The 52,874-nt window shown below is 55.9% G+C and carries 44 protein-coding genes; 16 read left to right on the plus strand and 28 right to left on the minus strand.

Annotated features, from left to right (window positions below; translation table 11 throughout):
• Positions 1-107: 107 nt before the first annotated feature.
• Entirely contained in the window at positions 108-1,361 is a 1,254-nt protein-coding gene (gene amiC, locus IM295_RS22100; RefSeq protein ID WP_014885071.1) for an N-acetylmuramoyl-L-alanine amidase AmiC, read from the minus strand.
• Positions 1,362-1,587: 226 nt separating this feature from the next.
• Here amiC and argA point away from each other — a divergent pair, with 226 nt between their 5' ends.
• Positions 1,588-2,919: an amino-acid N-acetyltransferase gene (gene argA / locus IM295_RS22105; protein ID WP_014885072.1), complete on the plus strand. Its 1,332-nt coding sequence runs from the start codon at positions 1,588-1,590 to the stop codon at positions 2,917-2,919.
• 21 nt (positions 2,920-2,940) lie between these two features.
• Here argA and recD read toward each other — a convergent pair whose 3' ends face one another.
• The 12 genes from recD to rppH form a co-directional block, all read right to left on the minus strand.
• Entirely contained in the window at positions 2,941-4,761 is a 1,821-nt protein-coding gene (gene recD / locus IM295_RS22110) for an exodeoxyribonuclease V subunit alpha (protein WP_045260899.1), read from the minus strand.
• Positions 4,758-8,300 (minus strand): exodeoxyribonuclease V subunit beta, encoded by a 3,543-nt coding sequence (gene recB, locus IM295_RS22115; protein ID WP_193067330.1) that lies wholly within the window; start codon positions 8,298-8,300, stop codon positions 4,758-4,760. The genes recD and recB overlap by 4 nt, the downstream gene beginning before the upstream one ends.
• Positions 8,297-11,179 carry a pitrilysin gene (gene ptrA / locus IM295_RS22120; RefSeq protein WP_193067331.1) on the minus strand — a complete coding sequence of 961 codons (2,883 nt, stop codon included), beginning with the start codon at positions 11,177-11,179 and terminating at the stop codon, positions 8,297-8,299. The genes recB and ptrA overlap by 4 nt, the downstream gene beginning before the upstream one ends.
• 263 nt (positions 11,180-11,442) lie before the next feature.
• The gene (gene recC, locus IM295_RS22125; RefSeq protein WP_049136433.1) at positions 11,443-14,817 is read right to left on the minus strand and encodes an exodeoxyribonuclease V subunit gamma; all 3,375 of its coding nucleotides are present in this window, start codon (positions 14,815-14,817) and stop codon (positions 11,443-11,445) included.
• A 12-nt stretch (positions 14,818-14,829) separates the two neighbouring features.
• Complete coding sequence (locus IM295_RS22130) at positions 14,830-15,153, minus strand: prepilin-type N-terminal cleavage/methylation domain-containing protein (protein ID WP_041908385.1); 324 nt, start codon at positions 15,151-15,153, stop codon at positions 14,830-14,832.
• Complete coding sequence (locus IM295_RS22135) at positions 15,138-15,539, minus strand: DUF2509 family protein (RefSeq protein ID WP_047367465.1); 402 nt, start codon at positions 15,537-15,539, stop codon at positions 15,138-15,140. The genes IM295_RS22130 and IM295_RS22135 overlap by 16 nt, the downstream gene beginning before the upstream one ends.
• Entirely contained in the window at positions 15,536-16,096 is a 561-nt protein-coding gene (locus tag IM295_RS22140; RefSeq protein ID WP_193067332.1) for a prepilin peptidase-dependent protein, read from the minus strand. Before IM295_RS22140 ends, IM295_RS22135 begins: the two co-directional genes overlap by 4 nt.
• Positions 16,087-16,551 (minus strand): prepilin peptidase-dependent protein, encoded by a 465-nt coding sequence (locus IM295_RS22145; protein ID WP_069732751.1) that lies wholly within the window; start codon positions 16,549-16,551, stop codon positions 16,087-16,089. The genes IM295_RS22140 and IM295_RS22145 overlap by 10 nt, the downstream gene beginning before the upstream one ends.
• A gap of 184 nt (positions 16,552-16,735) precedes the next feature.
• Positions 16,736-17,530, minus strand: coding sequence for a thymidylate synthase (gene thyA / locus IM295_RS22150; RefSeq protein WP_047367463.1), 795 nt, complete (start codon positions 17,528-17,530; stop codon positions 16,736-16,738).
• Positions 17,531-17,536: 6 nt separating this feature from the next.
• Positions 17,537-18,412, minus strand: coding sequence for a prolipoprotein diacylglyceryl transferase (gene lgt / locus IM295_RS22155; protein WP_028014284.1), 876 nt, complete (start codon positions 18,410-18,412; stop codon positions 17,537-17,539).
• 192 nt (positions 18,413-18,604) lie between these two features.
• Positions 18,605-20,851: a phosphoenolpyruvate--protein phosphotransferase gene (gene ptsP, locus IM295_RS22160; RefSeq protein WP_193067333.1), complete on the minus strand. Its 2,247-nt coding sequence runs from the start codon at positions 20,849-20,851 to the stop codon at positions 18,605-18,607.
• A 12-nt stretch (positions 20,852-20,863) separates the two neighbouring features.
• On the minus strand, positions 20,864-21,394 hold the full coding sequence (rppH, locus tag IM295_RS22165; RefSeq protein ID WP_013098553.1) for an RNA pyrophosphohydrolase: 531 nt from the start codon (positions 21,392-21,394) through the stop codon (positions 20,864-20,866).
• A gap of 683 nt (positions 21,395-22,077) precedes the next feature.
• Between rppH and mutH the strand changes: the two genes are divergently transcribed.
• The 3 genes from mutH (at position 22,078) to IM295_RS22180 (ending at position 24,289) form a co-directional block, all read left to right on the plus strand.
• Positions 22,078-22,770 carry a DNA mismatch repair endonuclease MutH gene (gene mutH / locus IM295_RS22170; protein WP_193050601.1) on the plus strand — a complete coding sequence of 231 codons (693 nt, stop codon included), beginning with the start codon at positions 22,078-22,080 and terminating at the stop codon, positions 22,768-22,770.
• 128 nt (positions 22,771-22,898) lie between these two features.
• Positions 22,899-23,117 carry a YgdI/YgdR family lipoprotein gene (locus tag IM295_RS22175; protein WP_014885085.1) on the plus strand — a complete coding sequence of 73 codons (219 nt, stop codon included), beginning with the start codon at positions 22,899-22,901 and terminating at the stop codon, positions 23,115-23,117.
• Positions 23,118-23,248: 131 nt separating this feature from the next.
• Entirely contained in the window at positions 23,249-24,289 is a 1,041-nt protein-coding gene (locus tag IM295_RS22180) for an NADP(H)-dependent aldo-keto reductase (RefSeq protein WP_193067334.1), read from the plus strand.
• A 45-nt stretch (positions 24,290-24,334) separates the two neighbouring features.
• Here IM295_RS22180 and lplT read toward each other — a convergent pair whose 3' ends face one another.
• Both lplT and aas read right to left on the minus strand, forming a co-directional pair.
• Entirely contained in the window at positions 24,335-25,528 is a 1,194-nt protein-coding gene (gene lplT / locus IM295_RS22185; protein WP_193067335.1) for a lysophospholipid transporter LplT, read from the minus strand.
• Complete coding sequence (gene aas, locus IM295_RS22190; protein ID WP_100170814.1) at positions 25,521-27,680, minus strand: bifunctional acyl-ACP--phospholipid O-acyltransferase/long-chain-fatty-acid--ACP ligase; 2,160 nt, start codon at positions 27,678-27,680, stop codon at positions 25,521-25,523. Before aas ends, lplT begins: the two co-directional genes overlap by 8 nt.
• Positions 27,681-28,304: 624 nt before the next feature.
• Between aas and galR the strand changes: the two genes are divergently transcribed.
• Positions 28,305-29,321: an HTH-type transcriptional regulator GalR gene (gene galR / locus IM295_RS22195; RefSeq protein WP_193067336.1), complete on the plus strand. Its 1,017-nt coding sequence runs from the start codon at positions 28,305-28,307 to the stop codon at positions 29,319-29,321.
• Here the strand turns inward: galR and IM295_RS22200 are convergent.
• A complete protein-coding gene (locus IM295_RS22200) occupies positions 29,282-29,767 on the minus strand; it encodes a GNAT family N-acetyltransferase (RefSeq protein WP_041908378.1) in 486 nt (161 codons plus the stop codon). The genes galR and IM295_RS22200 overlap by 40 nt on opposite strands.
• Positions 29,768-29,987: 220 nt before the next feature.
• On the opposite strand from IM295_RS22200, the gene IM295_RS22205 reads away from it, so the two are divergent.
• Positions 29,988-31,025: a LacI family DNA-binding transcriptional regulator gene (locus IM295_RS22205; RefSeq protein ID WP_028014292.1), complete on the plus strand. Its 1,038-nt coding sequence runs from the start codon at positions 29,988-29,990 to the stop codon at positions 31,023-31,025.
• Here IM295_RS22205 and lysA read toward each other — a convergent pair.
• Positions 30,995-32,257, minus strand: coding sequence for a diaminopimelate decarboxylase (gene lysA, locus IM295_RS22210; RefSeq protein WP_193067337.1), 1,263 nt, complete (start codon positions 32,255-32,257; stop codon positions 30,995-30,997). The genes IM295_RS22205 and lysA overlap by 31 nt on opposite strands.
• Positions 32,258-32,379: 122 nt before the next feature.
• Here lysA and IM295_RS22215 point away from each other — a divergent pair, with 122 nt between their 5' ends.
• Positions 32,380-33,306 carry a LysR family transcriptional regulator gene (locus IM295_RS22215; protein ID WP_048999241.1) on the plus strand — a complete coding sequence of 309 codons (927 nt, stop codon included), beginning with the start codon at positions 32,380-32,382 and terminating at the stop codon, positions 33,304-33,306.
• On the opposite strand, the gene IM295_RS22220 is transcribed toward IM295_RS22215, so the two are convergent.
• On the minus strand, positions 33,301-33,993 hold the full coding sequence (locus IM295_RS22220) for an aspartate/glutamate racemase (protein ID WP_192979267.1): 693 nt from the start codon (positions 33,991-33,993) through the stop codon (positions 33,301-33,303). The genes IM295_RS22215 and IM295_RS22220 overlap by 6 nt on opposite strands.
• A 133-nt stretch (positions 33,994-34,126) precedes the next feature.
• Between IM295_RS22220 and IM295_RS22225 the strand changes: the two genes are divergently transcribed.
• Positions 34,127-34,450: a cupin domain-containing protein gene (locus tag IM295_RS22225; RefSeq protein ID WP_192987130.1), complete on the plus strand. Its 324-nt coding sequence runs from the start codon at positions 34,127-34,129 to the stop codon at positions 34,448-34,450.
• A gap of 37 nt (positions 34,451-34,487) precedes the next feature.
• Here the strand turns inward: IM295_RS22225 and wzz(fepE) are convergent, their stop codons facing one another.
• The 6 genes from wzz(fepE) to IM295_RS22255 form a co-directional block, all read right to left on the minus strand.
• The gene (gene wzz(fepE) / locus IM295_RS22230) at positions 34,488-35,612 is read right to left on the minus strand and encodes an LPS O-antigen length regulator Wzz(fepE) (RefSeq protein ID WP_193052178.1); all 1,125 of its coding nucleotides are present in this window, start codon (positions 35,610-35,612) and stop codon (positions 34,488-34,490) included.
• 187 nt (positions 35,613-35,799) lie between these two features.
• Complete coding sequence (locus IM295_RS22235; protein WP_028014298.1) at positions 35,800-37,215, minus strand: sugar porter family MFS transporter; 1,416 nt, start codon at positions 37,213-37,215, stop codon at positions 35,800-35,802.
• A 313-nt stretch (positions 37,216-37,528) separates the two neighbouring features.
• Positions 37,529-38,290, minus strand: coding sequence for a 2-dehydro-3-deoxy-D-gluconate 5-dehydrogenase KduD (kduD, locus tag IM295_RS22240; protein ID WP_048999238.1), 762 nt, complete (start codon positions 38,288-38,290; stop codon positions 37,529-37,531).
• Positions 38,291-38,353: 63 nt separating this feature from the next.
• Positions 38,354-39,190, minus strand: a complete 837-nt coding sequence (kduI, locus tag IM295_RS22245; protein ID WP_059358101.1) for a 5-dehydro-4-deoxy-D-glucuronate isomerase — start codon at positions 39,188-39,190, stop codon at positions 38,354-38,356.
• A gap of 235 nt (positions 39,191-39,425) precedes the next feature.
• A complete protein-coding gene (locus IM295_RS22250; RefSeq protein ID WP_028014300.1) occupies positions 39,426-40,604 on the minus strand; it encodes an acetyl-CoA C-acetyltransferase in 1,179 nt (392 codons plus the stop codon).
• 93 nt (positions 40,605-40,697) lie between these two features.
• Positions 40,698-41,564 carry a LysR family transcriptional regulator gene (locus IM295_RS22255; RefSeq protein WP_193052179.1) on the minus strand — a complete coding sequence of 289 codons (867 nt, stop codon included), beginning with the start codon at positions 41,562-41,564 and terminating at the stop codon, positions 40,698-40,700.
• A 104-nt stretch (positions 41,565-41,668) separates the two neighbouring features.
• Here IM295_RS22255 and IM295_RS22260 point away from each other — a divergent pair, with 104 nt between their 5' ends.
• Together IM295_RS22260 and IM295_RS22265 are read left to right on the plus strand one after the other, a co-directional pair.
• Complete coding sequence (locus tag IM295_RS22260; RefSeq protein WP_041908370.1) at positions 41,669-42,130, plus strand: multidrug/biocide efflux PACE transporter; 462 nt, start codon at positions 41,669-41,671, stop codon at positions 42,128-42,130.
• 119 nt (positions 42,131-42,249) lie between these two features.
• On the plus strand, positions 42,250-43,479 hold the full coding sequence (locus tag IM295_RS22265) for an amino acid permease (RefSeq protein WP_193067338.1): 1,230 nt from the start codon (positions 42,250-42,252) through the stop codon (positions 43,477-43,479).
• A 36-nt stretch (positions 43,480-43,515) separates the two neighbouring features.
• On the opposite strand, the gene IM295_RS22270 is transcribed toward IM295_RS22265, so the two are convergent.
• Complete coding sequence (locus IM295_RS22270) at positions 43,516-43,788, minus strand: GNAT family N-acetyltransferase (RefSeq protein WP_045260919.1); 273 nt, start codon at positions 43,786-43,788, stop codon at positions 43,516-43,518.
• A 10-nt stretch (positions 43,789-43,798) separates the two neighbouring features.
• Positions 43,799-44,029: a 4Fe-4S mono-cluster protein YjdI gene (gene yjdI, locus IM295_RS22275; RefSeq protein WP_041908367.1), complete on the minus strand. Its 231-nt coding sequence runs from the start codon at positions 44,027-44,029 to the stop codon at positions 43,799-43,801.
• A gap of 178 nt (positions 44,030-44,207) precedes the next feature.
• Between yjdI and IM295_RS22280 the strand changes: the two genes are divergently transcribed.
• The 6 genes from IM295_RS22280 to IM295_RS22305 all read left to right on the plus strand — a co-directional run bounded on the left by IM295_RS22280 (position 44,208) and on the right by IM295_RS22305 (position 51,266).
• A complete protein-coding gene (locus tag IM295_RS22280) occupies positions 44,208-45,848 on the plus strand; it encodes a sensor histidine kinase (protein WP_193067339.1) in 1,641 nt (546 codons plus the stop codon).
• Entirely contained in the window at positions 45,832-46,527 is a 696-nt protein-coding gene (locus IM295_RS22285; RefSeq protein WP_075206212.1) for a response regulator, read from the plus strand. The genes IM295_RS22280 and IM295_RS22285 overlap by 17 nt, the downstream gene beginning before the upstream one ends.
• Positions 46,528-46,695: 168 nt before the next feature.
• Positions 46,696-47,784 carry an ABC transporter substrate-binding protein gene (locus IM295_RS22290; protein ID WP_048999234.1) on the plus strand — a complete coding sequence of 363 codons (1,089 nt, stop codon included), beginning with the start codon at positions 46,696-46,698 and terminating at the stop codon, positions 47,782-47,784.
• A gap of 79 nt (positions 47,785-47,863) precedes the next feature.
• A complete protein-coding gene (locus tag IM295_RS22295) occupies positions 47,864-49,633 on the plus strand; it encodes an iron ABC transporter permease (RefSeq protein ID WP_045260923.1) in 1,770 nt (589 codons plus the stop codon).
• Complete coding sequence (locus IM295_RS22300) at positions 49,626-50,696, plus strand: ABC transporter ATP-binding protein (protein WP_028014309.1); 1,071 nt, start codon at positions 49,626-49,628, stop codon at positions 50,694-50,696. Before IM295_RS22295 ends, IM295_RS22300 begins: the two co-directional genes overlap by 8 nt.
• Positions 50,697-50,870: 174 nt before the next feature.
• Complete coding sequence (locus tag IM295_RS22305) at positions 50,871-51,266, plus strand: hypothetical protein (protein ID WP_045260924.1); 396 nt, start codon at positions 50,871-50,873, stop codon at positions 51,264-51,266.
• Positions 51,267-51,325: 59 nt separating this feature from the next.
• Here IM295_RS22305 and IM295_RS22310 read toward each other — a convergent pair whose 3' ends face one another.
• Together IM295_RS22310 and IM295_RS22315 are read right to left on the minus strand one after the other, a co-directional pair.
• The gene (locus tag IM295_RS22310; protein WP_193052186.1) at positions 51,326-51,940 is read right to left on the minus strand and encodes an outer membrane beta-barrel protein; all 615 of its coding nucleotides are present in this window, start codon (positions 51,938-51,940) and stop codon (positions 51,326-51,328) included.
• A gap of 94 nt (positions 51,941-52,034) precedes the next feature.
• Positions 52,035-52,664 carry a helix-turn-helix domain-containing protein gene (locus tag IM295_RS22315; RefSeq protein WP_136343742.1) on the minus strand — a complete coding sequence of 210 codons (630 nt, stop codon included), beginning with the start codon at positions 52,662-52,664 and terminating at the stop codon, positions 52,035-52,037.
• Positions 52,665-52,874: the final 210 nt, after the last annotated feature.

Raw genomic sequence — 52,874 nt, forward strand, 5'->3', positions numbered from 1 at the left:
AATCCGGCCCCCGCAACCAACACTTCTAAAAACAATAAACACCCTTAAGGGTGTTTTTTTGTATCTGCCGTTTGTGAATTTGCCGGGCATTTCACCCGGCTAAAAACCTACCCGCGCCGCGCCAGCGTCGCCCCGTCTGAGAAATACGCCCGTATCCCCGCCAGAATCGACTCCGCCACCTCCTGCTGGAACTTTGCCGTCTTGAGCTTACGCTCTTCTTCAACGTTACTGATAAACGCGGTTTCTACCAGAATGGACGGGATATCCGGTGCCTTCAGCACCGCAAACCCGGCCTGCTCAACGCTGTTTTTGTGCAGCTTATTGATGTTCCCCAGCTTGCCCAGCACCGCTTTACCAAACTTCAGGCTGTCGTTAATGGTCAGGGACTGCACCATGTCGAACATGGTGTGGTCGACGTAGCGGTCGCCGCTTTTGCTCACGCCACCGATCAGGTCCGAGGCGTTCTGGGTGTCCGCAAGGTATCGCGCCGCGGTACTGGTCGCGCCCTTGGTTGAGAGCGCAAACACCGACGAGCCGCTCGGCTGGCGGCTGGTAAAGGCATCCGCATGGATCGAGACGAACAGATCGGCACGCTGCTTCTGCGCTTTCGCCACCCTCACCTTCAGCGGGATAAAGACATCCTCATTGCGCGTCATGTAGGCGCGCATATTGCCCTCTTTATCAATTAACGCCTTCAGACGACGGGCAATTTGCAGCACCACATCTTTTTCACGCGTATGGTATTTCCCCACCGCACCGGAGTCTTCGCCGCCGTGGCCGGGATCGAGCATGATCACAATCGGACGATCGCGCCCTGCTTTCCCCGGCTGCGGGCCGCTTTGCGCAGGCGGCACCTGACGCTGAAGATCGCCTTTGTTGTAATCCTCCAGCAGGGCGAGAAGCGGATCCTGAATATCCGTCGCATTCGCCGGGTAAAGATCCATCACCAGACGCTCTTTAAACGTCGCGACGGGCGCCAGGGCGAACAGCTGCGGCTTAACGTTCTGCTTAAGCTCAAACACCATGCGCACGGTTTGCGGATCAAACTGCCCGACGCGCGCCGATTTAATAAACGGATCGTCACCGCGGATCTGCGCCGCCATGCCTTTCAGCACGGAGTTGAGGTTCACCCCTTCGAGATCCACCACCACGCGTTCAGGGTTGCTGAGGGCAAATTGCTTATATTTCAGCACGCGATTGGATTCAACCGTCACGCGCGTATAGGTCGACGACGGCCAGACGCGCACCGCCACCACCTGACTCGTGGCGGCAAGACCGACCTGGCTGACGCTAAGCAACCACATTGCCCCGGCCCCTTTTAACAAACGGCGGCGGCTTATTGCTGAATTGGATCCCGACATGCTTCTCCCGAGCAAGAAAACAAACTGATATACAAAAGTGCAGATTGACCGAAAACTTTAACGAATGACGCATAAACTGTCATCTATAAAAGGGTAAACAATCATACGTTAACGCACGGATTACTTATTAATTTCTGTAGGTCGCAGAAAATTTGCACTTGCACACGCGCCCACAATCGAATAAAAATACATAAATTACGAATAAACATTCATTAAGGGTTGTGCCATGGTGAAGGAACGTAGAACCGAACTGGTCCAGGGATTCCGCCATTCTGTTCCCTATATCAACGCCCACCGGGGAAAAACGTTTGTCATCATGCTGGGCGGCGAAGCCATTGAGCATGAAAATTTTTCTAGCATCGTCAATGACATTGGCCTGCTGCACAGCCTCGGGATCCGCCTGGTGGTGGTCTATGGCGCGCGCCCGCAGATCGACGCCAACCTGGCCGCTCACCACCACGAGCCGATTTACCACAAACATACCCGCGTCACGGATGCCAAAACCCTGGAGCTGGTGAAGCAGGCGGCGGGTCTGCTGCAGCTGGATATCACCGCTCGCCTGTCGATGAGCCTGAACAACACGCCGCTACAGGGCGCGCATATCAACGTCGTGAGCGGCAACTTTATCATTGCCCAGCCGCTCGGCGTGGACGATGGCGTGGATTACTGCCACAGCGGCCGCATTCGTCGTATTGATGAAGAGGCCATTCACCGTCAGCTCGACAGCGGTGCCATTGTGCTGATGGGGCCGGTGGCGGTTTCCGTAACCGGTGAAAGCTTTAACCTGACGTCCGAAGAGATTGCCACCCAGCTGGCGATCAAGCTGAAGGCGGAAAAAATGATTGGGTTTTGCTCCTCCCAGGGCGTCGTAAACGATGAAGGGGTGATTGTGCCGGAACTCTTCCCGAATGAAGCGCAGGCCCGCGTTGAAGCGCTGGAAGCCGAAGGGGATTACCACTCCGGCACCGTCCGCTTCCTGCGTGGCGCCGTGAAGGCCTGCCGCAGCGGCGTGCGCCGTAGTCACCTGATCAGCTATCAGGAAGACGGAGCTCTGCTGCAGGAGCTGTTCTCCCGCGACGGTATTGGCACCCAGATTGTGATGGAAAGTGCGGAGCAGATTCGCCGCGCGACCATCAACGATATCGGCGGCATTCTGGAGCTGATCCGTCCGCTGGAACAGCAGGGTATTCTGGTTCGTCGCTCCCGCGAGCAGCTGGAGATGGAGATCGACAAATTCACCATTATCCAGCGCGATAACCTGACCATTGCCTGCGCCGCCCTCTATCCGTTCCCGGAAGAGAAAATCGGAGAAATGGCCTGCGTGGCGGTGCACCCGGATTACCGCAGCTCTTCACGCGGCGAAATGCTGCTTGAGCGCGTGGCGGCACAGGCGCGTCAGATGGGGCTGAGCAAGCTTTTCGTCCTGACGACGCGCAGCATTCACTGGTTCCAGGAGCGCGGGTTCACGCCGGTGGATATTGATTCTCTGCCGGAAACGAAGAAAGAGATGTACAACTATCAGCGCCGTTCGAAAGTGCTGATGGCCGACCTGGGGTAATCCTTTCTTTTCCGGCATCGTTCAGAGGGAGTCAAATATCGCGCTCAGCCCGCTTCGGCGTTCCGTGCGGGTGGCAATCGCCTGTACCAGCACCCGTTCATCGGTATACAGCGACAGGCGCTGACGCGCGCGCGTAATGGCGGTATAGATCAGCTCGCGGGTAACGACGGGGGAAAGCTGTGTGGGCAGGATAAGTGCCGCATGGTTAAACTCAGAACCCTGGGATTTATGCACCGTCATCGCCCAGGCAGTTTCATGCTCGGGCAAACGGCTCGGCTGGAAGGACTTCACGCTACCGTCCGGCATCTGGAACCAGACGCGAAGCCCCTGCCCGCGATCGAGCGCAATCCCGATATCCCCGTTAAACAACCCCAGCGCGCTGTCGTTGCGGGAGATCATCACCGGCCGGCCTTCATACCAGCGCGAGTGCGGAGTACGGTTGATTTTACGCTTTTGCGCCAGCAGCTGTTCCAGCCTGTCGTTCAGGCCGCTGACGCCAAAGGGCCCTTCCCTCAACGCGCAGAGCAGCTGGTATTCGCCAAACGCGGCAATGACCTGCTCCGGCGTGCTTTGCTGCTGTACGCCCGTCAGAAAATGTTGGTACCCCAGCAGGGCGTCATCCAGCATCGCCTGATACTCTTCCCCGGTTTGCAGCGATTTTTTCTCAATATCGGTAAAGGTACCGTCAAATACCGCACAGGTAGCGTGCCGGTCGCCCCGGTTCACCGCCGCCGCAAGCTGACCAATGCCGGAGTCGCTGCCAAAACGGTAGCTTTTTTGCAGTAAACACAGGCTGTCGCGCAGCGCCCCCGCAAGTAAATGGTTCTCAGCCGCGAGCGAACATCCGGTCAGGCGCGCCAGCTCCTCAGCGCGTTCTGCGGTATACCCCAGGCTGGCATAGGTGCAGATATCGCCCAGCACGGCCCCGGCCTCCACGGAGGCAAGCTGATCGCGGTCGCCGAGGAAAATGACGCGCGCGTGCGGCGGCAACGCATCAATCAAACGCGACATCATCGTCAGGTCAATCATCGACGCTTCATCCACCACCAGCACGTCCAGATGCAGCGGGTTACCGGCATGGTAGCGCAGACGCTGGCTACCCGGCTGCGCGCCGAGCAAGCGGTGCAGCGTGCTGGCTTCGTTAGGGAAAAGCGCAAGCCGCTCCCCGGTAAGCGGCAGTTTTTGCAGCGCGCCGCCTAACGACTCCGTCAGACGTGCAGCCGCTTTACCGGTGGGTGCCGCCAGGCGGATACGACACTTTTGCTCACCCGATAACTGAATCAGCGCGGCAAGCAGCTTAGCCACGGTGGTCGTTTTACCGGTGCCAGGCCCGCCCGAAATCACCGATATTCGCCGCGTTAACGCCACTGCTGCCGCCACTTTCTGCCAGTCTGTCTCGTCGTCAGAGGTAAACAGCGTATCCAGCGTTTGCCGGAGCAGTGCTTCATCGCACGGGAGCGGAGCATTGGTCTCGCTGAAAAAGCGCGCCACCGTCAGTTCGTTACGCCACAGCCGGTTCAGATACAAACGTTCACCCGTCAAAATCATTGGCGTACCGGTATCGGCGCTGCTGACGGCGGGAGAGCGGAGTAATATTTCTTGCCAGTCCACTGCCTCACCCAGAAGCGCGAAACACGCCTGTAAAGCCGGCGGCATTTTCTCATCCACCACCAGACGTGAAAGCGGCAGACAGACATGCCCTTCTCCCGCATCTTTACTCAGGATCGCCGCGGCAAGCATGACGGCAGGCTCTTCGCCCGCCACCATCATGGCAAATTGTACGTCCAGGTGGCGAAGTGCACGTTGTTCAATTGCGTCCAGCAGTAGCGCCTGCATCGTCATGCTACTTCCTCCGTGCTTGCAGCAAACAGGTTATCCATCTTTTCAATCAACTCCACAGCCGGACGGGTGCTGAAGATACCCGAACGCGGGTCGTTAGCATCCACGCCGCGCAGAAACAGGTAAATGACGCCGCCAAAATGATCTTCATAGCGATAATCGGCCATGCGATGGCGCAGGTAACGGTGCAGCGCCAGGGTGTAAAGCTGATACTGCAGATCGTAGCGATGCATTTGCATCGCTGAGGCCATCGCCTGCTGGGTATAGGCTTCGCTGTTTGCTCCCAGCCAGTTCGATTTGTAATCCAGCAGGTAGTAGCGACCTTCGTGGCGGAAAACCAGGTCGATAAAGCCTTTCAGCATCCCCTGCACCTGGCGAAAATTCAGCGGCGGACACCCGGCGGATAACGGATCGTACTCGCGGATCAGCGCATCAAGCGCCTCGGCCCTGAGCGGGCTGGCGATGGGAAGGTAAAACTCCATCTCCACCTGCTTATCTTTGGCGGTCAGCTGGCTCAGCGAGATCCCCTGCACCGTGAGCGGCGCGTGCAGAACAGCGCGGATCCATTCAGTGAGAACCGGCTGCCACTGTGCGTCGTAGCCGCCGCTCTGTAACATCTTCAGCACCCACTCTTCTGATACCGGCTGGGTAAAATCCAGCTCTTCAAACAGGCTGTGCAAAAACGTGCCCGGCGAGGCGCCGCGCGGAAACTGATGCGGCGTGAGCGCCGGCTCGACGGGCACGCTCCCGGCCCCAGCGGCATCCACGTCCAGTTTTGGCATCAGATCCTGCGCAATACTCTGTCCGTGCTGCTGTAAACCGGAGTAACTGGTAACGCGCCAGTCGTCAGCGATTGTGCGAGCCACCTCGCGGGCATGCAGCGCTGACTCTCCCTGCTCCGGCGTCTGCCAGCGGCTGCTGTCGGGCTGGGAGGGAATATGCAGGGCAACATGCTCTGAGCAAAGTGATTCGATGCACTGGCGCAGCCCTGCGGCATCTTTAGGCTCGCCGCGCTGAATAAGCCGCCCCAGCGCGCTCAGATGAAAATCACTCTCGCCGCTCTTTTCGCCACGGCGCCGGAACAGCGGCGCGACGCCCAGGGAACAGTGCCAGACCGAACGGGTCAGCGCCACGTATAGCAGGCGCAGGTCTTCCGCGAGACGCTCGGCTTCGGCCAGCTCGACGCTGGACTCCGCATTGCTGAGGTCGAGTACCGCTTCGAACGACTCGCGATCGTGGTAAAAAGCCTGGTCCTGCACGCGATAATTAGCGATAAACGGCAGCCAGACCAGCGGATATTCCAGGCCTTTCGACTTGTGAATGGTGACGATCTGCACCAGATGTTTATCGCTCTCGAGGCGCATCTGCTGGCTGGAGGAATTGCTGTTAGGGTCGGCAATCTGCTGGGCCAGCCAGCGCACCAGAGCATGCTCGCTCTCCAGCTGCGTACCCGCTTCCTGGAGCAGCTCGCTGATGTGCAAAATATCGGTCAGACGGCGCTCGCCGCCCGCTGTCGCCAGCATGTTTTCCGCAATGTGACGATGTGCCATGAGCTCGCGCACCATCGCCATCACGCCGCGCTTCTGCCATTTTTCACGGTAGCGCACAAACTCTTCTACCACAGCATCCCACGCGAATTCGTCAGTATTAAGCGCATCAATGTCACGCGCGTTCAGCCCGAGCATCGCGCTCGCTAAGGCGCTGCGGAGCGTGCTTTCACGCTCCGGGGCCAGCACAGCCTGCAGCAGCCATAGCATCTCGAGGGCTTCCAGCGTTTCAAAAACGCTGTCGCGGTTGGAGAGGTAGACGGACGGTATATTCAGTAGCGTCAGGGCGTCGCGGATAAGCGCGGCCTCCTGACGGCTGCGCACCAGCACCGTGATATCAGATGCCTTTACCGGGGCTGGTTTATCCTCCTTCCACAGCAGCGCATCGCCGCGCGCGCCTGCGCTGAGCCAGTCCCTAATTTGCGCCGCACAGTGCTGGGCCATAGCATTTTGATAGTCCGCGACGCCCCAGCCTTCCCCGTCAAGTAGCCAGAAGTTCATGGCTGGCTGAGTTTCGCCATTAACCTCGAAGCGCAACGCGGTATTTTTAGGGGCGAACTTGACCGGCTGGAAAGGGATCTCCCGGAACATAAACGCCGTATCCATGCGGCTGAAGAGCGCATTGACGCTTTCCACCATGCCGGGAGAAGAGCGCCAGTTGGTGTCGAGCGTGTAGTGCGCGTCAACCTCGCTACGGGCTTTCATGTAGGTAAAAATATCCGCACCGCGGAAGGCGTAAATGGCCTGCTTAGGATCGCCGATTAACAACAACGCGGTGCCGGGCTGCTGGCGCCAGATACGGCGGAAAATGCGGTACTGCTGTGGGTCGGTGTCCTGAAATTCGTCAATCATTGCCACCGGGAAGCGGGTGCGAATCGCAGCGGCAAGCGCTTCGCCATTTTCACTGCACAGCGCCGCATCAAGTCGGCTCAGCATATCGTCGAACCCCAGTTCGCCCCGGCGACGCTTTTCACGCGCGACGGCGTCGCGGATCTCCGTCATGGCGCGAGTGATCATCAGATCGTTGAGCGTCAGGGGCTCCGCCAGCAGGGTTTCAATCGCCAGAAACAGGGGATGTTCAGGCACGATACCGTCGGCTTTGGTCCGCTCAACCAGGAAACGCCGGGAGAATTTCTCCAGCGCATCCGGGAGCTGGTAACTGCGCGTCTCTTCCTGCGCCCACGCGCTGATCTTTTCGATCCATTTGCCCTGGTTGCCGCGGTTGAACTTGCGGCGGTCAATCCCGGAATTTTCGAGGATGGCGTCAATCTCGCCGACTGACTCCATCCACTTTTGCTTGATGTCAGCAATTTTCGCGATGATTTTTTCATGGCGCGAGGCCAGGGTTTCATCCGCCGGGGGCGGAGATTTGATGACCGGCGCTTCCCCCTGAAGATAACGATCGATGGCGCGCAACAGTGCTTCGGGCCCCTTCCACAACGCATGTACCGCTTCCGCAATATCCCGCTGTAACGGATAGCAGTGGCGACGCCAGAAATCCGCGCAGGCCTGATAGCGAAGCACGGATTCATCTTCAATAAGCTGTTGCTCAAACAGCATGCCGGATTCAAACGCATTCAGGCTCAGCATGCGCTGGCAAAAACCGTGAATGGTGAAGACGGACGCTTCGTCCATCTGCCTTTCTGCGAGGAGCAGCCACTGGGCTGCCTGTTGCTTATCGGCAATCTCTTTCAGAAGGCTCGCGTATAGAGGGTTATCCGTGCTCTGGCGCAGACAGGCGATGCGCAGTTCGTGGATATTGGTCCGAATACGGCCGCGCAGCTCAGCGGTGGCAGCCTCGGTAAAGGTAACGACCAGCAGCTCTTCAACGCTCAAAGGACGAGGAAAAGCGGCGTTACCGCCAAGCCCTAACAGCAGGCGCAGATAGAGCGCGGCGATGGTGAAGGTTTTTCCCGTTCCCGCTGAGGCTTCAATCAATCGTTCACCCTGCAGAGGTAAACGTAAGGGATCAAGGGACTCAGCGGTATCGGTCATTCTTTCTTACTCCAGGGCATAGATTGCTGCAACACGCTGACGCTCTTCCAGACTTTCCAGCCTTTCGGGTTCACGTAGTCCGTTTTCCCGTTCTGGCTACCGGAAACCTGAGACAGGATAGTGATGCCCTGCGGCTTAATCACGGCCTGATGGAAGAAATCGGCAGCCTTCTGCGGCGTCAGCTGTTTTATCTCGGCCACTACTTTATCACGCGAATCAAATTTCAGATTACCGCGATCGAAATCTTTGCTCAGCTGCGACGCCTCTTCGCCCAGCGTCTGCGGCGGCTGCATCACCTGAGCGATGACGGCCTGCTGGATCTGAGCAAACTCTTCCGGCTTCATGGCCCGCAGTTTTGCTTCCACCTGCGGGAAGAACGCCTGATAGCGGTGCCAGAGATAGGCCGGCTGTTTGTCGCTGCTTTGCAGCAGGAAGCCCAGCCCCCATTGACGCCCCACGTTCATTGAGAAAGCAAATACCGCATAGCCAAGCTGCTCTTCTGTGCGCAGCTGGTTATAGAACCACGGCTGAATAATCTGACCCAGAACGGCGCTCTGCGCAGAGCTTGCGAATTCATCATAGCCCGTTGGCACAAACACCGCGGCCAGCGCGGAATCGGTGCTGCTGCCCGCTTTTTCAAAGATCACATTCTGTTTTTTCTCAACCAGCACGTCCTGGTTACGGCACCACTCGTCCCCTTTCGAACCGAGCTGCGTGCGAACATTTTCTGCCAGCGTTTTGGCCTGATCTTCGCTCATGTTGCCGACGATAAGAAACTCCGGGCGCGTGTTAGTTTTTAGCGAGTCACGGTAAGCCAGCACCTCTTTTAATGAGATTGATGGCAGCAAGGCGCGGCGTTCTTCACGCTGGAAATAAGGTATTTGCGACAGCATTTGTGCCGGCATAAGCGCCTGATCGTAAGCTTTGCCCTTTTCTGCAGAATCCATCATCTGCGCATACCAGGATTTAGCCTGCTCAAGCTGCTCTTCCGTTGGCGTGTAGCTGAAGTAACCCTCGAGCAGTGCCTTGAAAAGCTGAGGCAGACGCTGAGTATAGCCATTTGCATTAAGCATCAAACCGTTGTTGGCGTTGGTGGAGAAACTGATCCCGCCCACGGCCGCCTGGTTGCTGAGCTGATCGAGCGCGATACCGGCCAGATAGTCATTGAGCGCGAACATCACCTGATTTTTGGCGCTGTTCATCGCTTTCGGGTTACGCAGGACCACGCTGACATCGGCCTTTGGCTCGCTCGCAAAATAACGGCTTGGGGTATACACCACGCGAAGCGTCGGTTCATCAATAATGAGCTCCGGGTGCGGATAATCCTTAGTCGTTTTGATCAGCGAGAAATCATCCGGGATATAGGGGTTCAGCTCCGGCAGCTTCAACGCAATCTCACCGGCCTTCTTCTGCCAGTCGGCGAAGGTCTGGTCGCTGATTTTGTCTACCTGATAAGGGGCATCAACAAAGTATGCCGTCTTGTTATGCGGTTCGTTCGGGCTGATGTACCAGATGCGGGCATTTTGCGGCGTCATCATCGCCAGGCGCGCTTTTACCGCCTCGGCATCATAACGATCGGCAATATTGACCGCGTCGAGCGTGTGCGCCACCGGCACGCGGATCATGGTATCCGCCAGCCACTCCACGTAATCCATATCGCGGGTAATGGACGGGTAACGGAAATCGAGATCCAGCACGTGCGCCAGTTCATCAAAATAGCGCTTATCGACGCCTTTCTCGCGCAGTAAAGAGAGGTAGCTAAAGATAGCCGCCACCACTTCATCACGGTTGGCCTGACCTTTGTCGGTCAGGGTGGCGGAGATCGCCAGCACGCCGCTGTTGCCGTTTACCACGGGATCGGAATCGGCGCGGATCCCTTCCACCAGCCCCTGTTTTTGCAGCCAGTCAGATAAGGTTCCCGGGCTGCGGTTACCAATCAGGTAGGTCACCAGCTCGTCGGTTTTACTGCGAAACTGGGCTGTGTTGTTATCAATGCGGAACTCAACGCGCAGCACTTTGCGGGGCATGGCAGGGACGTAGTGGATGACGATCCCTTTTTGCGCGTCCGTGACAACCGGTACGTCTATCTTCGGCAGGTCAATATTTTTATTCGGCACCCGGCCAAACGTTTGTGCCGCCAGTCCGGCAAGCTCCGGCAACGGTTTGTTGCTGTAAATAACCGCCTTCATCAGGTTGGCGGAGTAGTATTTGTCACGAAACGCATGCAGGGCGTCAATGACCGGGCTTCCCGGTTTATCGCTCAGCGTCTCCAGGTTACCGCCCGAGAAACGTGAGCCCGGATGCGCCGGGTTGATGGTCTCGGCGCTGACCTGCGCCATACGCATACCGTCCCGGGTACGGGCCAAGGTCAGCTCCGCATTGACGGCATTGCGCTCGCGGTCGGCGTATTTTTTATCCAGCAGCGGCGCGGCGATAGCATCGGCAAGACGATCAACCGCCCCTGCCAGCGCGTCATTTTCGACTTCGAGATAAAAGGCCGTGCGGTACGGTGCCGTGCTGGCGTTGTGGCTGCCGCCGTGCATTTTCAGGAATTCTGAAAGGCTATCCGGCTGCGGATATTTTTTAGAGCCCATCAGCGTCATGTGTTCGAGGTAATGCGCCAGCCCCGGATGCGCCTCAGGATCTTCCAGCGATCCAACCGGCACCACTAACGCCGAGAGGGATTTCACCGCCTGCGGATCGGAAACCAGCAGCACGGTCATACCGTTATCAAGGCGGATAGCCTGATACTGACGGGTATCTTTTTCGCTCTTACGGATAGTTTCCTGAACGGGTTGCCAACCGGAGTCTGCCTGAGTGACGGGAGCCCAAAGGGCGACAAACAAAACAAACGCTTTGAACAAGGTGCTGCCTGGCATTACGACCTCTTTATCACGGCTATCCCGTCATACTTCAAGTTGCATGTGCGTCGGCTGCATGCGTTCACCCCAGTCACTTACTCATGTAAGCTCCCGGAGATTCACGCCCTTGCCGCCTTCCTGCAACTCGAATTATTTAGGGCAAACATCATTAACAAACTGCGTGCTGGACACGCCAACATCTCTTTATTTAGGTACATCAGTCCGTGATAAGAAGTGCATCATAAATGAACACCCCATGCTGCGCAATTTTTATACAGCGCTCAGGACTGATTAAACTTAAACAACGGTAACAGGTAGCGCTGTGCCTCTTCCGTAATAGCCTCGAAGTATTCTGGTTCAAGCGTTCGCCATAGACGTTGATACCAGACATCCTCACCTTCACCGCGTACCATCATGTTTCCTTCATAGGCCTGCATAAATTTACTGCGCGCTTTCTGCAGCGAAGCCTCATCCGTTAACATCGCATCATTCTGCGCGTCATAACAGGCTTTTATCCACGCACCGCCACTTTCGGGCAGTAACAGGAGGGGTTTGTTCATTCCCTGAAGATAGCCCTCAATATACAAGGACAGATAGCGTAACGCCTGTTCTGCCTCCATGGGTGGGAAGCGCCATTCGCCCTCTTTGCGCACGAAGATCCGGCTTTCACCTTTATTCCCACCCGCACTGTAGACAAGATGTTCCAGCCAGAGTTGCAATCCTTGTGAAACGCTGAGCAGAGAAGGCCGCCAGCGCAGTAGCCCATCTGGCTGAACCTGGGTTAGCCAGCCCGTGAGCTGTATGCCCTTGCAGCTGAGATCGATTTCGATGCTGTGTCCGGGCTGGCGGTGCTCCCTGACGCGCTCCGCCAGAGCGGTCATCTCCTGGCACTGCGCCTCCCAGACGATTTCCCCAAACGCACCGTAAGGTAGTTGCCCTGCGGCACGGTAGCGGCGGTAAAGTTTGTCTGCATCTTCCTCTTCAACCAGCGCATTAAGCAGCTGGAGGTTTAGCTGATAGCGCTCCAGTCCTTCCAGAGTAAAGGGTTCTGCATCAGGAATTTCGCTCTCTTCAGAGCGGAAGTTGACCTGTAATCGCTGCTGGAAGAAGGCGCGCACCGGATGCGCCCAAAACCGCTGAAGCTGTTCGAAAGTCAGAGTGTTAATGGGCAGCGGATCAAGCGGCTGAATAAAATCCGTATGGGCTCTCCCCTCTTTTTTCGCTGCTGGCAGCCATTCGCGGGCATAGCTCTGCTGTTCGCTGACAATATAGTTTACCGGGTCAAACGGCATGCGGCTGTGGATACAGGTAATGTGCGCCTTCACCCGCTGCTCGCTTTCGTCGCAGTTAAGCGCCTCATCCCCAGCCAGATAGTGGCTCTGGCCGATATAGTCCACCAGTTCCTGCACCAGAACGGAGGGGAAGCGCTCGCTGTTGTCCTGAATGGAACGCCCGATATAGCTGATATAGAGCTTACTTTGAGCGGAGATGAGCGCTTCAAGGAAGAGATAGCGGTCATCATCACGACGGCTACGGTCCCCCCGCTTTGGATCTGCGTTCATCAAATCGAACCCCAGCGGTGCCAGGGCCCGAGGATAAACACCGTCGTTCATGCCGAGCAGGCAGACCACCTTAAAGGGAATTGAGCGCATTGGCATCAGGGTACAGATATTGATGGGGCCTGCCAGGAAACGCTGGCTGATTCGCTCCTGGTCAAGGCGCTGCGTCAACTCATCTCTCAGCAGCGACAAAGGAATCGCTTCGCGATAGTGGGAATTCACGCCCTCGTCAACGATAGCCTGCCACTGCGTTTCAATGAGCGCCATCGCCGCTTCGGTGTCGTTGTCTGGCAGGAAGAAATCATTAAGTAACGCCCTGCACACCGGGAGCCACTCTTCAAGCGGACGCGGCTGCATTAGCTCACGGCGCCAGCGGTTAAGCTGCATCAGCAGAGAAGCTAAATGCCCTACCAGGTCAGCAATCAAACCGCTGGACTCATCGTAAGGCAGCACTTCGTTCCACTCGCCCTGGCTGCTCTCCATGGCGTAGCCCAGCAGCATACGCGTCAGGCCAAACCGCCAGGTATGCTGGCCGGTTGGGGGAAGCTCGAACTCCTGGACGTTATCGTCATCGATGCCCCAGCGAACGCCTGATTCGTTTACCCACTGGCGAAGATAGCGCAGCCCTTCTTCATTGATGTTGAAGCGGGCTGCCAGCACGGGAACATCCAGTAACGCCAGAACATCTTCGGAGATAAACCGGCTATCCGGCAGTGAAAGCAGGGTGATAAATGCCTGCAATGCCGGGTGCGACTGACGGGCACGACGGTCAGAGATGGCGTAAGGCAGATATCGCTCACCCGTCGCACTGCCGAAGACGGCCTGAATAAAGGGACTGTAGCTGTCGATGTCCGCCACCATCACCACGATATCGCGCGGCGTCAGTTCAGGGTCGTCCTGCAGCATCGCCAGCAGTCGATCGTGAAGCACTTCGACCTCACGCTGCGGGCTATGACAAACATGGATCGTGATACTGCGATCCTCAGCGTCCAGCTTCCGCTTGCTGTCGCTGCGCTCAAACTCTTTCGCCGTCACGCCCATGACGGCGCGGTTCTCCAGATCCAGAATATCTAACTGAATATTATGCAGCAGACTATCCGGGGCGATCTCGACAAAGGCGTCAACGTCACCTTCGCCTGATGACGTAATATCGGAGAGCATGTGAATGTAATCACGCCCCAGCTTCCCCCATGAGGCAAGCAGTGGATTGGGCAGGTTCTGGATGCCGTCTTCATCAAAAAGTTGCCCGGCAGTCGAGCCGTCTTTAAACAGCGGGACGGATCGTTCTTCAAAAAGGCGCTTTCGCTGGCGAGTCACCAGCCGCGCAAGCCAACGTTCGTCGAGGATATCCCCCCAATACTGTCGGCAAGGGTTGGTGAACAAAATATGAATATCGATATGTTTACCCAGCGCATTCAACGCTTTCAGATAAACAGGCGGTAATGCGGATATCCCACAGATAAAAACGCGTGACGGCAGTCGGGCTGGACGCGCCGACGCATTCTCGAGTATTGAGATAAACCGATCGTACAGGTTGGCACGGTGCCACTTAGGCTGCCCAAGTTTCTCCGTATGCTCGACCAGCGCTTTCCAAAGCGGTGCCTGCCATATTTGCGCCTCCGGTAACCCTTCAACCAGTTCGCCCGCTTCCCAGCGAATTAACCAGTCAGAACGGTAAACAAGGTATTGGTCGTAGAGATCGGCGGTGCGCGACGCCAGCTGGAACAGCTTGCGCTTATCGGTATCGTCATTAAGGTAGTGGCGCAGCATGGCGAATTCATCGTGCTGGAGCATCTCCGGCAGCAGCGCCATCAGCTTCCAGCTCATGCCCTGCTTGTTGAAGGCGCTCTGCTCGGGGATGTCCGGTAACACGCGAACAAACATCTCCCAGATAAAGCTCGCGGGCAGCGGGAAATCAATATTCGCGGCAATGCCAAACTTACGGGAAAGCGACATTTGCAGCCACTGTGCCATACCGGTGCTCTGCACCAGCACCATTTCAGGCTCAAAAGGATCGTCGAGCCGCTCGCGCTCAACGATAAATTCCATCAGTGCTTCCAGCACATCCAGACGATTTGAGTGGTAGACCCTTAACATAGACGCTCCCGACTACTGGCTAACCGGGCAATGCAGACGCGTTATTTCACCGCGTCGCCCCAGAGGAGAAATAAGTGTAACCGTGATGCTGACACATCCTGCGTGCGTTGTCTGCACCCGACTGGCCTGCCAGCCTGCGGGCAGAACATTTGTTGAGAGCTGAGCCTGATTCCAGGCGTGGTGCCAGAGCTGACGATACTGGTTAAACTGCGTAAACCGCGCCGCCAGCGCCCGATGATAACCGGCCAGTGCCGTGACGATGATGACCAGCAGCATCATCGCCAGCAGAACCTCAACCATGCTAAATCCTTTTTCTTTGCTTACGGCAGCTGGCATAGCGAACGTTCCTTTAGTGGGCAAAAATCACTCCAGCCGTGAGGCGAAAAGCGAATATTACCGTCAATAATCTCTCCTGAACGCCAGAGCAGCAGGTCGTTGACTCCGGCAATCAGTAAAACAGTGGTCTCACTCAGCCGCCGCAAACACACTTGCCACGCGGGTGCCTTTTTGCACTGGACTTCAGGATCGGGTGACCAGCTCTGAACGCGTCCCCACTCAAGCGCTGACTGTACAGAAGCCTGCTGCTGCAGCGAACGGCTCTCACCGCCAACGAGCGCGCTGAACGTTGTCAGCTGCTGGTTAAGGCCGGTGAGGATCAGCGTACCAAGCACCAGTAAAAGTAGAACCAGCGCCAGCGAAGACATACCGCGTTGACGGTTCACAGGTTGTACCCCGTGACCGTATACAAAGCCTGATAAGGCTCTCCTTGATCGCCGTTGCGCAGGGCGGACAGTTCGATATTCAACTCCGGCGCAAACCCGGCGTGTGTTACTTTCCTCACCACAAAATGCGCGATGGCGAGCCTGTCCGGGTCCGTGAGCTTTTCCCATCCCTGACCTTCACACGAGGTTGCCCCACGAAGCGTTTCCAGCGCGCCCGATTCCAGACGAAAACCGGTGCTGTCGTTTTCTGATGCACTGCGGTCCCAGCGACCGTTACTGTTGGCATCCCACCGAACAATGACGCAGCTGCCCTGCCTTGCGATCGCCAGCCCTTGCCCCTGGCAGTTCCCCGCACAGTAACCCGCACGCTGAAGCTGTTTGCCGAGAGCAAACAGGCGCTGCCAGACCTCTTCTTCCAGCTCTCTCTGGCCGGATTGCAGTAATACCGCCTGCTGCAATCCGGGTAGAAAGCGCGATGCGCCAATCAACAACAGGCTACTGATGGCCGTAGCAATCAGAACTTCTGTCAGCGAGAAACCGCGTTGTCTCATCGACATGATCCTCCTTGTGAGACCTTACACATTCTGATGCGCCCTCCGTCTGAGACCAGGATAAGCCATTCTCCGGCACGGCTTTGCAGGCGTATCCGCCCTGCCCATGCCGTATCCCTTAACCCATAGAACCCTAATGAAGGTGTGACCTCGCTCACCGCGACCTCTGGCCAGAGTGGAATCAGAACAAAGGGGCTGCCTTTCTCACAGCCTTGCACGGGAGAGCTCACCAGACACTCTGTCTCCCCCAACCGCTGAAGGCTAATTTGATGGTCGCGGTTGTAGCGGTTGGCATGGTTGCGCAGAAACACCAGATAGTCGCGCACCTGGCTGGCGGTTTGCCACAGCCGCTGCTGCCGCTGCCAGCTGTCCCAGCCGTACAGACCTGAGGCGCTGAGTATGACAACCAGCGAGACTGCCACCAGCGTTTCGATAAGCGTAAAGCCGTTCTCTTTTTTCATGCGGGAAGTGTGGCGATTCGCCGTGGGCGTGGCGAGCGGTGAATAATGTTTTTACGAGGCGTTATCCGAAGTATCAGGAGAGTTGCAGCGCGTTGCACGTTTTCTGGATAACGCCTCGGAAAATGGAATAAAGACGAAAAAAAACCGGCGCTAAACAGCACCGGTTATGTCACGCTTTACCGCATCAGATAGCGACGGGCGCTTTGATACCAGGGTACGGGTCGTAGCCCTCAATCTCAAAATCATCAAAGCGGTAATCGAAGATCGATTCCGGTTTGCGTTTGATAATCAGCTTCGGCAACGCGCGCGGTTCACGAGTGAGCTGAAGATGCGTCTGTTCCATATGATTGCTGTAAAGATGGGTGTCCCCACCTGTCCAGACGAAATCACCCACTTCCAGGTCGCACTGCTGCGCCATCATGTGGACTAACAGCGCATAGCTGGCAATGTTAAACGGCAGGCCGAGGAACACGTCACAGGAGCGCTGGTAGAGCTGGCAGGAGAGCTTGCCGTCTGCGACATAGAACTGGAAGAACGCGTGGCACGGAGCCAGCGCCATTTTGTCCAGCTCGCCCACGTTCCAGGCGGAAACGATGATTCGGCGCGAGTCCGGATCGTTTTTCAGCTGGTTCATCACGGTGGTGATCTGGTCAATATGGCGGCCATCAGGCGTTGGCCATGCGCGCCACTGCTTGCCGTAAACCGGGCCCAGGTTGCCGTTTTCATCTGCCCATTCGTCCCAGATGGAGACGTTATTTTCGTGCAGATACGCAACGTTAGTGTCGCCTTGCAGGAACCAGAGCAGTTCATGAATGATCGAGCGCAGGTGGCAGCGCTTCGTCGTCACCAGAGGGAAGCCTTCTTGCAGATTGAAGCGCATCTGGTGGCCAAAAATGGAGAGCGTACCGGTACCGGTACGGTCGTTTTTCGGCGTGCCCTCATCGAGCACTTTTTTCATCAATTCAAGATACTGTTTCATGGTTCCTCAGGAAAGTTGTTGCTGTGGACGACGACGATACGCCCAAATCATCATAATGGCACCCGCGACAATCATCGGAATGGAGAGGATCTGCCCCATGCTGATGTACTGTACCCATTCGCCGGTAAACTGCGCATCCGGCTGGCGGAAGAATTCAACGATGATGCGGAACGCGCCATAGCCAATCAGGAACAGTCCGGAAACAGCTCCCATCGGGCGCGGCTTGCGAATAAACAGATTGAGGATGATAAACAGCACCACGCCTTCCAGCGCCAGTTCATACAGCTGGGACATATGACGCGGCAGCACGCCGTAGGTATCGAAAATGGACTGCCACTCCGGGTGCGACGGCAGCAGGGCGATATCTTCCGCGCGGGAGCCCGGGAAGAGCATCGTGTACGGTACGCTTGGATCAACGCGGCCCCACAGCTCACCGTTAATAAAGTTGCCCAGACGACCCGCCCCCAGACCAAACGGGATCAGCGGTGCGATAAAATCTGACACCTGGAAGAAGTTGCGTTTGGTGCGTTTGGCAAAAATCACCATCACCAGGATCACCCCAATCAGGCCCCCGTGGAAGGACATGCCGCCGTCCCAGACGCGGAACAGGTAGAGGGGATCGTTCAGGAACACCGGGAAGTTATAGAACAGTACATACCCAATACGGCCACCGAGGAACACGCCGAGGAAGCCCGCGTACAGCAGGTTTTCAACTTCGTTTTTGGTCCAGCCGCTGCCAGGACGGCTGGCGCGACGGCCCGCGAGCCACATGGCAAAAATAAAGCCCACCAGGTACATCAGACCGTACCAGTGAAGCGAAACAGGTCCTACTGAGAAAATGACCGGATCAAACTCCGGAAAATGCAGATAACCACTGTTCATCTGTCACCACAAGATGTTGTTATTCCGCTGAAAGTGGACAGCGGTAGACATGCGATTCTGCCTTAAGCAGAGGCTCCAAAGTTGCGAATCATAGCATAAGGCGGGCGCGGAGGATGCGCCAGAGATGTAAAAGATGTGTATAGGTTTTTGTGCGCACTGGCGCCCTCTCCACAAGGAGAGGACGAAAGACGATTAGCGACCACCGCGGATCAGGCCGCCCATACCGCGCCGTTCCATAAATGCCGCCACCTGGTGACGAACCTCTGCGGCCAGCTGCGCCTCAAGGCTGCGCTCAGCCAGCTCGCGGGCATCATTGATGTCGATATGCCGCAACAAATACTTCACGCGCGCTACTGCGCGGCCGTTCATTGACAGATGGCGATACCCCAGACCAATCAGGATCGCGACACACATCGAGTCTCCGGCCATTTCACCGCACAGGCGGAGATCAACACCGTACTGTTCAGCCTCACGGGCAATCATCGCCAGCGCGCGAATGATCGCCGGGTGCAGGCTATCGTATATACTGGCGACGCGGGTGTTGTTCCGGTCGACGGCCAGAATATATTGCGTCAGGTCGTTGGTACCGACAGAGATAAAATCAACGCGATTTGCCAGCTGCGGCAGCATAAAGACCATAGATGGCACTTCGAGCATGACGCCGATCCGTGGTTTCGGGATCGCATAGCCAATCATCTCTTCCACTTCACGACCAGCACGTTCGATCAGGCGCCGCGCTTCGTCGATTTCATCTATGCTGGTTACCATCGGCAGCAGGATACTGAGATTGCCCGTCGCGGCGTTGGCGCGCAGCATCGCGCGCACCTGGATCAGGAAGATCTCCGGCTGATCGAGCGTAATACGGATCCCGCGCCAGCCCAGACACGGGTTCTCTTCGCTGATGGGCATATACGGCAGCTGTTTATCCGCCCCGACATCCAGGGTTCGCAGGGTGACAGGCTTGTCGTTGAACATCTGCAACATCCCCTGATACTGCGCCACCTGCTCCTCTTCGGAGGGGAAACCGCTCTGCAGCATGAAGGGGATTTCAGTGCGGTATAAACCGATCCCGTCGATGCGGCTGCCAAGCTTCTCTTCGTGCTCGGGGCTTAAGCCGGCGTTGAGCATGACTTTGATCCGCTCTCCGCTTTTCAGCTGCGCGGGCAGGTTAACGTCATCTTCCGCCAGCTTGCTTAATTCATTCTCTTCGCTGATGAGACGCTGATATTCCTGGAGCAGAACCGGCTCAGGATCGACCAGCAGTTCACCGCGGTAACCATCAACCACCAGCGTGCGGCGGTGCAGCACCGAGGGCTGAATATCCGCCCCCATAACGGTAGGGATACCGAGCGCGCGCACCATAATGGCGGCATGGGAGTTCGCTGCACCATCACGTACGACAACCCCAGCGAGTCTGTCCTGCGGCAGCTCGGCCAGCGTTGTTGCCGAAAGTTCATCGGCCACCAGCACAAACCGTTTTGGCCAGGCATTCGGCCCCTGAATAGTATCATCGAGGTGGAACAGCAGGCGCTGTCCCAGCGCGCGGAGATCTCCCGCCCGCTCTTTCAGATAACCGTCGGTCAGGGCAGCGAACTGCTCGGCAAATTTTTCGATGACCTTTTTAACCGCCCACTCCGCGACTGCGCCTTTATCAACCTCAGCAAAAAGCTCACGGCGCAGACGCGCGTCGGAAAGCAGGTGCGAGTAGAGGTCGAAGATGGCCGCCGTCTCTTTTTGCGCACCAGCGGCAAAGCGCTTGCTGTAGCGACGGAACTCATTGGCCGCCTCTTCCAGCGCGGCGGTAAGACGCTCGCGCTCCAGCGCTTCATCAAGCGTAGAGGCTTCGTAGACCTGCTCCATCAATGGCAGCGTGGCGTCCATCCAGCCTTCCGCAATCGCCACCCCTGGCGATGCCGGAAGGGCGCGAATGCGCGTATGGCGGTACTGACCAAAGAGCGCAGCAAGCTGAGACTGAGAGAGGATCGCCGCCATCTGTGTCGCCAGCGTGACGAGGAAGGACTCTTCGCTTTCATCATACTGACGCAGCTCGCGCTGCTGGACGACCAGCACACCGAGTAGCTGACGACGCTGAATAATCGGCACACCCAGAAACGCGCGGAAGCGTTCTTCTTTTACGGAAGGGATGTATTTAAAGCTGGGGTGTTTTTGAGCGTCGGCAAGGTTGATAGGTTCAGCCAGCCGCCCAACCAGACCGACAATACCTTCATCAAATGCGAGCGTTACGGTGCGCCCCCGCGGCTTTTTCAAACCGCGGGTCGCCATCAGGTAATAGCAGCGCCGATCGTGGTCGGCCAAATACACCGAACAGACCTCGGTCTCCATCGCAAGACAGATGTCAGTGACCAAAATATTCAGCGCCTCGTTGAGGCGCGGAGCGCTGGCCACCTTCTCGACTATTTCTCGCAAGCGGGTGAGCATGATTTGCGTAGCTTAACCTCTTTTACGTCGCCAGGCAGGTGCGCTCTGCGGCTTAGGCGGGATCTCCTGAAGCTGCATCACCACACTTGCAAACTCTTTCATCACCCTACGGTAAACATCGCGCTTAAATGACACGACCTGACGAACAGGATACCAATAGCTCACCCAGCGCCAGCCATCGAACTCCGGCGTACTGCTGGTTTGCATATTGATGTCCGAATCGTTGCCCACCAACTGCAGAAGAAACCACTTCTGTTTCTGGCCGATACAAACCGGCTTTGTGTCCCAACGCACCAAACGTTTCGGTAACTTGTAACGCAACCAGTTGCGGGTCGAGGCAAGGATGCGAACATCTTTTCGGCTTAAACCGACCTCTTCAAAAAGCTCCCGGTACATCGCTTGTTCTGGGGACTCTCCCGGATTGATCCCGCCTTGCGGGAACTGCCAGGAGTGCTGACCATATCGACGGGCCCACATGACCTGGCCCTGACGATTACAAATTACTATTCCTACGTTCGGGCGGTAGCCATCGTCATCAATCACCGGACTACCCCAAACTAAACCTTATATATGAATGATTGTTTCACACTACAGTGAGGCGGTAAACCACTCTCTTACAGGCCTGCAACCTAATAACATTTGAATAACTCACAAATAAGCGCAGAGTTATAAACAGATGTGCGGTCTCAAGGGCAATTTTATTCACCTTTTCTGTGGATATAGTTGTGAAGAAGTGTCTGATTACCGATGAACAACCTGAAATGGCCTCTGCCCTCCCGTTTCTCGCCTTCAACATAAGGCCATATTTTTCATTATCTTATATTCATATCAACAAACAAAATGCAGAATAGCGTGACGATCGTCACAGCAGGGATCGTCGTGCTGATGAAAGATCGAACAGCGTCGGTTTTATCCACAGATTGTGCCAATAAGTTAGGCACAATTTGTCTGAAATTTGGATTTTCGTCGCACGTCAAGGCTGTAAATTGAAACAGTAGTCAGGGTTATGCCCAGTTATCCCATTTTTCTGTGGATAACATGGTGTAAGATCCTGTTTATTGTCAGTGACCAGATTTGAACAACCCGTTTTGCGTCCCTGATGAAACCGTGAAAAATTCATAAAAAAACCTATAAATCATGCACATGGAATATTGGTACAGAAAAAGTTAAACTCTATCCACAGGGGACTGTTTCTTCGTTTATTTTTTAATCAAAAGGTTATCGTCATGCATCCGCTTTCACCCTTGTTCTCACCGCCTTCGAGCGAAAGCCAGTTGCTACAGCAGGCTCAGCGCCTTGCAGGCTTCTCGCTGGGCGAACTGGCGGCGATGGCAGGGCTACAGATCCCGAAGGATCTGAAACGAGATAAGGGCTGGATCGGCATGCTTCTGGAGCTGTGGCTGGGGGCAAGCGCCGGGAGCAAGCCAGAGCAAGATTTCGCGGCCCTTGGCGTAGAGTTAAAAACTATTCCTATCGACCGCCAGGGTCGGCCCCTGGAGACTACCTTTGTCTGCGTTGCGCCCTTAACCGGCAATACCGGCGTAACGTGGGAAACCAGCCACGTGCGCCATAAGCTGAATCGCGTGCTTTGGGTTCCGGTTGAAGGCGAACGGCAGATCCCGTTAGCTGAACGCCGCGTTGGCGCGCCGCTGCTCTGGAGCCCGGATGAAGAAGAGGAGCATCAGTTGCGCCTGGACTGGGAAGAACTGATGGACATGATTGTGCTCGGTCAGGTCGAGCGAATTACCGCCCGGCACGGAGAAGTGTTACAGCTGCGCCCGAAAGCGGCAAACAGCAAAGCGCTAACCGAGGCGATCGGCGCGATGGGCGAACCCATACTGACGCTGCCGCGCGGTTTTTATCTCAAAAAAAATTTCACCGGCGCGCTGCTTGCTCGTCATTTCTTACTTAAAACATAGTTTTTTACTTATTTTGCGAGCTCACAAACATAATCGCCTGGTTTTTAAGATTTTACCGCTTCACCCGGTTGCTATAACGGGTTAATACTACACTATGATTTGATACGAGCCAGATGAGGACGATAACGATGAAAAAATGGGCGGTGTTAATTTCAGCAGTCGGGTTGGCGTTTGCCGTTTCGGGCTGCAGCAGTGATTACGTCATGGCGACGAAAGACGGCCGGATGATCCTGACTGACGGTAAACCTGAAGTCGACGATGATACCGGTCTGGTCAGCTACCATGACCAGGCAGGCAATAAAATGCAGATCAATCGCGACGAAGTCTCGCAAATTATTGAGCGATAACAGTCGGAGGTCAGTAGCCTACTGGCCTTTTTGATTTTTTTCTTCCCCTTTTGCTTCCCCTCTGCCATGTTTATATTCCTTTGTCGGGAGGTTCCTGACGCGGTCTACATGTCTATTGAAGGAAGCCGGCTATGCATTATCACCGTATCCCCCACAGCGCTCTGGAGATAAGTCAACTGGGGTTGGGCACGATGACATTTGGTGAACAAAACAGCGAAGCCGATGCCCATGCACAACTCGATTATGCCGTCAGCCAGGGGATTAACCTGATTGATGTCGCAGAGATGTACCCTGTGCCTCCACGCCCTGAAACGCAGGGACTTACCGAAACCTACGTCGGTAACTGGCTGGTAAAACGCGGTAACCGTGAAAAGCTGGTTATCGCCTCGAAAGTGAGTGGCCCCGCGCGAAACAACGATGCCGGGATCCGCCCAAACCAAATCCTCGATCGCAAAAATATCCGCGCCGCGCTGGACGCGAGCCTGAAGCGCCTGCAAACCGACTATCTCGACCTTTACCAGGTCCACTGGCCGCAGCGTCCAACCAACTGTTTTGGCAAGCTCGGCTACAGCTGGAATGAGAGCGCCCCCGCCGTTACGCTGCTGGAAACGCTGGAGGCGCTGACCGAATGCCAGCGAGCGGGAAAAATCCGCTACATTGGCGTGTCCAACGAAACGGCCTTTGGCGTAATGCGCTATCTGCACCTGGCGGATAAACACGATCTGCCGCGCATCGTCACCATCCAGAACCCGTACAGCCTGCTTAACCGCAGCTACGAGGTGGGGCTGGCCGAAGTGACGCAATATGAGGAAGTGGAACTGCTCGCCTATTCATGCCTCGGTTTCGGCACCCTGACGGGGAAATACCTGAACGGTGCGAAACCGGCCGGGGCGCGTAATACCCTCTTTAGCCGCTTTACCCGCTACAGCGGCGAGCAGACGCAAAAAGCCGTTGCTGCCTATGTGGATATCGCGAAGCGCCACGGCCTGGATCCGGCGCAGATGGCGCTGGCCTTCGTGCGCCGTCAGCCGTTTGTTGCCAGTACCCTGCTTGGCGCGACGACCATGGAACAGCTGAAAACTAACATTGAGAGTTTCCATCTGAACCTGAGTGATGAGGTATTAGCGGAGATTGAAGCGGTGCATCAGGTTTATACCTATCCTGCGCCGTAGCTGATGCTTTTGCCGGGTAAGGCGAAGCCGCCACCCGGCTACTTATTAACGGCGACGCTGCCAGATCCACAATCCCGCAATCGCCGCCGCGAACAGCCCACCAAATCCGACGCCAATCGCCACCACCGGGACACCCACTTTTACCGCCAGCGAGTAGAGCCCCAGCATTAACAGCATGGCCAGGTTTTCACCGAGATTTTGAACCGCAATGGCATTCCCCGCCCCGACGGTCTTCTTGCCACGCTCCTGGAGTAACGCATTCAGCGGTACCACGAAGAAGCCCCCCAGAATACCAATCAGGATCAGCAGAGCATAAGCGGGCAATAACGCATGTTGCAGCGAGAAAATAAGCACCACGAGGCCAATCAGGATCCCCGCTGGCATGCAGCGTGCGACCGTTTCAAGCCTCACCAGCTTCGCCGCCGCGCCCGCGCCAGCCACAATCCCGATCGCCACCATCGCATTCAGATAGGTCGGCGTCGCATTGTCCGTAATCCCCAGCGCCACCGGTACCCACAGAACCAGCAGGAAGCGCAGCGTGACGCCCGCCCCCCAGAACATACTGGTTCCCATCAGGGAGAAACGCGTTTCCCCGTTACGCCACAGCACGCGGCACGCGTTAAAGAAACTGCCGGTCATTGGTTTAAAGCGCCAGGACTGGCCCGGGCGAGCCACCGGCAGCTTCGGAATAAACAGGTTAGCCACGACCGCCCCACCATACACCACTGCACACACGCCCAGGGCCGCCAGAACATGCCAGTCGGCCAGCACGCCACCCGCGACGGAGCCGAGGAGGATAGCGGCAATCGTTGACGACTCCATCAGGCCGTTGGCTTTCACCAGCTTATCGCCCGTGGTCAGTTCTCCGAGAATGCCATACTTCGCTGGGGAGTAGGCGGCAGCACCGATGCCCACCAGCGTATAGCCAACAAACGGATTAAAACCAAAACATATACTGGCAGCGCCCAGCAGCTTGAGACCGTTGGCAAACATCATCACCCGGCCTTTCGGGAAGCTGTCCGCCACCTGCCCCACAAACGGGGCAAAGATAATGTAAGCGCCCACAAACACCATCTGCAGGATCGGCTGACTCCAGTCAGGGTAAAACTCGGCTTTCAGCAGCGCCAGCGTGGCAAACAGCAGCGCGTTATCACCGAACGCAGAGAGAAACTGCGCGGCGATGACGGCCATCATGCCTTTCGACCTGAGGGAGGTGTTAGTGTGTACTGACTCACGCATTTTGCTGCTCCGCCTCTTCAACCATACCTTTCAGGGTCACGAAATCGGGCTTGCCGCTACCCAGCACCGGAAGTTGCTTCAGGTGGCGGATATCGCGCGGCACGGCCAGTTCAGGAATACCGTGTTCACGCGCATAGCTCAGTAACCTGTCGCGCTTAAGCTCAGCATCAGTGGTAAACAGCACCAGCGCCTCGCCTTTGCTGGCATCGCTCTTCACGACCGTGGCGTGCATCTTCTCGGCGGACACGGCCGTCGCCAGCTGTTCAACCATTTCCAGAGAGACCATCTCACCGGCGATTTTGGCGAAGCGTTTTGCGCGCCCCTGAATCTGTACAAAGCCTTGCTCATCGAAACGAACGATGTCACCGGTGTCGTACCAGCCGGTTTCAATCTCGCCGTTGACGTTTTCCGCCGTTGGCGCTTCCAGCACGCCTGGGCTTTCCACGCGCAGGTAACCGTTCATCACGTTTGGCCCTTTCAACTGCAGGCGGCCACCGTCCTCAATGCCCGGCACCGCCAGCAGACGCGCGTCCATCCCCGGCAGAATTCGGCCCACCGTTCCCGGTTTCGCCGCCATCGGCACGTTAATCGAGACCACGGGCGCACACTCGGTAACGCCATAGCCTTCGAGGATGCGCAGGCCAAACTTGTCCTGCCAGATCTGACGCGTGCTCTCCTGCAGCTTTTCCGCACCGGCCACCACGTACCGAACGCGGAAGAAATCATACGGATTGGCGAAACGGGCATAGTTACCCAGGAAGGTTGAGGTCCCGAACAGGACGGTGCAGTTACGGTCATACACCAGCTCCGGCACGATGCGGTAGTGCAGCGGGCTGGGATAGAGGAACACCTCGGCACCGGTCAGCAGCGGCGTGAACAGCCCCACCGTCAGGCCAAAGGAGTGGAACAGCGGCAGCGCCGACATAAAGCGGTCATTCGCGGTAAAGTCGGCGATGCTTTTAATCTGCTCAACGTTCGCCAGAATACTCTTGTGGCTGTGGACGACGCCTTTCGGGTTACCCTCCGAACCCGACGTGAAAAGGATAATCGCGTCATCTTCCGGCTGCTGTTTGACCTGCGCCAGATGCGGCACCAGCAGATGCGCAAAAATCCACAGCTTGTCGCCGGTGGTCACGTCCGCTTTTAGATCTTCCAGGAAGACCCAGCGTACCTGGGTCAGCTGTTCCGGCAGATGCCACAGCTTGCCTTTGTCCAGAAACTGTCGGGAGGTAAAGACGGTATTAATTTGGGCGGCGGTAATGGCGCTGGTCAGCCCTTTCACGCCCGCCGTGTAGTTCATCATCGCCGGTATACGGCCACGGGAAACCGCACCAAAAATCACCGCCGCGCTGATGCCCGCGTTTGGCAGCATCAGGCCGATCTTTTCGCCCTTTTTGCTGTACTTCTCAAGAATGCGGCCCACGAACAGCGTCTTGGTCAGCAGTTTACGATAGGTATCCGGGGTAAAGTTGATGTCTTCAATGCAGTTTTTCTTCGCGCCGTAGCGGTACTGCGCCGAAAGCAGGGATTCATACAGCGTTTCGCGCGGACGAACGGCCATGCGCGCTTCCATCATAATCTGGTGCAGCATTTCCCCGGCGATTTTACGGCGATCGCGGGCACGCGGCGCTTCCGGCATCGGTAACGACGTTGGCGGCAGGATATGCAGGGTAATTTTGGGGAACAGACGCTGCTTCACCAGCCCCTTAAGGCGGCTGAAATGGGTCAACTCCGCGCCTTCAATGCGCAGCGGCACCACGGTCGCGTTTGATTTCGCCGCGACAAACCCCGCGCCGTCGTAGATTTTCATCAGCGAACCGGTCACTGAAATGCGCCCTTCCGGGAAAATGACCACCGGACGCCCCTGCTCTACCAGACGTACCAGGTGTTTAATCATCATCGGCTTTGTCGGGTCAAGCGGTACGAAATCGATCAGTGGGGTGAGCCAGCGCATATACCACTGCTGGCTGATGGAGGTATAGACCGCAAACACCGGACGCACGGGCAGAAATAGCGCAAGCAGGATGCCGTCTATAAAGGAAACATGATTGGGTGTGATGAGAACGCGCTCGCCACGAAGCGCCTGGGCGTCGCCAGTGACGCGGATGCGAAAAAGAATACGGAACAGTGTACGGAAAAACCCAAATAGCATCTCAACTCCCTTTGCCAGACAGTGTGGTGGGTTGACAGTAAATGGTGGCAGATTACACGAGAAGTGATACGGGAGCGACAGCAAAAATGGAGGCGAAAAAAAACCTGCGCATCCGCGCAGGTTGGTGCAAGAGATGAGTACGAAACCGTACTAAGAATTCTCACCAATCAATACCTCTGGGATCTTGATTGTGGCTGTTGACCCTGCGCTTCGCCAGCAGGAAAACGCAAGGGAATGAGCCGAAATGCAACCAGGTGTGAATATTCTCTTTTGCTGTTACAGGTTGAACGATCAGGCAAAAAAAAACCTGCGTAAGAACGCAGGCTGGTGTAAGTCGTGTTAATCAACCGGAGTTGATTCCACCTATCAATACCTCTGGGATCTCGACTCTACCAACCTCTTTAACGTCATCGCCACCGGACAATCGCAACAGCCTGAGGCAAAGTGTAACTAAAGGTTCAGAATGACATTCTTCTGACATGACCAGGCGTGTAACGATTACACTACCAGGGTTGGTCTGCGTCACGTTTGTGGCGCGCGGAAATCGGCTTCCCTTGAATGGACGTCACTTTTCCGCAACACTATTCAGTGTGTAAACGCTTACCCCAAATAAGAAGGTTATAAATGGCGACAATAAAGGATGTGGCTCGTCTGGCAGGTGTGTCGGTAGCCACCGTCTCCCGCGTGATTAATGATTCACCCAAAGCCAGTGACGCATCACGCCAGGCGGTACAAAGCGCCATGGAAACCCTGAACTACCATCCGAATGCCAACGCCCGCGCGCTCGCCCAGCAGTCAACAGAGACTATTGGGCTGGTGGTGGGAGACGTTTCCGACCCCTTTTTCGGTGCCATGGTAAAAGCGGTTGAACAGGTCTCTTATCAGACGGGTAATTTTTTGCTGATCGGCAATGGCTACCATAATGAACAAAAAGAACGCCAGGCCATCGAGCAGCTGATCCGCCACCGCTGCGCTGCACTGGTGGTACACGCCAAAATGATCCCGGATGCCGAGCTAATTCACCTGATGACGCAGATGCCCGGCATGGTGATTATCAACCGTATTATCCCCGGCTTTGAAAAACGCTGTGTAGCCCTCGACGACCGCTACGGCGCCTGGCTTGCGACCCGTCATCTGATTCAACAGGGTCATACCCGGATTGGCTATCTCTGCTCCAATCACCCCATTTCTGATGCGGAAGACCGCCTGCAGGGCTACTACGACGCCCTGCGCGAAAACGGTCTGCCGTGCAATGACCGTCTGGTGGCCTACGGTGAACCGGATGAGAGCGGCGGCGAACAGGCCATGACGGAGCTGCTGGGTCGCGGACGGAATTTCACCGCGGTCGCCAGCTATAACGATTCGATGGCCGCCGGGGCAATGGGCGTCATGAATGACAACGGGATCGAGGTGCCGGCGGAAATCTCGCTAATTGGCTTCGACGATGTTTTGGTCTCCCGGTACGTGCGCCCGCGCCTGACCACCGTACGCTACCCCATCATCACGATGGCCACCCAGGCCGCAGAGCTGGCGCTGGCGCTGGCCGAACAACGCCAGCCGCCGGAGATTACCCATCTCTTCAGCCCAACGTTAGTGCGCCGTCACTCCGTTGCTGCGCCCGCTGACGCGCAGAGCGAATAGCGATACAGGTGTACCGTTTTATCCGGATACTCCAGCCCATCGCCAATATACTGCCAGCCGTAACGTTCATAGAAGTCGCGGCAGGCAGACCAGAGATGAAGTTCCTCGTACCCGGCCCGTGCGGCGAAGCGTATAACATGCTGCTGTAACTTTCCTGCCAGCCCCTTGCCGCGCGCCGCGTCGTCAACGTAGAGCGCCGCCAGCCACGGACAGAGATCCTGACGGGTAATCAAATCACAGCGCCAGAGTCCCACCGTCCCGAGAAGCCGTTCATCCTCTACGGCGATAAAGGTCAGCGGCAGGGCACCCGGCGTCTGGCTGTGCTCGACGATGCTATGGAAAAAATCCCGCGCAAGCCCCTCGCCAAAGGCCTGCCAGAGCCAGTCGGTGACCTGCTCCGCATAGCGCGGTGCCTCGTAAAGCGGGAGAATGACGGTCTTTTTCACGTTTCACCTGCGTTTTTAATGAATATGCTGGCCTGACGCCTCCAGCCCGGTTTGGCGATTATTTTACCAGAGTCAGACTATTTAGTTTTACTTCCGGCAGGCCAGGCGAATCGTGACCAAAAAGCGTGATCGTGGCAGAAGTTTTGCGCTTCCCGCATCGCTTATACGCTGTCAGGTCTGTGTTAAACTGCAAACCATTACGTGGAAGCAGGAATGTAGAATGGCAACAATGCTGGATGTCTCACTGCGCGCGGGCGTGTCGAAGGCTACCGTCTCGCGCGTGCTGAACGGCACAGGTCAGGTTAAAGAGAGCACGCGTCAGCAGGTCTTTGCTGCGATGGAAGAGCTGGGCTACCGCCCAAACTTTCTCGCGCGTTCGCTGGCTAACCAGACCAGCAACAGCATTGGTCTGGTCGTCTCTACCTTCGACGGCTTTTACTTTGGTCGTCTTTTGCAGCAGGCGTCGCGGCAGACCGAAACCCACGGGAAACAGCTGATCGTCACCGACGGTCACGACGCGCCAGAGCAGGAAGAGCAGGCGGTGCAAATGCTGGCCGACCGCCAGTGCGATGCCATCGTGCTTTACACGCGCTATATGAGCGAAAAAGCGATCATCAAGCTGATTAATACCGTGCAAACGCCGCTGGTGGTCATCAACCGTGAAGTCAGCCAGGCACCGGAGCGCTGCGTGTTCTTCGAACAACAGGATGCCGCGTTTAAGGCGGTGGATTACCTGATCAATCAGGGCCACCGGGAGATCGCCTGCATTACCGTTCCGATCCACACCCCCACGGGTAAAGCGCGGCTGATGGGCTACCGTAAGGCGCTGGAAAAGCACGGCATTCGTCTGGACGAGCGTCGAATAAAGTACGGTGATGCGGGAATGACGCGGGGCTATGAGCTGTGTAAGGAGCTGATTGCTGAAGGGGTGTCGTTCAGCGCGCTGTTTGCCTGTAACGATGATATGGCGCTGGGCGCGTCCAAAGCGCTGCATCAGGCAGGGCTTAAGATCCCGCAGGATATCTCCCTGTTCGGCTTTGACGATGCCCCAAGCGCAAAGTGGCTGGAGCCTGCGCTGTCGTCGGTTTATCTGCCGATAGATAACATGATCGTCACGGCTATCGATCAGGCGATCCGGCTGGCGAAGAACCAGCCGGTCGATGCGATCCCGCCATTTACCGGCACGCTGGTATTACGCGATTCGGTCACAACGGGGCCGTACTTTAATCAAACGAGTTCCAGCGCCAGCAGTTCCTGAATGGTCTGGCGACGACGGATCAGCCGCGCCTTGCCGTTATCAAACAGCACTTCCGGCAGCAGCGGACGGCTGTTGTAGTTCGAGGACATAGACGCCCCGTACGCCCCGGTGTCGTGCAGCACCAGGTAATCGCCCGGCTTCACCTCGGGCAGCGCGCGGGTTTCAACTTTGCCACCTTCCTGCTGGGTAAACACATCACCGGATTCACACAGCGGGCCTGCGACCACCGTCTCGCGGCGCGGCGCGTGCGTTAAATCGCGGCCATCGGCAGCCAGGGCGGTAATGTGATGGTAGCTGCCGTACATGGACGGACGCATCAGGTCGTTAAAGCCCGCATCAATCAGCACGAAGTGGCGGGAGCCCATCTCTTTGACGCTGCGTACCTGCGCCACCAGCACGCCGGCTTCGGCTACCAGGAAACGACCCGGCTCAATTTCCAGCTTCACGGCATGGCCCAGATGCGCGGCAATTTGATCGCGCGCGGCGCTCCACAGGCCGTAATAGTGATCGGTGTCGATCGCCTCTTCCCCTTCACGATAAGGAATGGAAAGACCGCCACCGGCGGAGATCGCCTCCAGATCCTGACCGAAGTCGACAACCTGGCGCACCATCGCCCCGCACACCTGCTCCAGGTGCCCGTAATCGACGCCGGAGCCAATGTGCATATGAATACCGACCAGCTTCAGGCTGTAGCGCTGCAGTACCTCAAGCGCGGCAGGCATATCGGCATACCAGATCCCGTGCTTGCTGTTTTCGCCCCCGGTGTTGGTTTTTTGGCTATGGCCATGTCCAAAGCCCGGGTTGACGCGCAGCCAGACGCGATGGCCGGGTGAAACCTGCCCAAGCTGCTCCAGCATATCCACAGAACCGGCGTTCACCGGCACCTGCAGTTCATGCACGCGCGCAAGCGTGGCGTCGTCGATCACATCCGCGGTAAAGACGATCGCGTCAGGATCGGTTTTCGGATCAAAGCCTGCCGCCAGCGCACGCTCGATTTCACCCAGCGACACGGAGTCAACCTTCACGCCCTGCTCACGCATCAGGCGCAGAATATGAATATTGGAGCTGGCCTTCTGGGCAAAACGCACCACGTCAAACTGATGCAGGGCGGCGATCTTCTCGCGAACGATCTGCGCGTCGTAGACCCATACCGGGCAGCCAAACTCGGCGGGCAGGCGCAGCAGGTTTTCAGCGTTCAAATCGGTATCCGTCTGGTTGAGCGGGCGTGGCATGGTCTTCTCCGGTTCAATTCATTTTTAATGATTACGCCACAGCGGAAGCAGAATAAAAAATATCGTTTTATCGCGAGTCTATGCAAAAATGATATGGACAGTTCCTTGCCTTCAGGTGCCCTATGCCCGCCGTCAATTTACGCCACATCGAGATTTTTCACGCCGTGATGACCACCGGCAATCTCACCGAAGCCGCGCAGATGCTGCATACCTCGCAGCCGACGGTCAGCCGCGAGCTGGCGCGCTTCGAGAAAGTGCTGGGGCTGAAGCTGTTCGAACGCGCCCGGGGCAGGCTTCACCCGACGGTGCAGGGGTTGCGCCTGTTTGAGGAAGTGCAGCGCTCATGGTACGGGCTGGACAGAATCGTCAGCGCGGCGGAAAGCCTGCGCGAGTTTCGTCAGGGCGAGCTGTCGATTGTCTGCCTGCCCGTCTTCTCTCAGTCCTTCTTACCGACGCTGCTCCAGCCTTTTCTGGCCCGCTATCCTGAGGTCAATCTCACCATCGTCCCGCAGGAGTCGCCTCTGCTTGAAGAGTGGCTGTCGGCACAGCGGCACGATCTCGGGTTAACCGAAACCCTCTCGACACCCGCAGGAACGGCGCGCACGGAACTGCTCGCGCTGGATGAAGTGTGCGTTCTGCCCGCCGGGCATCGGCTTGCCCACAAAGCAGTGCTGACACCCGCGGATTTTCATGGTGAAAACTACATTAGCCTGTCGCAAACGGACAGCTACCGGCAGCTGCTGGATACGCTTTTTTCTGAGCATCAGGTGAAGCGGCGGATGGTCGTTGAAACCCACAGCGCGGCGTCAATATGCGCGATGGTGCGCGCGGGCGTTGGCGTTGCGGTCGTCAATCCGCTTACGGCGCTGGACTATGCAGGAAGCGGGATCGTCATCCGCCGTTTTAGCGTTTCCGTCCCGTTCACCGTAAGCCTTATCCGCCCGCTGCACCGTCCGGCTTCCGCGCTGGTGGACGCATTCACCGAACACTTAGTTGAGCATGCGCGTCAGGTGGCGCTTCGCTTACCTGACCTGCAAAACCCGTTATGACAGCATAAATTCCACGGCATCTGCCGCGTGAATGGCCGCGGTATCAAACACCGGGATGGGGCTTCGTTCGGCCGGCACCAGCAAACCGATCTCCGTGCAGCCGAAAATCACCCCTTCAGCCCCCTGCTGCGCCAGTTTATCTATTACGCTGACGTAATATGCGCGGGAGGTTTCGCTGAAGGTTCCGAGGCAGAGCTCGTCGAAGATAATCTGATTGATGCGCGCCCGGTCCCCCTCATCCGGGATCAGGCTTTCAATCCCAAACTCGCTGTGCAAGCGCCCGCGATAGAAATCCTGCTCCATGGTGTAACGTGTGCCCAGCAAGGCCACGCGCGACATTCCCGAAGCGCGAATGGCGCGTCCGGTGGCGTCCGCGATGTGCAGGAACGGCAGCGAACAGCGCGCTTCAATGTGCGAGGCCACTTTGTGCATCGTGTTGGTACACAGCAGAATGCCCTGCGCCCCCGCACGCTCCAGCCCCAGCGCGGCATAAGCCAGGATTTCTCCGGCTTTATCCCATTCGCCGCTCGACTGGCAGGCTTCGATTTCATGAAAATCAACGCTGTGCAGCAGCAGGCTCGCGGAGTGCAGGCCGCCCAGACGCTGCTTTACGCCTTCGTTAATCAGGCGGTAATAAGGGATTGTCGATTCCCAGCTCATCCCACCTATCAGGCCAATCGTTTTCATCATCGCTCCTTATCTGTTTAAGCCAGTGAAGCAAACTTGTGATCCTGTTTCCAGTTCTTTATTACGTCGTTTTCTTTTTAAGCTGGCCAATGTAAATTAAATAAAACACTGTTTTATTATGAAGGGCAAAGCCATGTTTATGTTCCACAAAGAGACCGCGTCTGAAGATCTGGGGAACGGCGTTAAGCGTCGCGTGCTGGCCCACGGCGGCAGGATGATGGCGGTTGAAGTACAGTTTGAGCAGGGCGCGATTGGCCCACTGCATAACCACCCGCACGAACAGTTAACCTATGTTCTCTCTGGTGAATTTGAGTTTACCATTGGTGAAGAGAAGCATGTCGTAACGGCGGGAGATACCCTCTACAAACAACCACATGTGATGCACGGCTGCGTCTGCCTCAGGGCCGGCACGCTGCTGGACACCTTTACGCCTGTGCGCGAGGATTTCCTGAAATAAAAAAGGCGCTGTAGCAGCGCCTTCATGTGTGCAGAATTTATTCCGTTACCGGCTCTGGCAATGGGTTTCGGCTGAGCATGGCCTCACGGAGTAATACGCTGCCGCAGGCAAACAGAGCGCCAAGGATCGCCGCCAGAATGACAATCATGCCTTTGCCCGGGCCGTCTTTTTTCACCGGCATCGATGGCGAAAGCTGATACCTGAATGGCTCAAGCTTAACGTCTGCGAAGGAGAGTTTTTTCAGCTGCGCCAGGTAATATTCCCGGTTCTGGAAGTCCGCGTTCAGCTCCGTCACATCCTTCAGATTTTTTTCAATCCTTAGCTTTTCCGCGATACCGTCAGCCCCGAGCGCAACGGAGTAATCCGGATCGTCTTTTATCCCTTGTCCGTTGCTATAAACAGGCTTCTTAATGCCCGCCGCATTCGCCACTTCCAGCGAATAGTTCAGCCGCTGCAGGTTGGTGTTATGCACATTGGTCAGACGAACGCGGTCGAGCGTCAGCTGCTGCTCTACCTCGTTCGTTTTGAGGGCGATTTGGTTGCGGATATTCTGCACCGTTTCTTTCTCAACAATTGCCGAGATATAGTTGATATACCCCTCCAGAACGGATTGGGCATCGGCTGCGGTCGGCGCGGTGAAGCTCAATGTCCAGGAGACGAAAGGCGCTTTATCCGCATCTTTTCCCTGAACATCATTCACCGCTTTCATTTTGTCTGCAATATTGACAACCGCACGGTGCAGTTCAAGCGGGTCTACTTGCGCATTCTTGAGCTGCGCCATCACATAAGGGGAAGAGGTCATATACTCTTCAAGCAATGACTGCGACTGGAATTTTTTAATAAACAGGTCAAAGACTTCCTGACGGGTAACCGGCACCTTCACATCAAGAACCTGCAGCGCAACCATCATCTGGCTCAGCGGGTTCCACTGTGTCTGTTCCGCCGGAGTGATCACCGCTTTACTGGTCCATTTTTGCGGCAGTAGAAGCGCAATTGCCAGACCTGCCAGCGCGAAAACAAAGATAATAGTGGCAATACGTTTTTTCGCGATAATCAGAATATCTAACAGGCCCAGAAGATCGATCTCTTTTGAACTGACTGCTGGAGGAGCATATGAGGGAAAATCGAGGTCCGTATTTTTTTTGAAATCCATTGCTGACATAGCCGTTCTTCTGTTTCGGGTGCAGTAAATTCCTGCCGGGTGAGTTCAGTTGCCCGATAATACAAGAAACTAAGAATAATCTGAACGCGAGAATGGACTATCTGAGGAATTGCTATCAAAGTTGGTAGTTATTCAGCATCACGCTAACAAAACGCCGGGTGGCGCTGCGCTTACCCGGCATTAACCCTTACACGCCGATATTTCGCAGTTTCTCCCCGCTCATCAGCTTGCGTTCAATATGTTCCAGCGTCACGCCTTTGGTTTCTGGAATTAGCCAGAATGTCACGCCAATAAATGCCACGTTCAGCACCGTATAGAGCCAGAAGGTTCCCGCCGCGCCAATCGCATCCAGCAGCGTCAGGAAGGTCGCGCCGATGATCATGTTCGACACCCAGTTGGTGGTGGTGGAACAGGTGATACCAAAATCGCGACATTTCAGCGGCTGAATTTCAGAGCACAGGATCCACACCACCGGCGCGGCGCTCATCGCGTAGCCAGCAATACACATCATGGTCATGCCCACGGAGAGCCAGGAGAGGCCGCTGGACGCCGTGCCGTTATCAAACTGCATCAGACAGTAGCCGAGGATCAGCGTACCGAGCGCCATCACGCTAAAGCCAATTTTCAGCGCCGGTTTACGTCCGGCTTTATCGACGGTGAACACCGCAATAAAGGTGGCGAACATAAAGGTCAGCCCCACCACCAGCGTGGCGATCATCTGCTGTTCGGTGGTGGTAAAACCGGCCATTTTGAAGATGCGCGGGGCGTAATACATGATGATGTTCATCCCCGTGAACTGCTGCATCGCCTGCAGCAACATGCCGAGGAACACCGCGCGGCGCACGTTGCGGTTAGCCTTAAACAGCGACCAGCCGCCCTGCTTCAGCTTCAGGCTTTCGCGGATCTCGTTCAGCTCTTCACGCGCTTTCTCAGACGTGTCGCGCAGCATGCGCAGCACCTCTTCCGCTTCCACGTGACGCCCTTTTTGTGCCAGCCAGCGCGGACTGTTGGGCAGGAAGATCACTAAAACAATCAGCACTACCGCAGGCAGCGCCAGCACGCCGAGCATCGCCCGCCAGTTACCGCTGTAGCTGAAGTACGTATCGGACAGGAACGCCAGCACGATGCCCAGCGTCACCATCAGCTGGTACATGCTAATCATCTTGCCGCGCACGTTCTCGCTCGCCATTTCGGAGAGATACAGCGGCGCGGTGTAGGAGGCAATCCCCACCGCCACGCCCAGCAGCACGCGGGAGAGCAGCAGCACTTCAACGTTAGTGGCAAACGCCGAACCTATGGACCCGGCAACAAACAGGACCGCCCCGACCATCAGGCTGTATTTACGCCCAAGGCGGAACGAAAGCCAGCCGTTAAACAGCGCGCCGATGGCCGCGCCGAGCATCATGCTGCTCACCACCCACTCCTGCAGGCGGTTACTCAGCGTAAAGTGATCGGTAATAAACGGCAGCGCCCCGGCGATCACGCCGATATCCAGGCCGAACAACAAACCGGCCACGGCTGCCGCAATGGAGACAAACTGGTTCATGCGGCGGGTATCGCGCAGCGCGGCGGGCATCAGGGTAGAGTCATTTATAGATGTCATATTTTTCCTGCCTCAACAGCAAAATTCGTTAAATGAAATTACGAGATAGCGGGAAAAAGTGTCAGGGCGGAATTCGTGAAGATATGGATTATTTCGCTATGGCATAGCGATCTGTGATGGACATTACAATTTCAACTAATGCTGGATAATCACCTGATTTTACTAACGCCTTAATTTTTCAATAATAAAAATGTGATGGCAGTCATCTATGATTTTTAAGTATGGATTTTTCGTGTTTATCAATATGGACTTTGACAAATTTTAAGCAAAAAAAACCTCCGCCGAAGAGCAGAGGTATTTGTCATAAGTTAGGTTATCGCGCCAGCCAGCCGCCATCAACCGCGACGGTATAACCATTGATATAGTCCGATGCCGGGGAAGCCAGGAACACTACCGGCCCCATCAGATCGCTCGGCAGCCCCCAGCGGCCCGCCGGAATACGCTCCAGGATCGCCGCACTGCGTTCTTCGTCCGCGCGAAGCTGCTGGGTGTTGTTGGTGGCCATGTAGCCCGGCGCAATCGCGTTGACGTTGATGTTGTGCTGCGCCCATTCGTTCGCCAGCAGGCGGGTCACGCCCATCACCGCGCTTTTCGACGCGGTGTAAGACGGCACGCGGATGCCGCCCTGGAAGGAGAGCATCGACGCGATGTTAATGATCTTGCCGCCCTTGCCCTGCGCGATGAAGTGCTTCGCCGCCGCCTGGGACATAAAGAATACGCTCTTGATGTTCAGGTTCATGACATCGTCCCAGTCGGTCTCGCTGAAGTTAATCGCGTCTTCACGGCGGATCAGCCCCGCGTTGTTGACCAGAATGTCGATATGGCCAAATTCCGCCACCGCGCGATCCAGCAGCTCCGGAATAGCGTCGATTTTACGCAGGTCGGCGGTCAGGCTGAGAAAACGGCGGCCCAGAGAGGTTACGCGTTCGATGGTTTCCGTGGGCTCAACGATGTTAATCCCGACGATATCACAGCCCGCTTCCGCCAGGCCTAACGCCATCCCCTGGCCCAGTCCGGTGTCACACCCGGAAACCACGGCCACTTTACCCTGCAGAGAAAATGCATCCAGAATCATGTTTGTTCCTTACTCTTTCAGCGCCTGTCATCAACAGGCAGATGTATGCTTAACTGCCCGCGACTAGCGCAGATCCTTAACCGCGACGTGGTCCATGTCATCGAAGACCTGGTTTTCTCCAACCATCCCCCAGATGAAGGTATAGGCTTTCGTCCCCACGCCGGAGTGAATAGACCAGCTGGGTGAAATCACCGCCTGCTCGTTATGCATGACGATATGGCGAGTTTCCTGAGGCTGTCCCATCATGTGGAACACGCAGGCGTCTTCATCCATGTTGAAGTAGAAGTAGACTTCCATGCGGCGTTCGTGGGTATGGCACGGCATGGTGTTCCACAGGTTGCCCGGGGCCAGTTCGGTCAGACCCATGCTGAGCTGGCAGGTTTCCAGCACATCCGGCACGAAGTATTTATTGATGGTGCGGCGGTTGCTGGTGAGGTTGTCGCCCAGCGTCACGGGCGCAACGTCCGCGGGCGTTACTTTTTGGGTTGGATAAGCGGTGTGCGCCGGGGCGCAGTTGTAGTAAAACTTTGCGGGTTTACCGCCGTCGATGCTGGCAAAGACCACCTCTTTCGCCCCTTTGCCGACGTACAGCCCGTCGCGGTGGCCAATCTCGTAGCACTGGCCGTCCACGGTAATCGTGCCCGGCCCGCCAATATTAATCACCCCCAGTTCACGACGCTCCAGGAAGTAGCTTACGCCCAGCTGCTTGCCTACTTCACCGCCCACGGAGACGGTTTTAGCCACCGGCATAATGCCACCCACGATAATGCGGTCGATGTGGCTATAGACCATGGTGTATTTATCGGCTTCGAACACCTGCTCAATTAAAAACTCGCTGCGCAGTCCCTGAGTATCCAGCGTTTTGGCGTGCGCGCTGTGGATGCTTTGTCTGACGTCCACGGTAACCTCCAGATGTGGTCATGCCCGAAGGCAGAAATTAAACGAAACGACGTTTCGTTTTATGATGAGCACATACTAGCGGCATAAAATAGGGTTTTCAATTGCAATTAAAACAACGTTTCATTTTTTATTTTTGTTTATAACAGAAATGACGCGCGGATCACGATTACTTCCCATGAAGAGAAGAACACAATAAAAAAAACCTCCCGAAGGAGGTTTTTTAAGTGAGGAGAAATTAGCGTTCGATGGCGAGCGCCACGCCCTGTCCGCCGCCTATACAGAGGGTAGCGATCCCTTTGCGCGCGTTTCGCTTTTTCATTTCGTGGACCAGCGAAACCAGGATTCGGCAGCCGGACGCGCCGATGGGATGCCCTAGCGCAATTGCACCGCCGTTCACGTTGACCCGCAGCGGATCCCACTCCAGCATTTTGCCGACCGAGATCGCCTGCGCGGCAAAGGCTTCGTTCACTTCGATCAGATCGACATCCGAAAGTTGCCACCCTGCGCGCTCCAGGCAGCGACGGGTAGCGTAGACCGGCGCAATCCCCATCAACGCAGGATCCACGCCCACGCTGGCAAACGCCTTAATGCGGGCCAGCACGGGGAGATCGAGCTCAAGGGCTTTACTTTCGCTCATCATCATCACGGCGGCGGCACCGTCGTTAATGGACGAGGCATTGCCCGCGGTGACCGAGCCCTGCGTTTCAAACGCGGGATTCAGTCTCGCCAGGCCTTCCGCACTGGCATCCGTGCGCGGCTGTTCATCGGTATCGACGACGATCGCCTCGCCGTTCTGACGCTGCGTGCTGACCGGGACAATCTCGTCGCGAAAGCGACCGGAATCAATCGCGGCACGCGCTTTTTGCTGCGAACTGAGCGCATAAGCGTCCTGCAATTCGCGGCTAATGCCGTACTCGCGCGCCAGGTTTTCTGCCGTCACGCCCATATGATAGTCGTTGAACGCATCCCACAGCCCGTCATGCACGAGGCTGTCGAGCAGCTGGCTGTTGCCCAGCTGCGCGCCGGTTCGGCTATCGGTGAGAACGTGCGGCGCGCGGCTCATGTTCTCTTGTCCGCCAGCGATAACCACATCCGCTTCACCGCACTGAATGGCCTGGGTGGCGAGATGCAGCGCTTTTAACCCTGAACCACAGACGTCGTTGATGGTAATGGCGGAGACGGTGTTGGGCAGCCCGCCCTTCAGCGCCGCCTGTCGCGCGGGGTTTTGCCCGGCACCGGCCGTGAGAACCTGCCCCAGGATCACCTCATCAACTTCATGGGCTGCGATCCCGCTACGTTCCACCAGAGCTTTAACGACCACGCTGCCCAGGTCAACCGCCGAGTGACGCGCAAGCGCTCCCTGAAAACAGCCGATAGCCGTACGCAACGCACCCACTATTACGACATCTTTCATCACGACCTCTGTGTTAAATGACATGACGATAGTAGAGGATTGTTACTGGCAATTATCTTAATTGTTTAAAAATAGTGAGTTTAATCACAAGGATTAGCGTGCATCCTGCAGATACTGCCGCAGCCAGCTTCCGGCCACGCCGGGAGGGGATCGTTTATTCCACAGTAGATCGATGCCGATCGCCCGTGGCCAGCCGGGAACATTGAGCTGTACCAGCGACTTCGCAGCGGCGAATTCATCCACCAGCGCGCACGGCAGCACGCACCAGCCGAACCCCTGGACGGCCATACTCAGCAGTAACAGGTAGTTCGGCGCTGACCAGATGGGCCCGCGCGCGATCTCAGCCTCGCGCTCAAGGTAGGTGCTGAGCCTCAGCTCCCGCCAGCCGTGCAGCTCGTCGCTCTGCACCTCGTGTTGTCCGGCGAGCGGATGCGTGGTCGCGGCATATATCGCCATTCGGGTCTGCACCGGCAGCCGGGTAGCGCCAATATCCGTAGGATAACCGTCTCGCGCTTCCGTCAGCCCCACCTGCGCGCGCTCCTTTTGCAGCAGATCGATCACGTCCTCTTCCTCGCCAATCAGGCATTCGAATTCCGTGTGGGGAAAGCGAGCGTCAAACTGCTTCATCAGATCTTCAAGCACGTCGGGGTTGAGGGTATCGGAGAGGACAAACGTCAGACGCGCCTCCGTTTGTGCCGTTAACGACACCGCCAGCTCATCCAGCCGCGTGCTGGCGGCAAGGATGGCCTGCACATAGCCCAGCACCTGTTCTCCCTGGACCGTTAACACCGGCTGGCGCGCCGAGCGGTCAAACAGTTCGAAACCCAGATCGGCTTCAAGATTGGCAATGGAGGTGCTGATCGTCGACTGGCTTTTACGCAGCCTGCGCGCGGCAGCAGAGAAAGAGCCTGCCGCAACGGTCTCAACAAACGCGGTAAGAGCTTCAGGTGAATAGCGCATAGACTATCTACTTTATCGATGGATACTATCTTTAATATATCAGCTTTAGCGATAAAAATAGGCTACATCAACGCCCATACCGGTGAATAAATGAGGTCTACACTATGCAACATCAGGATGCACTCCAACGTAAGCTGCCGGAGCGGATCTTTCATGCTGTCTGTTTCGAAGGGATTGCCACGGCAATTCTCGCCCCCACGGCGGCATGGCTGATGCAGCGCTCGGTGGTGGAGATGGGTGGGTTAACCATTATCCTGGCTACCACCGCCATGCTCTGGAACATTATCTATAACTTCGGCTTCGACCGTTTCTGGCCTGTCCAGCGCGTAAAACGTACGGCAAAAGTGCGCGCGCTGCACGCCCTGGGGTTCGAATGCGGGTTTATTGTAATCGGCGTGTCGATTGTCGCCGCCGTGCTGGGCGTGACCCTGCTTGAGGCATTCACGTTAGAAATTGGTTTCTTCCTGTTCTTCCTGCCATACACCATGTTCTATAACTGGGCATACGATAACCTGCGTGAGAAATTCCTTAAGCGTCGCCAGCAACGACGCGCTCTGGCAGGCTAAACCCCCGCTGGCAGGACGCCTGTTCCGGCCAAACTCCGTCGAAGCAACTGCGCTCTTCAGGCATAACTATGGTAAATTGCACGCCATTCTGATGGTTTGTTAGTTGAAACGTTGCTCTAATGTCGAAAATTTGGTCAAAAGATGAGACTCTCTGGAGTTTCGCTCTCTACGGCACAGCCGTGGGCGCAGGAACGCTCTTCCTGCCCATTCAGCTGGGCTCCGCAGGCGCAATCGTCCTGTTTATCACCGCCCTCGTGGCCTACCCGTTAACCTACTGGCCGCACCGGGCGCTGGCGCAATTTATTCTCTCGTCCAACACAAAAGGTAATGAAGGGATCACCGGCGCCGTCTCCCACTACTATGGTAAGAAGATTGGCAATCTGATCACCACGCTCTATTTCATCGCCTTCTTTGTGGTGGTGCAGATTTATGCGGTGGCCATCACCAACTCGTTAACCGAGCAGCTGGCAAAACACCTGACGGTAGATACCACCGTTCGCGTGCTGGTCAGCCTGGGGGTGGTGCTGGTATTGAATCTGATTTTCCTGATGGGACGGCATATCACGATAAAAGTGATGGGCTTCCTGGTGTTTCCGCTGATTGCCTATTTCCTGTTTGTCTCGATCTATCTCACCGGAAGCTGGCAGCCCTCGTTGCTCACCAGCCAGATGGCCTTCGATCGCCATACGCTGCATCAGGTCTGGATTTCGATTCCGGTGATGGTGTTTGCCTTTAGCCATACCCCGATTATCTCAACGTTTGCCGTTGACCGCCGCGAGAAGTTTGCCGACGGTGCCATGGATAAATGCAAGAAGATCATGAAGGTGGCGTACCTGATTATCTGCTTGAGCGTGCTGTTCTTTGTCTTCAGCTGCCTGCTCTCTATCCCACCGTCCTATATTATGGCCGCCAAAGAGCAGGGGGTGACGATTCTGTCAGCGCTGTCGATGATGCCGTCTTCCCCAGCCTGGCTCGGCATTTCCGGGATTATCGTGGCGATCGTAGCGATGTCGAAATCGTTCCTCGGCACCTATTTTGGGGTGATTGAAGGGGCGACGGAGATCGTGAAGTCGTCGCTAAATCAGGTGGGGATTAAAAAGAGCCGCGCCTTTAACCGCGCGATTTCCATTATGGGGGTGTCGTTAATCACCTTTGCGGTCTGCTGCGTTAACCCGAACGCCATCTCGATGATTTACGCCATCAGCGGCCCGCTTATCGCCATGATCCTGTTTATCATGCCGACGCTGTCGACGTATCTGATCCCTTCCCTGAAACCGTACCGCTCAATTGGCAGCCTGCTGACGCTGGTCGTCGGCGTGCTGTGCGTGTCGGTGATGTTTGTTGGCTAGACGTACTCGTGCCCGGCGTGCTGCCGGGCGCGTTATTTAGGCCCGAATATCGTCATATTCCCGCGTCTTATCAAACTCATGCTTCGCAAACGGGCACAGCGGAATAATTTTGCGGTTCTCACCGCGCATCTTCTCCACCACTTTCGCCACCAGCTGTTTACCGACGCCCTGCCCTTTCAGGCTCTCATCCACATCAGTGTGCTCGATAATGCTCAGGTGCTCGCCGGTCGGCACGAAGACAATCTCTGCGACCTGATTGCCGTCTGCATCATTCACGTAAAACTTGTTATGGCCTTCCAGAATATCCATGGTTCCTCGCTTATTTTTGGCGATACTTCAGCGCACCGCTCGGGCAGGTATCAATCACGCGTACAACCGTTTCAACGTCCACTTCATCGGGAATGATCCACGGCTTACGTTTCAGATTAAACAGCTTTGCGCTCCCACGCACGCAGTTACCTGAGTGTTTGCAGATCCCGGTATTAAAGTAAACGTCAATTTTCTCGCCGGTATAGGCCCGGTAACCCTCATCCAGTAGTTCTTTATCCATGACATTGCCTCTGTAATTATTATCTTGCTGAATGAAGCATAGCCTTACGGGATCCTGATGGCTATAACGCCGAAAACGAAAAGCCAGGTCACAACTCTTTTCTCGCCAGATTGCGTCCGCTATTGGCACATGTCAGGCTCCGCAAATCTCTCACTTTCATAGGGCTAGCACAGGTTGAATGAAACGCAGACTCTCTTTTCAGGTAAAGCTGTTTTTAGCGCTGGTGTGCTTCTCCTGCCTGCTGTTAGTTCTGCTGGGAACGATCCTGTTTCATTTTATTGACCGACAGCTACACCACGATTTGGGCCAGCGCGCCCGGGTTCAGGCCAGTGAAATCGCCCTGATACCGGGTCTGGCGGAAATGGTGGCAGCCAGAGATATCCCCGCTATCGCCCGCTTAATACAGCCGCTGCGTGCCGAAAGCGATGCCAGCTATATTGTGATTGGCGATACCCGGGAACAGCACCTTTATCATTCGGAATCACCGGAGCGCATTAATTTACCGATGATTGGAGGGGATAATGCGGAGGTGTTAAAAGGCAAAACCATTATTTCCGTGCGTCAGGGCGGGATTGGGGTGTCGCTGCGCAGCAAAGCGCCAATCTTTAATGCGCAGCATCAGGTAATTGGCATCGTCTCGGTCGGCTATCTGACCTCGTATATCGCCAATATTAACGCCCGCATTCTCTGGCAGGCTGGACTGTACGGTATTGCCCTTCTGCTGTTGCTGTTTATTTTCTCCTGGCTGTTTACCCGCAATCTTAAAAAGCAGATGTTCCGCCTTGAGCCGAAAGATATCGCCCAGTTGGTTTTGCAGCAACGCGCGCTATTAGAAGCCATGTACGAGGGGGTATTTGCCATCAATGAAGAGAAGCGGCTGATTTTAATTAACCGGGCAGCCAGGGAGATGCTCGATATTCATCAAAGTGAGAAAGAACTTATCGGCAAACCGCTGGAAGACGTTCTGCAGACGTCGCCGGGCTTTTTATCCCAGCGCTACGCCTCGGTAAGCGCTGGTCGCCACGACCAAATCGCAGTGCTTAACCAGCGAGAGGTGATCGTTAACCGCGTGGCGATTGAGGTCGAACCCGGCGTTGAAAGCGGCTGGGTGTACAGCTTTCGCGACAAAAACGACATTAACACCCTCAGCAGCCAACTGAGCCAGATCAAGCGCTATGCGGACAACCTGCGCATTATGCGCCACGAGCAGCTGAACTGGACCGCCACGCTGGTGGGGCTGCTGCAGATGAAACACTATGACGAGGCGATCCGTTACATCCAGGTGCAGTCAGAAGGCGCGCAGCGCGTGCTGGATTTTGTCTCCGCCCATTTTGTCTCTCCGGCCCTGTGCGGGCTGCTGTTAGGAAAATACGTCAGCGCGCGCGAAAAAGGCGTTGAACTGCAGTTTGACCCGGCCTGCCAGCTCACCCGCATGCCCGGCACGCTCAACGAAACGGAGCTGATGTCCATTATTGGTAACCTGCTGGATAACGCGGTGGACGCGACCCTTAAGGCACCGGTCCCCGCGCCAGTGGAACTCTACATTTCTGACCGCAACCAGGAGTTGTTGATAGAGGTGGCAGACAGAGGCTGCGGTGTGGATGAAGCGGTGAAGCCACACATTTTCCGCCAGGGTTTCAGCAGCAAACCGGAAAGTGAAAACGACATTGTGGGTACCGAGCACGGTATTGGCCTGTTTCTGGTGGCAGGCTATATCAGGAAAGCGGGCGGCAGCATAGAGATCGCCGACAACACGCCGCAGGGCACCATTTTTTCTGTGTTTATTCCCAATGGACAACCGCATGACCCAACCACTTGACGTTGTGATCGTTGAAGATGAACCGCACCTGGCGGAGCTGCATCGCGAGTATATCGAGCAGAATTTTCACTTGCGCGTGGTGGGCATCGCCGCGTCGATTGAGCAGGCATGCAGCCTGATTCGTCAGCATCAGCCGCGGCTTATCCTGCTGGACAACTATCTCCCGGACGGTAAAGGCGTGGAGCTCATCGATAACCCGCTGTTGAAAAGCTATGAATGCTCGGTGATCTTCATCACCGCCGCCAGCGATATGCAGACCTGCAGCCATGCCATGCGCAGCGGCGCGTTTGACTACCTGATCAAGCCCGTCTTTTTCCAGCGCCTGCACGCCTCGCTGGAGCGGTTTATGCGCTTCGTCCACACCGTGCAGCAGGTGAAGGTGGTCGACCAGCACGCGCTGGATCGTCTGTTTAATCTGCCTGCCGCGGAAGCCTCCATTACGCCGTCGACGAAGGGCATTGAACCCCAAACGCTGGAAAGGATTAAACGCCTGTTCGCCGAACATCCCGACAGCGCGATGTCGGTTGAAGAGGTGGTGGAAAACGTGGGGATCAGCAAAACCACGGGGCGTCGCTACCTGGAATACTGCGTGGAGAGCGGGTTAATCATCGTCGAAATGCTGTATGGCAATATTGGTCATCCACGGCGGCTATACCGCAAAGCCGACGATAAACCGTAATCCGAAACCGTTCGCAGGCAAACGTTCGCGGATTTTATGGTGTTAATTGCTGAAACGATGGTGACAGTCACACTTCGGAATCATTGCCCGCGCCTCCCTATTGTCGGAGGCGCGCTTTACGCTATGTTGACAATTAGTTCCTCAAATGTAACTAAAAGGTTAACTATAATGTCGAACACGTTCCGAATTTCTCTGCTTACCGCTACCGTACTGTTCTCTGCTTCTGCACTCTCTGCCCTGCCGCAGGGCTATCCTGCTGAGTATCAAAAAGTTGTCGATGCCGCCACCAAAGAGGGCAAGGTGGTGATTTACTCCACCACCGACACCAAAGCCGCCGGGCCGCTGATTGCGGGCTTCGAAAAAACCTACCCGGGCATCAAAGTTGAATACAACGACATGAACAGCACCGAGCTGTACAACCGTTTTATCAGCGAACAGGCCTCCGGTGGCGGTAGCGGCGACGTGGTCTGGAGCTCCTCAATGGACACCGGGCTGAAACTCGCCACCGACTACGCCATGGAGTACAAATCGCCGGAGCAAAGTCAGCTGCCGAAATGGGCAGTCTGGAAAGATAAGGCATACGGCACCACCTATGAGCCAGTGGTCTTTATCTACAACAAGCGCCTGATCCCGGCTGGCGACGTGCCGAATTCTCACGCTGCGCTGGCGAAGCTGATTGCCAGCCAGACGGACAAATTCAAGAGCAAAGTCACCACCTACGACATCGAAAAATCGGGTCTTGGCTTTATGCTTTCCGTGCAGGATCACAAGGCCGATCCAAACTACTTTAAAACCCTGGCCGACGTCGCCAAAGGCGGCTTAGCAGTGCAGTCATCAACGGGCACCATGATGGAGAGGGTTTCCTCCGGTGAAAACCTGATCGGCTTTAACATCCTCGGATCCTATGCTGAAGCCCGTGCGAAGAACGATCCTTCTCTCGGCATTTCGTACCCGAAAGATTACACGCTGGTGCTCTCGCGCGTGTCGTTCATCAGCCAGCAGGCGCAAAACAGCAATGCGGCAAAACTGTGGCTTGACTATGTGCTGTCTGAAAAAGGGCAAAGCATTCTGGCCAGTCAGGCGGACATCCCCTCCATCCGTAACGATATCGAAGGCAAAAATGATATTGACGGCCTGACCAAAATCCTCGGTAACGCGCTGAAGCCGATCCCGGTTGATGAAACGCTGCTGGAGTACCTGCAGCCGAAAAAACGCCTGGAGTACATCAAAGAGTGGCGTGCAGCCGCCGCCAAATAAGCGTTCGGGCGCGGCGCACGCCGTCGCGCTCCCTGTCGACTGAGTTCGTTTTATTGGGCTGCAACACCAGGGATACCCCATGAATACATTACGCAGAAAGTGGCAAAGCCTGCCGCGCGGCATCGTCGTGCTGATAACCGCTCTGGTTATCTACACGCCGCTGTCATTTATCGTGATACAGAGCTTCCTGTCCGCTCCGTTCTTTTCTCCGGCAAAAGAGTGGAGCCTTGAATCATTTGGCTTTATCTTCACCGACCCTGATTTCTATAAGGCCCTGAGAAGCGGTTTTATTCTCGCCTTCGGGCTGGTCATCATCGCCATTCCGCTGGGTGGCGTGCTGGCGTTTCTGATGGTTCGCACCGACCTGCCCGGCCGCCGCCTGATTGAACCGCTGATCCTGGTCCCCATTTTCGTATCGCCGATGGTGCTCGGCTTTGGCTATGTGGTGGCTGCTGGTCCCGTGGGCTTTCTGTCCCTGTGGGCGCAGGCGCTGATCGGCTTTGTGCCGTGGAACATCTACGATATGTCGAGCATCGTGGTCATTGCTGGCCTGACGCACGTGCCGCATGCCTATCTCTATATTTCATCCGCGCTGCGCAGCGTCGGCTCTGATGTGGAAGAAGCCGCGCGCATTGCGGGTGCCTCTCCGCTGCAGGTGATGACCTCGGTCAGTCTGCCGATGGTGCGCCCGTCGATCCTGTACGCCATCGTGCTGCTGTTCTTCCTCGGGCTGGAAGTATTTGGCCTGATGCTGGTGCTCGGCGATCCGGAAGGCAATATGGTGCTGGCAACCTACCTGTACCAGCTGACGAACAAGCTCGGCACGCCTTCCTATCACCTGATGGCGGCGGTTGCCGTGGTGCTGATTTGCATCACCATCCCGCTGGTGATGCTCCAGCGTCGTCTGATGCGCACCGCCAACCGCTTCGTCACTATGAAAGGGAAAGCCTCCCAGGCTCGCGCGTTACCGCTGGGCAAATGGCGCTGGGTTGCCGGGGCGGTGGTTGCCTTCTGGCTCACCGTCACCATCGGCGTGCCGCTGCTCGGCGTGGTGCTGCGCGCGTTTATCTCCAACTGGGGTGTGGGCGTTTCGCTGTGGGATGAGCTTTCGCTGAGCACTTTCCGCACCATCTGGGCACAGCCCAACCTGCTGCGCGCCATCGTCAACTCCATGGCAATTGGGGTGATTGGCGGCGCGCTGGCCGTGGCGTGCTACCTGTTCGTCGGGATTGCGATGCACCGTAAGCCGGATAACACCACGCGCTTCCTGGACTACAGCGTGCTGGTGCCGCGCGCCGTGCCTGGCCTGCTTGCCGGTCTGGCGTTCCTGTGGGTGTTCCTGTTCCTGCCGATGTGGCTGGACAACTCGCTGAAATCCGGCTGGCTTTCCGGGTTCGCCTGGACCGACTGGATGCGCGAGAACGTCATCGTCTGGCTGCGTTCGCTGCGCAGCACCATTTTCAGCGTCTGGCTGGCCTATACCGTGGTGTGGATGGCTTACGGGCTGAGGCTTATCTCTTCCACGCTGCTGCAGGTGGGGCCAGAGCTTGAAGAAGCCGCGCGCAGCACCGGGGCGACGCGCGGGCAGATCACCCGCCATGTGACCATTCCCCTCTCCCGCTACGGTCTTATTGGTTCGTGGCTGCTGATGTTTCTGATCTTTGAGCGCGAATACTCAACGGGTGTGTATCTGCTTTCCCCCGGCACGGAGACCATCGGTTCAATGCTGGTTTCCCTCTGGGCCGCGGGTGCCATTGATATCGTGGCGGCGCTCTCTTTCATTAACATCCTGCTGGTCGTGGTAGGTCTGGGCATTGCCCTTCGTTTCGGAGTGAAAATACATGATTGAATTAGCGGTTGACGATCTGCACTTAACCTACGGCGACAATCCTGTTTTAAAAGGTGTCTCCATGAACCTGAAGCGCGGCGAAGTGGTCTCCTTGTTAGGCCCCTCCGGCAGTGGTAAAACCACCCTGCTGCGTGCCGTCGCGGGTCTGGAAAAACCGACGCAGGGGTCGATTGTCATTGGCAACAATAAAGTTTACGACGGCACGCCGCGCAGTGAGATCCCGGCAGAAGAGCGTAACCTGGGGCTGGTGTTCCAGTCCTATGCCCTGTGGCCGCACAAAACCGTGTTTGAGAACGTGGCCTATCCGCTCAAGCTGCGTAAAGTTCCGGCCAAAGAGATCCAGCAGCGCGTACAGGACGTGCTGGACCAGCTGGGTCTGGGCCATCTTGGCAAACGTCACCCGCACCAGCTCTCCGGCGGGCAACAGCAGCGCGTGGCGATTGGCCGGGCGCTGGTGTACAACCCACCGGTGATTTTGCTGGACGAGCCGCTTTCCAACCTCGACGCCAAGCTGCGCGAAGAGGCCCGCGTGTTCCTGCGCGAGCTGATTATCAAACTCGGGTTATCCGCGCTGATGGTGACGCACGACCAGAACGAAGCGATGTCCATATCCGACCGCATCCTGCTGCTTAACAACGGCAAAATTGAGCAACAGGGCACGCCGCAGGAGATGTACGGCTCGCCAAAAACGCTGTTTACCGCCGAGTTTATGGGCAGCAACAACCGCCTGCACGGCAAGGTCACCGAAGTGCGCGACGGCAGAGCGCGTATCGAAGGGAAAGGCTGGGTTCTGTGGGGCCAGGCCGGTGAAGGGGTACAGAGCGGTAATGACGCCACGGCGGTGATCCGGGTCGAACGCGTGGCGGTGGTTGAGGGGCCAGGGGAAAATCAGCTTGAACTGCCGCTGCTCACCAGCATGTATCTCGGCGACCGCTGGGAGTACCTGTTCCGCACGCCGGGAGATGATTTTGTCATTCGCGCATATGGGCATGAGGTTCGGGATCCGCAGCACTGCCATCTTTCGCTGCCGGAGAAGCATGTTTGGGTGTTCCCGAAAAACTGATAAAAAAGGCTGCGTACTGCAGCCTGTTTTACTTTAACAGCGTGAACAACCGTTTATGTCTACGCCGTTGTTAAACATACCCGCTAAGTTATTTAAAATTAAACAAGTTTACTCTGAAGATCTTCCTGTTGTTTACGATAATGTCCGTTCCGCTTATTAACCCTGAGTTGTCCAATGAAGACACGGTCATTATTACTGGCGCTGTTCAGCCTCAATTTAGTTACCGCCTGCAGCGCATCTCATCCGGATAAGGTTGAACAGATACATCATCTGCAGGTTCCGCTAGTTCTACCGGGAGATAAACCGCCTTCCATTCCGGCCTCGCATATTGCAGCGCTTTATCAGGAGAATAAAGTACAGATAGACAGATTATCGGCACAACTGAAATCAGAGTATTTACAGCACGCTACCGCGAAGGATATTTTTACCGAAGATAGCCCCGTTCAGCCGGTCTACGCCTCGCTGACAAAACTAGAACAGCTTGAAATGATTAATCAGCAATACCTGAAAGACAAAAACGTTACCGGCCTGCAAAAGATTAAACTTGCTCTTGATCCTTTAGTTACTTAAATACCAAAAAGCCCAACTGCTAAGCAGTCGGGCTTTTATCATTGAGAGGCTAACAACGATCAATCGTGCTGTCCAAATCGCCATGTCAGGCCTGCTGTTACGGAGCTTACGTCGCTGCTGACGCCAATCTGGTTGGCATTACCCACATTGCTTACCCATTGATATTCGAGGCGACCAGCCAAATTTTTGTTGAACGCATACTCTGTCCCCACCGCGGCAAGCGGGCGAACGCCTGTATCGAAACGATTGTGACCACTTACATCAGATTCTGCCCGATATGCCATCGCACCGGCGCGCCCATAGATATCCCAGCTGTCGGTCACGGCATAGCTGGCTTTTAAGGACATCTGCAGCCCCTGGCTTTTCATTTGTGCGCCCGCACTATGATTGCCTTTAATCTGCATATTTCCTAAATAATCGTAACCACCTTCTACTGCCAGCCAGGGTGTCATCTGATAGCCAGCGTAAACCCCGCCACCGACGTTATCATGATCGATATTATACTGGCTGGAGCCACTGTTATTATCGCTCGCTTTTGAACCGGTGCTGGCGTCAAAATAGTGTGACCAGCCGAATTTAGCCCCGCTGTACCATGTACCTGTATCCGCAGCTGCAAATGCAGTTGTGGCTGTGAATGCGTTAGCAATAATTAATGCAAAAAGTGTCTTCTTCATACAAATCCCGTTTACTCCGTTGAATAGTTTCAGTGGGCAAACGATAACGACAAACGAGAACAACGTGAAATATTTTTCTGTTTAATTTTAAATTTTAAAACGACTCCGGTAAATCTCCCAACTCCATTAAATACCCGCCGCGCTTAAATGCGATATATTGACCTTGCTTAAGGGCTGATAATACGTTGAGAATACTACTGCGTGAAAGAAGCGTACGGTCCTGAATATATTCCAGAATGCTGGTCCGCATACGCGCCTCTTCGGGCAATAATACCATTTCCTGCAAATAACTACGAATCACGGAATAGGTACGTTGCTGCACGACCTGCGCATCACGATAAATGAGATACGCCGTATGATACGACAGCAAGGCCGCAACATCTTCCCAGACGCCCTGTTGACGAAATAGCGTAGCTGCTTCATCTGCATCAGCACGTAAAATGATAGACTCTCTTTCTGCACGTAAAATATGCCCCTGTGTCGGCTGAATCATCTCGGCAATGCCGAACAGATGAGGCTCAAAAACGGTCACCAGGAGCAGACCATCAGATGCCCGCAGCAAAGAAAGCTCACCCTCTTGAAAAAGATACATTTGCTGGTGGCCTTTATGTTTCCAGGTGATCCGCTTACGCGGCACGAGCTTCACTTTTTCCGCGATCGGCTCAAGGATGGCAGTAAGACGTTCAATAGATTGTTCAGGCCGAACGGGAGGTAAAATATTCATGACACCACCTTTTAGCATTGGGTAATAGCCATTATAGACTACAGCGGTCATGGCTCAGACAAGTATGAGGGAGAAGTGATATCAGATGGAAAAGGAAGAGTAAAAAGAAATTTTGTTTATTTTTGAATTTCCCCTCAGAACATTAGTGATATATAACTGATATTTATTGGCACTTGCTTTAAAACCCATGAAAAACCATGGAGAAAAGAC

It is taken from the genome of Enterobacter cloacae complex sp. P14RS (genome assembly GCF_014895895.1).
Classification (GTDB): Bacteria; Pseudomonadota; Gammaproteobacteria; order Enterobacterales; family Enterobacteriaceae; genus Enterobacter; species Enterobacter bugandensis.

Excerpts from the sequence above, each read along its gene's own strand:
- amiC (WP_014885071.1), bottom strand. The coding sequence starts at position 1,361 with ATGTCGGGATCCAATTCAGCAATAAGCCGCCGCCGTTTGTTAAAAGGG.
- argA (WP_014885072.1), top strand. The coding sequence starts at position 1,588 with ATGGTGAAGGAACGTAGAACCGAACTGGTCCAGGGATTCCGCCATTCT.
- recD (WP_045260899.1), bottom strand. The coding sequence starts at position 4,761 with ATGACGATGCAGGCGCTACTGCTGGACGCAATTGAACAACGTGCACTT.
- recB (WP_193067330.1), bottom strand. The coding sequence starts at position 8,300 with ATGACCGATACCGCTGAGTCCCTTGATCCCTTACGTTTACCTCTGCAG.
- ptrA (WP_193067331.1), bottom strand. The coding sequence starts at position 11,179 with ATGCCAGGCAGCACCTTGTTCAAAGCGTTTGTTTTGTTTGTCGCCCTT.
- recC (WP_049136433.1), bottom strand. The coding sequence starts at position 14,817 with ATGTTAAGGGTCTACCACTCAAATCGTCTGGATGTGCTGGAAGCACTG.
- IM295_RS22130 (WP_041908385.1), bottom strand. The coding sequence starts at position 15,153 with ATGCCAGCTGCCGTAAGCAAAGAAAAAGGATTTAGCATGGTTGAGGTT.
- IM295_RS22140 (WP_193067332.1), bottom strand. The coding sequence starts at position 16,096 with ATGTCGATGAGACAACGCGGTTTCTCGCTGACAGAAGTTCTGATTGCT.
- IM295_RS22145 (WP_069732751.1), bottom strand. The coding sequence starts at position 16,551 with ATGAAAAAAGAGAACGGCTTTACGCTTATCGAAACGCTGGTGGCAGTC.
- thyA (WP_047367463.1), bottom strand. The coding sequence starts at position 17,530 with ATGAAACAGTATCTTGAATTGATGAAAAAAGTGCTCGATGAGGGCACG.
- lgt (WP_028014284.1), bottom strand. The coding sequence starts at position 18,412 with ATGAACAGTGGTTATCTGCATTTTCCGGAGTTTGATCCGGTCATTTTC.
- ptsP (WP_193067333.1), bottom strand. The coding sequence starts at position 20,851 with ATGCTCACCCGCTTGCGAGAAATAGTCGAGAAGGTGGCCAGCGCTCCG.
- mutH (WP_193050601.1), top strand. The coding sequence starts at position 22,078 with ATGCATCCGCTTTCACCCTTGTTCTCACCGCCTTCGAGCGAAAGCCAG.
- IM295_RS22175 (WP_014885085.1), top strand. The coding sequence starts at position 22,899 with ATGAAAAAATGGGCGGTGTTAATTTCAGCAGTCGGGTTGGCGTTTGCC.
- IM295_RS22180 (WP_193067334.1), top strand. The coding sequence starts at position 23,249 with ATGCATTATCACCGTATCCCCCACAGCGCTCTGGAGATAAGTCAACTG.
- lplT (WP_193067335.1), bottom strand. The coding sequence starts at position 25,528 with ATGCGTGAGTCAGTACACACTAACACCTCCCTCAGGTCGAAAGGCATG.
- aas (WP_100170814.1), bottom strand. The coding sequence starts at position 27,680 with ATGCTATTTGGGTTTTTCCGTACACTGTTCCGTATTCTTTTTCGCATC.
- galR (WP_193067336.1), top strand. The coding sequence starts at position 28,305 with ATGGCGACAATAAAGGATGTGGCTCGTCTGGCAGGTGTGTCGGTAGCC.
- IM295_RS22205 (WP_028014292.1), top strand. The coding sequence starts at position 29,988 with ATGGCAACAATGCTGGATGTCTCACTGCGCGCGGGCGTGTCGAAGGCT.
- lysA (WP_193067337.1), bottom strand. The coding sequence starts at position 32,257 with ATGCCACGCCCGCTCAACCAGACGGATACCGATTTGAACGCTGAAAAC.
- IM295_RS22215 (WP_048999241.1), top strand. The coding sequence starts at position 32,380 with ATGCCCGCCGTCAATTTACGCCACATCGAGATTTTTCACGCCGTGATG.
- IM295_RS22220 (WP_192979267.1), bottom strand. The coding sequence starts at position 33,993 with ATGAAAACGATTGGCCTGATAGGTGGGATGAGCTGGGAATCGACAATC.
- IM295_RS22225 (WP_192987130.1), top strand. The coding sequence starts at position 34,127 with ATGTTTATGTTCCACAAAGAGACCGCGTCTGAAGATCTGGGGAACGGC.
- IM295_RS22235 (WP_028014298.1), bottom strand. The coding sequence starts at position 37,215 with ATGACATCTATAAATGACTCTACCCTGATGCCCGCCGCGCTGCGCGAT.
- kduD (WP_048999238.1), bottom strand. The coding sequence starts at position 38,290 with ATGATTCTGGATGCATTTTCTCTGCAGGGTAAAGTGGCCGTGGTTTCC.
- IM295_RS22250 (WP_028014300.1), bottom strand. The coding sequence starts at position 40,604 with ATGAAAGATGTCGTAATAGTGGGTGCGTTGCGTACGGCTATCGGCTGT.
- IM295_RS22255 (WP_193052179.1), bottom strand. The coding sequence starts at position 41,564 with ATGCGCTATTCACCTGAAGCTCTTACCGCGTTTGTTGAGACCGTTGCG.
- IM295_RS22260 (WP_041908370.1), top strand. The coding sequence starts at position 41,669 with ATGCAACATCAGGATGCACTCCAACGTAAGCTGCCGGAGCGGATCTTT.
- IM295_RS22265 (WP_193067338.1), top strand. The coding sequence starts at position 42,250 with ATGTCGAAAATTTGGTCAAAAGATGAGACTCTCTGGAGTTTCGCTCTC.
- IM295_RS22270 (WP_045260919.1), bottom strand. The coding sequence starts at position 43,788 with ATGGATATTCTGGAAGGCCATAACAAGTTTTACGTGAATGATGCAGAC.
- yjdI (WP_041908367.1), bottom strand. The coding sequence starts at position 44,029 with ATGGATAAAGAACTACTGGATGAGGGTTACCGGGCCTATACCGGCGAG.
- IM295_RS22280 (WP_193067339.1), top strand. The coding sequence starts at position 44,208 with ATGAAACGCAGACTCTCTTTTCAGGTAAAGCTGTTTTTAGCGCTGGTG.
- IM295_RS22285 (WP_075206212.1), top strand. The coding sequence starts at position 45,832 with ATGACCCAACCACTTGACGTTGTGATCGTTGAAGATGAACCGCACCTG.
- IM295_RS22290 (WP_048999234.1), top strand. The coding sequence starts at position 46,696 with ATGTCGAACACGTTCCGAATTTCTCTGCTTACCGCTACCGTACTGTTC.
- IM295_RS22295 (WP_045260923.1), top strand. The coding sequence starts at position 47,864 with ATGAATACATTACGCAGAAAGTGGCAAAGCCTGCCGCGCGGCATCGTC.
- IM295_RS22300 (WP_028014309.1), top strand. The coding sequence starts at position 49,626 with ATGATTGAATTAGCGGTTGACGATCTGCACTTAACCTACGGCGACAAT.
- IM295_RS22305 (WP_045260924.1), top strand. The coding sequence starts at position 50,871 with ATGAAGACACGGTCATTATTACTGGCGCTGTTCAGCCTCAATTTAGTT.
- IM295_RS22310 (WP_193052186.1), bottom strand. The coding sequence starts at position 51,940 with ATGAAGAAGACACTTTTTGCATTAATTATTGCTAACGCATTCACAGCC.
- IM295_RS22315 (WP_136343742.1), bottom strand. The coding sequence starts at position 52,664 with ATGAATATTTTACCTCCCGTTCGGCCTGAACAATCTATTGAACGTCTT.